52 protein-coding genes and 1 tRNA gene (1 of these 53 only partly in view) are annotated in these 56,068 nt (G+C 71.7%); 35 read left to right on the top strand and 18 right to left on the bottom strand.

Annotated features, from left to right (window positions below):
- The 3 genes in view from AC3WRM_RS12040 to AC3WRM_RS12030 are tightly spaced (each overlapping or abutting the next) and all read left to right on the top strand, a layout consistent with a single transcriptional unit that may run on beyond the window.
- Positions 1-346, top strand: the final stretch of a protein-coding gene (locus AC3WRM_RS12040) for a heme o synthase (RefSeq protein ID WP_492248569.1). It extends 644 nt beyond the left edge of the window; 346 of the gene's 990 nt are visible here — the last part of the coding sequence; its start codon lies off the left edge, out of view; the stop codon is at positions 344-346.
- Positions 343-699, top strand: a complete 357-nt coding sequence (locus tag AC3WRM_RS12035; RefSeq protein WP_492248570.1) for a hypothetical protein — start codon at positions 343-345, stop codon at positions 697-699. Before AC3WRM_RS12040 ends, AC3WRM_RS12035 begins: the two co-directional genes overlap by 4 nt.
- A complete protein-coding gene (locus tag AC3WRM_RS12030) occupies positions 696-1,157 on the top strand; it encodes a GNAT family N-acetyltransferase (protein ID WP_492248571.1) in 462 nt (153 codons plus the stop codon). Before AC3WRM_RS12035 ends, AC3WRM_RS12030 begins: the two co-directional genes overlap by 4 nt.
- 51 nt (positions 1,158-1,208) lie before the next feature.
- On the opposite strand, the gene AC3WRM_RS12025 is transcribed toward AC3WRM_RS12030, so the two are convergent.
- From AC3WRM_RS12025 to AC3WRM_RS12015, 3 genes are read right to left on the bottom strand one after another with little or no spacing between them, the layout of a single operon-like run.
- Entirely contained in the window at positions 1,209-2,111 is a 903-nt protein-coding gene (locus tag AC3WRM_RS12025) for a COX15/CtaA family protein (protein WP_492248572.1), read from the bottom strand.
- Positions 2,102-2,875 carry an ABC transporter permease gene (locus AC3WRM_RS12020; RefSeq protein ID WP_492248573.1) on the bottom strand — a complete coding sequence of 258 codons (774 nt, stop codon included), beginning with the start codon at positions 2,873-2,875 and terminating at the stop codon, positions 2,102-2,104. Before AC3WRM_RS12020 ends, AC3WRM_RS12025 begins: the two co-directional genes overlap by 10 nt.
- A complete protein-coding gene (locus AC3WRM_RS12015; protein WP_492248574.1) occupies positions 2,872-3,816 on the bottom strand; it encodes an ABC transporter ATP-binding protein in 945 nt (314 codons plus the stop codon). The genes AC3WRM_RS12020 and AC3WRM_RS12015 overlap by 4 nt, the downstream gene beginning before the upstream one ends.
- Positions 3,817-3,874: 58 nt before the next feature.
- On the opposite strand from AC3WRM_RS12015, the gene AC3WRM_RS12010 reads away from it, so the two are divergent.
- On the top strand, positions 3,875-4,972 hold the full coding sequence (locus AC3WRM_RS12010) for an ATP-dependent DNA ligase (RefSeq protein ID WP_492248575.1): 1,098 nt from the start codon (positions 3,875-3,877) through the stop codon (positions 4,970-4,972).
- Here the strand turns inward: AC3WRM_RS12010 and AC3WRM_RS12005 are convergent.
- Positions 4,969-5,760 carry a GTP pyrophosphokinase gene (locus AC3WRM_RS12005; RefSeq protein WP_492248576.1) on the bottom strand — a complete coding sequence of 264 codons (792 nt, stop codon included), beginning with the start codon at positions 5,758-5,760 and terminating at the stop codon, positions 4,969-4,971. The two genes, AC3WRM_RS12010 and AC3WRM_RS12005, sit on opposite strands and share 4 nt — an antisense overlap.
- A gap of 106 nt (positions 5,761-5,866) precedes the next feature.
- On the opposite strand from AC3WRM_RS12005, the gene AC3WRM_RS12000 reads away from it, so the two are divergent.
- On the top strand, positions 5,867-6,442 hold the full coding sequence (locus AC3WRM_RS12000) for a YdeI/OmpD-associated family protein (RefSeq protein ID WP_492248658.1): 576 nt from the start codon (positions 5,867-5,869) through the stop codon (positions 6,440-6,442).
- 125 nt (positions 6,443-6,567) lie between these two features.
- Here the strand turns inward: AC3WRM_RS12000 and AC3WRM_RS11995 are convergent, their stop codons facing one another.
- Positions 6,568-7,653 (bottom strand): DNA polymerase domain-containing protein, encoded by a 1,086-nt coding sequence (locus AC3WRM_RS11995; RefSeq protein WP_492248577.1) that lies wholly within the window; start codon positions 7,651-7,653, stop codon positions 6,568-6,570.
- A gap of 153 nt (positions 7,654-7,806) precedes the next feature.
- On the opposite strand from AC3WRM_RS11995, the gene AC3WRM_RS11990 reads away from it, so the two are divergent.
- The 10 genes from AC3WRM_RS11990 to AC3WRM_RS11945 all read left to right on the top strand — a co-directional run bounded on the left by AC3WRM_RS11990 (position 7,807) and on the right by AC3WRM_RS11945 (position 18,778).
- Positions 7,807-8,508, top strand: coding sequence for a helix-turn-helix transcriptional regulator (locus AC3WRM_RS11990; protein ID WP_492248659.1), 702 nt, complete (start codon positions 7,807-7,809; stop codon positions 8,506-8,508).
- The gene (gene sufB / locus AC3WRM_RS11985; protein WP_492248578.1) at positions 8,505-9,929 is read left to right on the top strand and encodes a Fe-S cluster assembly protein SufB; all 1,425 of its coding nucleotides are present in this window, start codon (positions 8,505-8,507) and stop codon (positions 9,927-9,929) included. The genes AC3WRM_RS11990 and sufB overlap by 4 nt, the downstream gene beginning before the upstream one ends.
- On the top strand, positions 9,929-11,152 hold the full coding sequence (gene sufD / locus AC3WRM_RS11980; protein ID WP_492248579.1) for a Fe-S cluster assembly protein SufD: 1,224 nt from the start codon (positions 9,929-9,931) through the stop codon (positions 11,150-11,152). Before sufB ends, sufD begins: the two co-directional genes overlap by 1 nt.
- Before the next feature lie 3 nt (positions 11,153-11,155).
- Positions 11,156-11,488: a non-heme iron oxygenase ferredoxin subunit gene (locus AC3WRM_RS11975; RefSeq protein ID WP_492248580.1), complete on the top strand. Its 333-nt coding sequence runs from the start codon at positions 11,156-11,158 to the stop codon at positions 11,486-11,488.
- A 5-nt stretch (positions 11,489-11,493) separates the two neighbouring features.
- Entirely contained in the window at positions 11,494-12,252 is a 759-nt protein-coding gene (gene sufC, locus AC3WRM_RS11970) for a Fe-S cluster assembly ATPase SufC (protein WP_492248581.1), read from the top strand.
- Position 12,253: 1 nt separating this feature from the next.
- The gene (locus AC3WRM_RS11965) at positions 12,254-13,546 is read left to right on the top strand and encodes a cysteine desulfurase (protein WP_492248582.1); all 1,293 of its coding nucleotides are present in this window, start codon (positions 12,254-12,256) and stop codon (positions 13,544-13,546) included.
- A 2-nt stretch (positions 13,547-13,548) separates the two neighbouring features.
- Complete coding sequence (sufU, locus tag AC3WRM_RS11960) at positions 13,549-14,010, top strand: Fe-S cluster assembly sulfur transfer protein SufU (RefSeq protein ID WP_492248583.1); 462 nt, start codon at positions 13,549-13,551, stop codon at positions 14,008-14,010.
- Positions 14,011-14,045: 35 nt separating this feature from the next.
- Complete coding sequence (locus AC3WRM_RS11955; RefSeq protein WP_470207145.1) at positions 14,046-14,405, top strand: metal-sulfur cluster assembly factor; 360 nt, start codon at positions 14,046-14,048, stop codon at positions 14,403-14,405.
- A 118-nt stretch (positions 14,406-14,523) separates the two neighbouring features.
- Positions 14,524-17,025, top strand: a complete 2,502-nt coding sequence (locus AC3WRM_RS11950) for a putative Ig domain-containing protein (RefSeq protein ID WP_492248584.1) — start codon at positions 14,524-14,526, stop codon at positions 17,023-17,025.
- A gap of 154 nt (positions 17,026-17,179) precedes the next feature.
- Positions 17,180-18,778 (top strand): ABC-F family ATP-binding cassette domain-containing protein, encoded by a 1,599-nt coding sequence (locus AC3WRM_RS11945; protein ID WP_492248585.1) that lies wholly within the window; start codon positions 17,180-17,182, stop codon positions 18,776-18,778.
- Here AC3WRM_RS11945 and AC3WRM_RS11940 read toward each other — a convergent pair.
- Positions 18,751-19,524: an SURF1 family cytochrome oxidase biogenesis protein gene (locus tag AC3WRM_RS11940; protein WP_492248586.1), complete on the bottom strand. Its 774-nt coding sequence runs from the start codon at positions 19,522-19,524 to the stop codon at positions 18,751-18,753. The genes AC3WRM_RS11945 and AC3WRM_RS11940 overlap by 28 nt on opposite strands.
- A 69-nt stretch (positions 19,525-19,593) precedes the next feature.
- Between AC3WRM_RS11940 and moaA the strand changes: the two genes are divergently transcribed.
- Positions 19,594-20,580 (top strand): GTP 3',8-cyclase MoaA, encoded by a 987-nt coding sequence (moaA, locus tag AC3WRM_RS11935; protein WP_492248587.1) that lies wholly within the window; start codon positions 19,594-19,596, stop codon positions 20,578-20,580.
- 17 nt (positions 20,581-20,597) lie between these two features.
- Here moaA and AC3WRM_RS11930 read toward each other — a convergent pair whose 3' ends face one another.
- The 3 genes from AC3WRM_RS11930 to AC3WRM_RS11920 are packed head-to-tail and all read right to left on the bottom strand — an operon-like array spanning position 20,598 to position 21,779.
- Positions 20,598-21,185, bottom strand: coding sequence for a hypothetical protein (locus AC3WRM_RS11930; protein WP_492248588.1), 588 nt, complete (start codon positions 21,183-21,185; stop codon positions 20,598-20,600).
- A gap of 29 nt (positions 21,186-21,214) precedes the next feature.
- Positions 21,215-21,433 (bottom strand): acetone carboxylase, encoded by a 219-nt coding sequence (locus AC3WRM_RS11925; protein ID WP_492248589.1) that lies wholly within the window; start codon positions 21,431-21,433, stop codon positions 21,215-21,217.
- Positions 21,417-21,779, bottom strand: coding sequence for a DUF3099 domain-containing protein (locus AC3WRM_RS11920; protein ID WP_492248590.1), 363 nt, complete (start codon positions 21,777-21,779; stop codon positions 21,417-21,419). Before AC3WRM_RS11920 ends, AC3WRM_RS11925 begins: the two co-directional genes overlap by 17 nt.
- A gap of 77 nt (positions 21,780-21,856) precedes the next feature.
- On the opposite strand from AC3WRM_RS11920, the gene AC3WRM_RS11915 reads away from it, so the two are divergent.
- Positions 21,857-22,072, top strand: a complete 216-nt coding sequence (locus tag AC3WRM_RS11915) for a dodecin (RefSeq protein WP_253022100.1) — start codon at positions 21,857-21,859, stop codon at positions 22,070-22,072.
- 12 nt (positions 22,073-22,084) lie between these two features.
- Here AC3WRM_RS11915 and serB read toward each other — a convergent pair whose 3' ends face one another.
- Positions 22,085-23,332, bottom strand: coding sequence for a phosphoserine phosphatase SerB (gene serB / locus AC3WRM_RS11910; RefSeq protein ID WP_492248591.1), 1,248 nt, complete (start codon positions 23,330-23,332; stop codon positions 22,085-22,087).
- Positions 23,333-23,457: 125 nt separating this feature from the next.
- On the opposite strand from serB, the gene AC3WRM_RS11905 reads away from it, so the two are divergent.
- The 3 genes from AC3WRM_RS11905 (at position 23,458) to AC3WRM_RS11895 (ending at position 25,910) form a co-directional block, all read left to right on the top strand.
- Complete coding sequence (locus AC3WRM_RS11905; protein WP_492248592.1) at positions 23,458-24,264, top strand: ABC transporter ATP-binding protein; 807 nt, start codon at positions 23,458-23,460, stop codon at positions 24,262-24,264.
- 78 nt (positions 24,265-24,342) lie between these two features.
- Entirely contained in the window at positions 24,343-24,792 is a 450-nt protein-coding gene (locus AC3WRM_RS11900; protein WP_492248593.1) for an NfeD family protein, read from the top strand.
- 2 nt (positions 24,793-24,794) lie between these two features.
- Complete coding sequence (locus AC3WRM_RS11895; protein WP_370200020.1) at positions 24,795-25,910, top strand: SPFH domain-containing protein; 1,116 nt, start codon at positions 24,795-24,797, stop codon at positions 25,908-25,910.
- Between the two features lie 88 nt (positions 25,911-25,998).
- Here the strand turns inward: AC3WRM_RS11895 and AC3WRM_RS11890 are convergent, their stop codons facing one another.
- Positions 25,999-26,526, bottom strand: coding sequence for a YbhB/YbcL family Raf kinase inhibitor-like protein (locus AC3WRM_RS11890; RefSeq protein WP_370188782.1), 528 nt, complete (start codon positions 26,524-26,526; stop codon positions 25,999-26,001).
- Between the two features lie 242 nt (positions 26,527-26,768).
- Between AC3WRM_RS11890 and pstC the strand changes: the two genes are divergently transcribed.
- The 9 genes from pstC (at position 26,769) to AC3WRM_RS11845 (ending at position 38,652) form a co-directional block, all read left to right on the top strand.
- On the top strand, positions 26,769-27,782 hold the full coding sequence (gene pstC, locus AC3WRM_RS11885) for a phosphate ABC transporter permease subunit PstC (protein ID WP_253027255.1): 1,014 nt from the start codon (positions 26,769-26,771) through the stop codon (positions 27,780-27,782).
- The gene (pstA, locus tag AC3WRM_RS11880) at positions 27,779-28,987 is read left to right on the top strand and encodes a phosphate ABC transporter permease PstA (protein ID WP_370188784.1); all 1,209 of its coding nucleotides are present in this window, start codon (positions 27,779-27,781) and stop codon (positions 28,985-28,987) included. Before pstC ends, pstA begins: the two co-directional genes overlap by 4 nt.
- Complete coding sequence (locus AC3WRM_RS11875) at positions 28,984-30,603, top strand: phosphate ABC transporter substrate-binding protein PstS (RefSeq protein ID WP_492248594.1); 1,620 nt, start codon at positions 28,984-28,986, stop codon at positions 30,601-30,603. Before pstA ends, AC3WRM_RS11875 begins: the two co-directional genes overlap by 4 nt.
- A complete protein-coding gene (locus AC3WRM_RS11870) occupies positions 30,600-33,176 on the top strand; it encodes a hypothetical protein (RefSeq protein ID WP_492248595.1) in 2,577 nt (858 codons plus the stop codon). The genes AC3WRM_RS11875 and AC3WRM_RS11870 overlap by 4 nt, the downstream gene beginning before the upstream one ends.
- Positions 33,173-34,105, top strand: coding sequence for a sortase domain-containing protein (locus AC3WRM_RS11865; RefSeq protein ID WP_370188790.1), 933 nt, complete (start codon positions 33,173-33,175; stop codon positions 34,103-34,105). The genes AC3WRM_RS11870 and AC3WRM_RS11865 overlap by 4 nt, the downstream gene beginning before the upstream one ends.
- A 149-nt stretch (positions 34,106-34,254) precedes the next feature.
- Positions 34,255-36,126, top strand: a complete 1,872-nt coding sequence (locus AC3WRM_RS11860; protein WP_492248596.1) for an Ig-like domain repeat protein — start codon at positions 34,255-34,257, stop codon at positions 36,124-36,126.
- Positions 36,127-36,193: 67 nt separating this feature from the next.
- The gene (locus AC3WRM_RS11855; protein ID WP_492248597.1) at positions 36,194-37,054 is read left to right on the top strand and encodes a phosphate ABC transporter ATP-binding protein; all 861 of its coding nucleotides are present in this window, start codon (positions 36,194-36,196) and stop codon (positions 37,052-37,054) included.
- Position 37,055: 1 nt separating this feature from the next.
- On the top strand, positions 37,056-37,784 hold the full coding sequence (locus AC3WRM_RS11850; RefSeq protein WP_492248598.1) for a lytic murein transglycosylase: 729 nt from the start codon (positions 37,056-37,058) through the stop codon (positions 37,782-37,784).
- A 70-nt stretch (positions 37,785-37,854) separates the two neighbouring features.
- The gene (locus AC3WRM_RS11845; protein WP_492248599.1) at positions 37,855-38,652 is read left to right on the top strand and encodes a TrmH family RNA methyltransferase; all 798 of its coding nucleotides are present in this window, start codon (positions 37,855-37,857) and stop codon (positions 38,650-38,652) included.
- 38 nt (positions 38,653-38,690) lie between these two features.
- Here the strand turns inward: AC3WRM_RS11845 and def are convergent, their stop codons facing one another.
- Positions 38,691-39,302, bottom strand: a complete 612-nt coding sequence (gene def, locus AC3WRM_RS11840; RefSeq protein ID WP_492248660.1) for a peptide deformylase — start codon at positions 39,300-39,302, stop codon at positions 38,691-38,693.
- 163 nt (positions 39,303-39,465) lie between these two features.
- On the opposite strand from def, the gene AC3WRM_RS11835 reads away from it, so the two are divergent.
- The 3 genes from AC3WRM_RS11835 to AC3WRM_RS11825 all read left to right on the top strand — a co-directional run bounded on the left by AC3WRM_RS11835 (position 39,466) and on the right by AC3WRM_RS11825 (position 42,567).
- Entirely contained in the window at positions 39,466-40,773 is a 1,308-nt protein-coding gene (locus tag AC3WRM_RS11835) for an acyl-CoA dehydrogenase family protein (RefSeq protein WP_492248600.1), read from the top strand.
- A 14-nt stretch (positions 40,774-40,787) separates the two neighbouring features.
- The gene (locus AC3WRM_RS11830) at positions 40,788-42,008 is read left to right on the top strand and encodes an acyl-CoA dehydrogenase family protein (RefSeq protein ID WP_492248601.1); all 1,221 of its coding nucleotides are present in this window, start codon (positions 40,788-40,790) and stop codon (positions 42,006-42,008) included.
- A 103-nt stretch (positions 42,009-42,111) separates the two neighbouring features.
- Positions 42,112-42,567, top strand: a complete 456-nt coding sequence (locus AC3WRM_RS11825) for a MarR family winged helix-turn-helix transcriptional regulator (protein ID WP_492248602.1) — start codon at positions 42,112-42,114, stop codon at positions 42,565-42,567.
- A 10-nt stretch (positions 42,568-42,577) separates the two neighbouring features.
- Here AC3WRM_RS11825 and AC3WRM_RS11820 read toward each other — a convergent pair whose 3' ends face one another.
- Entirely contained in the window at positions 42,578-43,597 is a 1,020-nt protein-coding gene (locus tag AC3WRM_RS11820) for a zinc-dependent alcohol dehydrogenase family protein (protein WP_492248603.1), read from the bottom strand.
- Positions 43,598-44,146: 549 nt separating this feature from the next.
- Here AC3WRM_RS11820 and AC3WRM_RS11815 point away from each other — a divergent pair.
- The gene (locus AC3WRM_RS11815) at positions 44,147-44,509 is read left to right on the top strand and encodes an FKBP-type peptidyl-prolyl cis-trans isomerase (protein WP_492248604.1); all 363 of its coding nucleotides are present in this window, start codon (positions 44,147-44,149) and stop codon (positions 44,507-44,509) included.
- A gap of 66 nt (positions 44,510-44,575) precedes the next feature.
- On the opposite strand, the gene hrpA is transcribed toward AC3WRM_RS11815, so the two are convergent.
- From hrpA to ypfJ, 3 genes are read right to left on the bottom strand one after another with little or no spacing between them, the layout of a single operon-like run.
- Positions 44,576-48,196 carry an ATP-dependent RNA helicase HrpA gene (gene hrpA / locus AC3WRM_RS11810; RefSeq protein WP_492248605.1) on the bottom strand — a complete coding sequence of 1,207 codons (3,621 nt, stop codon included), beginning with the start codon at positions 48,194-48,196 and terminating at the stop codon, positions 44,576-44,578.
- Complete coding sequence (locus tag AC3WRM_RS11805; protein WP_492248606.1) at positions 48,193-48,963, bottom strand: CPBP family intramembrane glutamic endopeptidase; 771 nt, start codon at positions 48,961-48,963, stop codon at positions 48,193-48,195. The genes hrpA and AC3WRM_RS11805 overlap by 4 nt, the downstream gene beginning before the upstream one ends.
- Positions 48,960-49,856, bottom strand: a complete 897-nt coding sequence (ypfJ, locus tag AC3WRM_RS11800; protein ID WP_492248607.1) for a KPN_02809 family neutral zinc metallopeptidase — start codon at positions 49,854-49,856, stop codon at positions 48,960-48,962. The genes AC3WRM_RS11805 and ypfJ overlap by 4 nt, the downstream gene beginning before the upstream one ends.
- Positions 49,857-49,930: 74 nt before the next feature.
- Here ypfJ and AC3WRM_RS11795 point away from each other — a divergent pair, with 74 nt between their 5' ends.
- Positions 49,931-51,217 carry a DUF445 domain-containing protein gene (locus AC3WRM_RS11795; RefSeq protein WP_492248608.1) on the top strand — a complete coding sequence of 429 codons (1,287 nt, stop codon included), beginning with the start codon at positions 49,931-49,933 and terminating at the stop codon, positions 51,215-51,217.
- A gap of 78 nt (positions 51,218-51,295) precedes the next feature.
- Positions 51,296-51,381 (top strand) — tRNA-Leu (locus AC3WRM_RS11790).
- A 1,603-nt stretch (positions 51,382-52,984) separates the two neighbouring features.
- Here the strand turns inward: AC3WRM_RS11790 and AC3WRM_RS11785 are convergent.
- Both AC3WRM_RS11785 and AC3WRM_RS11780 read right to left on the bottom strand, forming a co-directional pair.
- Positions 52,985-53,971 carry a GGDEF domain-containing protein gene (locus tag AC3WRM_RS11785; protein ID WP_492248609.1) on the bottom strand — a complete coding sequence of 329 codons (987 nt, stop codon included), beginning with the start codon at positions 53,969-53,971 and terminating at the stop codon, positions 52,985-52,987.
- Positions 53,972-54,057: 86 nt separating this feature from the next.
- Positions 54,058-56,049, bottom strand: a complete 1,992-nt coding sequence (locus AC3WRM_RS11780; protein ID WP_492270926.1) for a glycoside hydrolase family 16 protein — start codon at positions 56,047-56,049, stop codon at positions 54,058-54,060.
- Positions 56,050-56,068: the final 19 nt, after the last annotated feature.

Genomic DNA, 56,068 nt, shown 5'->3' with positions numbered 1-56,068 from the left:
CTGGTCCCTGGGCCTGCGCTACCGCGACGACTACTCCGCCGCGGGCGTGCCCATGCTGCCGTCGGTGGCCAGTGCCGCCACGGTGTCGCGCCAGATCGTCCTCTACTCGTGGGTCATGGTCGCCACGTCGCTCGCCCTCTGGCCGGTCGCCGGCATGGGCTGGTTCTACACCGGCGTCGCGATCCTTCTCGGCATCGTGTTCCTGGTCGAGGCCTACGACCTGCGCTCGCGGGCGAAGGACACCGAGGAGCTGTCGGTCATCAAGCCGATGCGGCTCTTCCACTTCTCCAACGCCTACCTCGCGCTGCTCTTCGTCGCCGCGGCGGTCGACCCGTTCCTGCGATGATCCCGTCGTCCTGGGAGCCGTACTACCGCGACGACGACGGCGAGCTGGTCGGTTACCTGTCGGCCGAGCCGGCAGGGCTCGTGCCGCGGACCCTGCTCGGGACGCCGCTCGACGAGCCGCTCGAGCGGCTCGGTGCCGAGCAGGTCCTCGAGGGAGCCGGGCTGTCCTACCTCGCCGATCCCTGGGTCTTGACGCTCGACGACGGCTCGCAGCGACGCGTCGTCCTCGTGGAGGTCGACGCCGAACGTGCCGTGGTGGCCGGTGCCGACTTCGCCCAGGTGGTCGGTGCACCGCGCGACGTCGGCGACCAGGTCGAGGTGCCGTTGCCGACCGAACGTCTCCGTCGAGCATGACCGGATCCCGCGGCCTGCACGTGGAGCGGCTGCTGCCCGATGACTGGGCCCGCTTCCGGCAGGTGCGCCAGCAGGCGCTGCGCAGCGACCCTGACACGTTCGCCGCGTCGGCGCACCGTTGGCTCAGCGACCTCGACGTCGAGGCACGGTGGCGCGAGCGTCTCGAGGCCGTGGCCACTTACGTGGCCTCCCTCGACGGGACCGACGTCGGCACCGCGGGCGTGAGCGGGGAGCACGAGCTGCTCGGCATGTGGGTCGCGCCTGCCGCGCGGGGCACCGGCGTGGCGGCCCGCCTCGTCGACGCCGTGGCTCGGGACGTCCCTGCGGGCACCCCGCTGCACCTGCGCGTGATGGCCGGCAACGACGTCGGCGTGCGCTTCTACACGCGTTGCGGCTTCGTCCTCACCGACCCGGAGCCCGACGCCGAGGGCTGCCTCACCATGACCCGCCCCCGCTGACCGTGACGATGTGGCCCCGGATCGCTCCAGATCGGGGCCACATCGTCACGGTCAGTGCTGGAGCTGCGGCTCGCGGACGCGGGTGCGCGTGAGCACGACGAGTCGGGTGCCGACGGACACCAGCACGGCGGCGCCCACGAGGTGCACGGCGACCAGCGCGATCGGCAGGTCCGTGAAGTACTGCACGAAGCCGATGACACCCTGTGCCAGCTCGGCGACGAGCAGCAGCATGGCGGCACGGACGGCGAGCGGGCTGGTGCCGACCCGACGCAGCACGACGACGGTCGCGAGCGTCAGGGCGACGAGGACGTAGACGCCCCAGGCGTGCACGTGGCTCCACAGGCGGGGGTCGAGCCCGTTGCGCGGTGCGTCGACGTCCCCGGCGTGCGGACCGCTCCCCGTGACCACCGTGCCGAGGTAGACGACGATCCAGAGGGTCGCGTAGGTGGCGAGCACGAGCCGTCGCGCGAGCACCGGCACGTCGTCGGCGACGTCACCGCGCACGCGCAGCAGCAGCCACGTGGAGCCGGCGACCAGGAACAGCGAGAGCACGAGGTGGAGCGCGACGATCCACGGGTTGAGGTCGGTGAGCACCGTGATGCCGCCGATGACGCCCTGGAACGGGATGCCGACCGCCAGCACGACCGCGAGGCGGCGCAGCCCCCGGCCCTCGGACCAGCGCCACACCGCGACGACCGTGCCGATCGCGATGGCGATGAGCACGTAGGTGAGCAGCCGGTTGCCGAACTCGATCAGGCCGTGCAGGCCGAGGGCACGGTGCGGCACGAACGACTCGTCGGTGCAGCGCGGCCAGGTGGGACAGCCGAGCCCCGAGGCGGTCAGGCGGACCAGCCCGCCGGTCAGGATGATGACGGTGTTCGCGACCAGGCTGGCCCACGCCCAGCGCTCGACGACGTCGCGGGTGGGGGTCCGGAGACCGAGCGTCATTCCCATCGGAACGTCCTTGCGGTCAGCGCGGTGCCGACGGCCGCCCAGGCCGCGAGCACCACGAGAGGGAGCAGGTCGACGGTGCCGGCGTCGAACGCCGTCCGCAGGCCCTCGCCGAGCGCACCGGACGGCAGCAGCTGCAGCACGCCCTGGGCGCCGTCAGGGTAGCGCGACAGGGGCACGATGAGTCCGCCGCCGACCAGGAGGAGCACGTACACCAGGTTCGCGACGGCGAGCGTGGCCTCGGCGCGCAGCGTCCCGGCGATGAGCAGCCCGAGCGAGCCGAACGCGGCGGTGCCGAGCACGGCGAGGACCACGAGCCACAGCCACGGCGCGACCCCGGCGTCGGGGGACCAGCCGAGGGCGAGCGCGACCGACGCGAGCAGCACCAGCTGCACCACCTCGACCACGACCACCGCGGCCGTCTTGCCGACGAGCAGGCCCCAGCGCGGCAGTGGCGAGGCGCCCAGCCGCTTGAGCACCCCGTAGCGGCGCTCGAAGCCGGTGGCGATCGCCAGCGACGTGAACGACGTGGAGAGCACGGCGAGTCCCAGCACGCCGGGCGTCACGATGTCGATCGGTCGGCCGCTGCCGAGGTCGACGACCTCGCCCGAGCGGGTGCCTGCCACGAGGAGCAGGAGCGGGACGACGAGCGTGATGAGGAGCTGCTCGCCGTTGCGGGCGAGCAGGCGCAGCTCCATGCGGGCCTGCGCGGCGAGCATCGCGGGGGTGCCGGCCGCGCCAGGACGCGGCGAGAGGTCGAGGCTCATCGCAGGGCCCGTCCGGTGAGGTCGAGGAACCGGTCCTCGAGCGTCTGCTTCTCCACGAGCACCGACTCCGCGAGGACGCCCTGGCCGGCGAACCAGGCGGTCAGCGTGGCCAGGAGGCCGGGGTCGACCGTGCCGACGACGACGTACTGCCCGGCCGCCACCTCGCGCACCTTGGTGTCGAGAGGCAGCGCGGTCATGAGCGCCTCGACGTCGAGCCCGGGCCGGGCGGCGAACCGGACGGTGTTCTCGGCACCGGAGCGCACGAGGTCGGCGGGTGAGCCGCTGGCGATGACGCGTCCGGCGTCGACGATGTGCACGACGTCGCTGAGCGTCTCGGCCTCGTCCATGAAGTGTGTCGTGAGCACCACGGTGACGCCGCTGGCGCGCAGCTCGTCGAGCAGGTCCCACGTCGCGCGACGCGCCTGCGGATCGAGTCCGGCGGTCGGCTCGTCGAGGAAGACCAGCTCGGGACGGCCCACGACGGCCATCGCCAGGCCGAGCCGCTGCTGCTGGCCGCCGGACAGGCGACGGTAGGCGGTGCGGCCGCACGACCCGAGACCCAGGCGCTCGACGAGGGCGTCCACGTCGAGGGGGTGGGCGTGCAGCGACGCCACGTGGCGCAGCATCTCGTGGGCCCGCACGCCGGACCACGCGCCACCGGCCTGCAGCATCACGCCCACGCGGGGTCGCAGGGCGGCCGCGTCGCGCACCGGGTCGAGGCCGAGCACGCGGACCGTGCCCGACGTCGCGCGACGGAAGCCCTCGCAGGTCTCGACGGTGCTGGTCTTGCCGGCACCGTTCGGCCCGAGGACCGACGTCACCGTGCCGGTGCCGACCGTGAGGGTGAGCCCGTCGACCGCGGTGACGTCGCCGTAGCGGACGACGAGGTCGTGGATCTCGACGGCGGCGCCGACGGTGCCGTCGACGGGAGGGTGCTTCACCCCGTCAGTCTAGAGATCGTCGCTCGGCACGTGGTCCGGGGCACCGTAGCCTGGTGCGATGGACCTGCCCGTGATGCCGCCGCTGCAGCCCATGCTCGCGAAGTCGGTGAAGGGCGTGCCGGCTGCCGACGCCGTGGACGGTGGCTACCTGTTCGAGCCGAAGTGGGACGGGTTCCGGGCCGTCGTGTTCCGCGACGGCGACGAGGTGGAGATCGCGAGCCGGTCCACCAAGCCCCTGACCCGCTACTTCCCCGACGTCGTAGCGGCGGTGCTCGCCCAGCTGCCGCAGCGGTGCGTCGTGGACGGCGAGATCGTCACGGTGGTCGGCGACCGGCTCGACTTCGACACGCTGTCGCAGCGCATCCACCCGGCGGCCTCACGGGTGTCGCTGCTGGCCGAGGAGACACCCGCGAGCCTGGTCGTGTTCGACCTGCTGGCGCTCGGCGACACGTCCTACCTGGACGCGCCGCTGCACGCGCGGCGGGCCGCGCTCGAGGAGGCGCTCCGCGACGTCGCGGCACCGGTCCACCTCACCCGCACGACACGGGAGAGTGCCGAGGCCGAGCGGTGGTTCGAGCAGTTCGAGGGTGCCGGGCTCGACGGGGTCGTCGCGAAGCGGCTCGACGCCCCGTACACGCCGAACGGCCGCACCATGCTGAAGGTCAAGCACGCCCGCACGGCCGACGTCGTGGTGGCCGGCTACCGGCTGCACAAGACGTCGACGCCCGAGCAGCCGCTGCTCGGGTCGATGCTGCTCGGGCTGTACACCGACGACGGACGCCTCCAGCACGTCGGCGTGTGCGCCTCGTTCACCGCGACGCGCCGGGCCGAGCTGGCCGCGGAGCTCGAGCCCCTCCGGGCCGAGCTGTCGGAGCACCCGTGGGGCGCCTGGCAGACCGCGCAGGCCCACGCGGACGGTCGGCTGCCCGGTGGGCAGAGCCGCTGGACGGGCACGAAGGACCTCTCGTTCGTGCCGCTGAGGCCGGAGCGGGTGGTCGAGGTCGGCTACGAGCACATGGAGGGCCGGGGTGAGGAGGGCCGGTTCCGCCACACCGCGCAGTTCACGCGCTGGCGTCCGGACCGTGAGCCGACGTCGTGCACCTACGCGCAGCTCGAGGAGGTCGTGTCCTACGACCTCGGTGACGTGCTCGCCTAGTCCCGCGGACCCTCGCCGAGCCGACGCAGCTGCTCCAGGAGCGCCTCGGACGGCACGAGCTCGTCGCCGGCGATGAGGTCGTCGCGCACCTCGGTCGGCAGCGTCTCGACACCGTCCTCGCCGAGGTGGCGCACCTCGTCGTGCAGCGCCTCCATGCGCGCGTCGAGCGCGTGGGCGGAGTCGGCGGCGTCGCAGAGGCGCTCGGCGAGGTCGTCGGGGACGGCACCGCGGTACTTGTAGTGGATCTTGTGCTCGAGGCTGGCCCAGAAGTCCATCGCGATCGTGCGGAGCTGCACCTCGACGGTGACGGGCACGGGTCCGTCCGACAGGTAGACGGGCACCTCGAGGAGGAGGTGCAGGCTGCGGTAGCCGTTGGCCTTCGGCGAGGCGATGTAGTCGCGCACGTCGAGCACGGTCAGGTCGTCCTGCGACGTGAGCAGCTCGTGCACGCGGTAGACGTCGGAGACGAAGCTGCAGGTGACGCGCACCCCGGCGATGTCGGTGATGGTCTCGCGGATCGACTCGAACGTGGGCAGCGTGCCCTTGCGGCCCATCTTCTCGGCGAGGCTGTCGGGCGACTTGAGCCGCGACGCGATGTGCTCGATGGGGTTGGTGTCGTGCATGAGCGCGAACTCGTCGCGCAGGATCGTCAGCTTGGTGACGACCTCCTCCATCGCGAACCGGTGCCGGAGCATGAAGCGGGTGAAGTCCTGCCGCAGCGCCTTGGGGTCGTCGAGGTGCAGGACCTCGTCGCCCTGCCCCAGCGCCTCCTTGCTCGTCAGCTCCACGCGGTCAGCCTACGACGGGCGGTCGACGCGTGACGGGTCGCGCGCGAGGCGGCCTTGTCTCGGCGCGGTTGTCGGTGCGGCGCCCTACGGTGGCCTCGTGGGCGTGATGGACGAGGCGGAGCAGGTGGCTCCCGGGTCGCTGGCGGCGTGGCGCGACTGGCTGCGGGGGCACCATGCCGACGCACGGGGCGTGTGGCTGGAGATGACGGCGCGCGTCGCCGAGGGCGACGACGCCCTGTCGTACGAGAACGCGGTCTGCGAGGCCCTCTGCTGGGGCTGGATCGACGGCCGGGTGCGCGGTGCGCTCGACGACCGGGGCCCCGCGATCTGGATGTCGCCGCGTCGGCGGGGGAGCGCGTGGGCGGCGTCGAACCGCGCCCGCGTCGCCCGGCTGGTCGACGAGGGTCGGATGCGTCCCGCCGGCCAGGCGGTGGTCGACGCCGCCGTGGCCGACGGGTCCTGGTCGGTCCTCGTCGGGCCCGAGCAGGGGGAGGAGCCGGACGAGCTGCGCGCCGGCCTCGACGCCGACCCCGTCGCCCGCACCTTCTGGGACGCCCTCCCGCCGAGCGCCCGCCTCTTCGCCCTCACCCAGCTGGCCACGGCCAAGCGGGAGCCGACCCGTCTGTCCCGCATCGAGAAGCTGCTCGCCCAGTGCCGCGCCGGGGAGCGGCCCGACCGCTGACGGCTCGCTGGACGTGCAGGTCCGCCGAGCGGTGAGTCCTCACCCGCCTCAGCGCCCAGACGGTGGAGAGCCCACCGCCGGGCGGGGGCATCGGTGGACCTGCAGCGCAGCAGCCGGCCCGGACCTCACCCCTGCTTGTTCCGCGTGTCCTTGCTGGGCTGCACGCGCTTCGGCTCGCCGGGCATCTTCGGGTACTCCGGGGGGTACGGCAGGTCGCCGAGGCCGCGCTCGAGGTCGGCGCGCCAGAGGTCGAGCAGCGGCTCCAGCGACTGTGGTTCGTCGTCGATGGTGGCCCAGGCGTCGCCGCGCTCGGCGAGCAGGTCGGGGACGGTCCGCAGCGTGAACGCCATGGGGTCGTCGACCTCGGCCAGCTCGTCCCACCGCAGCGGGAACGAGGCGGGCGCGCCCTGCTTGGGGCGGAGGCTGTAGGCCGACGCGATGGTGCGGTCGCGCGCGTTCTGGTTGACGTCGACGAAGATGCGGTCGCCGCGCTCCTCCTTCCACCAGGCGGTGGTGACGCGCTCGTTGCGTCGTTCGAGCTCGCGACCGAGACCGATGGCGGCGTGCCGCACGTCGGTGAAGGTCCAGCGTGGCTCGAGGCGCAGGTAGACGTGCACGCCGTTCTTCCCGCTCGTCTTCACGTACCCGCGCAGGCCGAGGTCGTCGAGGAGCTCCTTGACCGACCCGGCTTCGCGGACGGCGTCCGCAAAGCCGGTGTCGCCGTGCGGGTCGAGGTCGATGCGCAGCTCGTCGGGACGGTCGACGTCGGCCCGCCGCACCGGCCACGGGTGGAACGTGATGGTGCCCATCTGCGCGGCCCACGCGACGACGGCCACGTGGTCGGGGCACAGCTCGTCGGCGGTGCGACCGGAGGGGAAGTGCACGCGCACCGAGCGTGCCCAGTCGGGCATGCCGCGCATGAGCCGCTTCTGGTAGAACGCGTCGCCCTGGGGGCCGCGCCCGTGTGTGGCCTCGCGGGCCGTCAGCGTCATGCCGGGCTGCACGCCCTTGGGCCAGCGCTCCAGCGCGGTCGGCCGGTCGCGCAGCGCGCGTACGATGCCGTCGCCGACGGCCACGTAGTACTCGACGACGTCGAGCTTCGTGATCTCCGGCCCGTGCTCGGAGGCGGGGTAGATGACGCGGTCACCGCTGGAGACCTTCACCTCGCGCCCGCCCGCGTCGACGACCACCGACGGTGACTTCGCTGCCATGACGGCAGCCTAGGCCCGACCCGGCGGGGGTGCCGGGCCGTGGGCGGCGAACCAGCACGGGGGTGCCGGGCCGTGGGCGGCGAGAGCGGTGAGTGAGGGTTGCCTTCTTTGAACGGCCGGAATCAATAACGGCACACTGGTGTTGTGAAAAACATGCGCCTGGAGGAGATGGAGTCGACGCTCGTCGACGACGCCCCCACGCGCGAGCGTGTGGCGACGTCGATCCTGGAGCACGGTCCGTCGACCGCAGCCGACCTCGCCCAGCGGCTGGGCCTCACTCCGGCCGCCGTGCGCCGTCACCTGGAGCAGCTGCTGGCCGACGGCGTCGTCGCGCAGCGGCAGCCGCGCAGCACCGCGCGGCGGGGTCGTGGACGTCCGGCCAAGGTCTTCGTCATCACCGACGCCGGCCGCGACACCTTCGCGCACTCCTACGACGACCTCGCCGCCGACGCGCTCCGCTTCCTCGCGGAGACCGCCGGCGACGGTGCCGTCGTCGCGTTCGCGGCCCGTCGCCTGCGCGCCCTCACCGAGAAGTACCGCCCCCTGGTCGAGGCCGCGCCCGTCGAGGAGCGCCCGCGGGTGCTCGCCGACGCGCTGAGCGCCGACGGGTTCGCCGCGTCAGCCGGCACGACGCCGGCCGGTGCGCAGATCTGCCAGCACCACTGCCCGGTCGCGCACGTCGCGGCCGAGTTCCCCCAGCTGTGCGAGGCCGAGACGGCGATGTTCGCCGACCTGCTCGGCTCCCACGTGCAGCGCCTCGCGACGATCGCCCACGGCGACGGCGTGTGCACGACCCACCTGCCCCATCCCCCGACCCAAGCCACTGGTCCCACCACAGAGAGGGTGTCGTCATGACGACCAACTCGATCGAAGAGCTCAACCCCGGGCTCAAGGACGTCGGCCGCTACGAGTTCGGCTGGTCCGACGCGAACGACGCCGGTGCCAACGCCCAGCGCGGCCTCAACGAGGAGATCGTGCGTGACATCTCCTCGAAGAAGAGCGAGCCGCAGTGGATGCTCGACCTGCGCCTGAAGGGTCTGCGTCTCTTCGACCGCAAGCCGCTGCCCACGTGGGGCGCCGGCCTCGAGGACATCGACTTCGACAACATCAAGTACTTCGTGCGCTCCTCGGAGAAGCAGGCCGCCTCCTGGGAGGACCTGCCCGAGGACATCAAGAACACCTACGACCGGCTCGGCATCCCCGAGGCCGAGAAGCAGCGGCTCGTCGCCGGCGTCGCCGCGCAGTACGAGTCCGAGGTCGTCTACCACTCGATCCGCGAGGACCTCGAGGAGAAGGGCGTCCTCTTCCTCGACACCGACACCGCGCTCAAGGAGCACCCGGAGATCTTCGAGGAGTACTTCGGCACCGTCATCCCCGTCGGTGACAACAAGTTCTCCGCGCTGAACACGGCCGTGTGGTCCGGCGGCTCGTTCATCTACGTGCCCAAGGGCGTCCACGTCGACATCCCGCTGCAGGCCTACTTCCGCATCAACACCGAGAACATGGGCCAGTTCGAGCGGACGCTGATCATCGCCGACGAGGACTCCTACGTCCACTACGTCGAGGGCTGCACGGCGCCGATCTACTCCAGCGACTCGCTGCACTCGGCGGTCGTCGAGATCATCGTCAAGAAGAACGCCCGCGTGCGGTACACGACGATCCAGAACTGGTCGAACAACGTGTACAACCTGGTCACCAAGCGCGCCGTGTGCGAGGCCGGCGCCACCATGGAGTGGGTCGACGGCAACATCGGCTCGAAGGTCACCATGAAGTACCCGGCCGTCTACCTGATGGGCGAGCACGCCCGCGGCGAGACGCTGTCGATCGCCTTCGCGGGCGAGGGCCAGCACCAGGACGCGGGCGCCAAGATGGTGCACGCCGCGCCCTACACGTCGAGCTCGATCCTGAGCAAGTCGGTGGCCCGCGGTGGTGGACGCACCTCCTACCGCGGCCTGCTGCAGGTCATGGAGGGCGCGTACGGCTCGGCCAGCACGGTCAAGTGCGACGCCCTGCTCGTCGACCAGGTCAGCCGGTCCGACACCTACCCGTACGTGGACGTCCGCGAGGACGACGTGACGCTCGGCCACGAGGCCACGGTCTCCAAGGTCAGCGACGACCAGCTCTTCTACTTCATGCAGCGCGGCATGGAGGAGGACGAGGCCATGGCGATGATCGTCCGTGGGTTCGTCGAGCCCATCGCGCGCGAGCTCCCGATGGAGTACGCGCTCGAGCTGAACCGCCTCATCGAGCTGCAGATGGAAGGAGCCGTCGGCTGATGACCCTCGTCGACACCGACCGCACGGTCGAGAACATCGGTCAGGCCCTCGAGCTCGACCACGTCGAGTCGCACCTGCACCCCGAGCCGTCCTACGACGTCGCGGCGCACCCGGTGCCCACGGGCCTGGAGGAGATCTGGCGCTTCACGCCGCTCAAGCGGCTGCGGGGACTGCTCGACGGCACCCCCTCCGACGCGCACCTCACGTGGGAGCAGCAGCTGCCCGAGGGCGTCACGCTCCGCGAGATCAGCACGGCCGAGGCGCAGGCGCTGGCCGTCAACGCCCCCTTCGACCGGCTCGGCGCGCTGGCCGTCGCCAACGCCGGGGGAGCGGTGCTGCTCGACGTGCCCGCCAACACCGAGCTCACCGAGCCCGTGCGCCTGACGCTCACGGGCGCGTCGGTCGACTCGACCGTCTGGGGCCACGTCGTGGTCCGCGTCGGCACGCACGCGAAGGCCTCCGTGGTCGTCGACCACGCCGGTAGCGCGACGTACGACGCATTCACGCAGGTGGTCGTCGGCGACGGCGCCTCGCTGGACCTGGTCACGGTCAACGACTGGGCCGACGACGCCGTCCACGCCGGCCAGTACAACGTGCGCGTGGGGCGCGACGCGTCGGTGCGCGCATTCGAGGTCAGCCTCGGCGGCGACCTCGTCCGCACCAACGTCAACGTCGACTACGCGGGGCCCGGCGGCAGCGCCGAGCTGCTCGGCGTCTACTTCGCCGACGCGGGCCAGCACATCGAGCACCGCCAGTTCGTCGACCACACGGCACCGCGCACGAAGAGCAACGTCGAGTACAAGGGCGCGCTGCAGGGCCAGGACGCCCACACCGTGTGGGTCGGCAACGTGCTGATCCGCAAGGTGGCCGAAGGTATCGAGACGTTCGAGCAGAACGACAACCTCGTCCTCACCGACGGCGCCAAGGCCGACTCCGTGCCGAACCTGGAGATCGAGACCGGCGACATCGCGGGCGCCGGTCACGCCAGCACCACGGGTCGCTTCGACGACAACCACCTGTTCTACCTGCAGAGCCGGGGCATCGAGGAGGCCGAGGCGCGTCGCCTCGTCGTGCACGGCTTCTTCAACGACATCATCCGTCGCATCGGCGTCCCGGAGCTGCAGGAGCGGCTCGTCGCGGCCATCGAGGCCGAGCTGGCGGGTGCCGACCTGACGGTGCTGAACAGCCGCCCGGAGCCCGGCACCCCCGCCGAGGTCGGCTGACCCATGACCGAGTCCGGACCCCAGTTCGCGGCACCCCTCGACGTCCTCGTCGAGGGGACCGCGACCGCGGTCACCGTCGACGGCGTCGACGTCGCGCTGGTCCGCCAGGGCGACGAGGTCTTCGCGATCCGCGACGAGTGCTCGCACGCCGCCATCCCGCTGTCGGAGGGGGAGGTGGAGGGCTGCGAGATCGAGTGCTGGCTGCACGGGTCGCGCTTCGACGCCCGCACCGGCAAGCCCCTCAACCTGCCGGCCACCGAGGCCGTGCCCACCTACCCCACGACCATCACCGACGGACGCGTCCTGGTCGACGTGTCCGCCCCCACCAGGAGCTGAACCACATGAGCACCCTCGAGATCAAGAACCTCCACGTCTCGGTGAACACCGAGGACGGCGCGAAGGAGATCCTGCGCGGCGTCGACCTGACCGTGAACAGCGGCGAGGTGCACGCGATCATGGGCCCGAACGGCTCGGGCAAGTCGACCCTCGCGTACTCGATCGCCGGGCACCCGAAGTACACCGTGACCGACGGCGAGGTCCTGCTGGACGGCGAGAACATCCTCGAGCTCAGCGTCGACGAGCGCGCCCGTGCGGGCCTGTTCCTCGCGATGCAGTACCCCGTCGAGGTCCCAGGCGTCTCCGTCGCGAACTTCCTGCGCACCGCCAAGACCGCCATCGACGGCGAGGCCCCCAAGCTGCGCACCTGGGTCAAGGACGTCAACGCCGCCCTCGAGCGCGTCACCCTCGACCCGACGTTCGCGCAGCGCAGCGTCAACGAGGGCTTCTCCGGTGGTGAGAAGAAGCGCCACGAGATCGCGCAGCTCGAGCTGCTGAACCCGAAGTTCGCCGTGCTCGACGAGACCGACTCCGGCCTCGACATCGACGCCCTGCGCGTCGTGTCCGAGGGCGTCAACCGCTACACCGCCCAGGGCGACCGTGGCCTGCTGCTCATCACGCACTACACGCGCATCCTGCAGTACATCAAGCCCGACTTCGTGCACGTGTTCGTCGCGGGCCGGCTGGCCGAGTCCGGCGGTCGCGAGCTGGCCGACCAGCTCGAGGCGGAGGGCTACGACAAGTACGTGAAGGCCGCGGTCTGACATGCCGGGCAGGGGTGCCGGGCCCTGGGCGGCAGAAGACGCAGCTTACGACGTCGAGGCGGTCCGCAAGGACTTCCCCATCCTCGAGCGCACGCTAGCGGGAGACCACCCGCTGGTGTACCTCGACAGCGCCAACACGTCCCACAAGCCGCGCCAGGTGGTCGAGGCGATCGAGCAGCACTACCTGCAGCACAACGCCAACGTGGCGCGGGCGATGCACCAGCTCGGTGCCGAGGCGAGCGAGGCCTTCGAGCTGGGTCGCACCAAGGTGGCCGGCTTCATCGGCGCCGCTCGGCGTGACGAGGTCGTGTTCACCAAGAACGCGTCCGAGGCGCTGAACCTGGTGGCGCGCGTGCTGGGCGACGCCGGTCCGGCCCACCCCCACGGAATCGGGGAGGGCGACGAGGTCGTCATCTCCGAGATGGAGCACCACTCCAACATCGTGCCGTGGCAGCTACTCACCGAGCGCACCGGCGCCACGCTGCGCTGGTTCGGTGTCACCGACGAGGGTCGCCTCGACCTCGACGACCTCGACACCCTGGTCACCGAGCGCACCAAGGTCGTCTCGCTGACGTGGGTCTCGAACATGCTCGGCACGATCAACCCGGTCGAGCGGGTCATCGCGCGGGCCCACGAGGTCGGCGCGCTCGTCGTGATCGACGGGTCGCAGGCCGTGCCGCAGATCCCGGTCGACGTCAGCACCCTCGGCGCCGACTTCGTCGCCTTCACCGGCCACAAGATGGTCGGCCCGACGGGCATCGGGGTCCTCTGGGGCCGCTACGACCTGCTCGCGTCGCTGCCCCCGTTCCTGGGTGGCGGCGAGATGATCGAGACCGTCACGATGGAGCGGTCGACGTTCGCCGCGCCCCCGCACCGCTTCGAGGCCGGCACCCCGCCGATCGCCCAGTCGGTCGGTCTGGGCGCAGCGGTCGACTACCTGACCGCGCTCGGCATGGAGAACGTGGCCGCGCACGAGCAGGCGATCACCGCGTACGCGCTGGAGCGTCTCCAGGAGGTCGACGGGCTCACGGTCGTCGGGCCGAAGGAGGCCGTGCAGCGTGGCGGGGCGATCAGCTTCACCCTCGACGACGTGCACCCGCACGACGTCGCGCAGCTGCTCGACTCCCGCGGCGTCGCCGTCCGCGCCGGCCACCACTGCGCCAAGCCGGCGCACCAGCGGTTCGGCGTGCAGTCGACGACGCGGGCGTCGTTCTACCTGTACACGACCGAGGCCGAGATCGACGCGCTCGTCGACGCGGTCCGCCACACCCAGCACTACTTCGGAGGGCGGTGACCATGGCCGACGCATCCCAGGTGGACGCGCTGTACCAGGAGATCATCCTCGACCACTACAAGCAGAAGCACGGCGCCGGCCTGCGCGACCCGTTCGAGTCGGAGGTGCACCACGTCAACCCGACCTGCGGCGACGAGGTGACCCTGCGGGTCCACCTCGACGCCGGCACGGTCTCCGACGTCTCCTACGACGCGGTCGGCTGCTCGATCAGCCAGGCGTCGGCGTCGGTGCTCAATGACCTCGTGGTCGGCAAGCCCGTCGACGACGCCTTCGCGACGCTCGACGCCTTCCAGGCCCTCATGCAGGGCAAGGGAGAGGTCGAGCCCGACGAGGACGTGCTCGAGGACGGCATCGCGTTCGCCGGTGTCGCCCAGTTCCCGGCGCGCGTGAAGTGCGCGCTGCTCTCGTGGATGGCGTTCAAGGACGCCACCAGCCAGGCTCTCAGCACCCAGGAGGACGCATGAGCGACCCCACCACCCCCGGCCCTGACCACTCCGACCTGCCCGAGGTTGACCTGAACGCCCCGCAGGAGTCCGCCGTGTCGACGGCGACGAAGGACGAGGACGTGTGGGAGGCGATGAAGGACGTCGTCGACCCCGAGCTGGGCATCAACGTCGTCGACCTCGGCCTGGTCTACGGCGTCGACGTCGACGACCACAGCAACACGGTCCTGTCGATGACGCTGACCTCGGCGGCCTGCCCGCTGACCGACGTCATCGAGGACCAGACCCGCGCCGCGCTCGACGGCATCGTCAACGACTTCCGCATCGAGTGGGTCTGGATGCCGCCGTGGGGCCCGGACAAGATCACCGACGACGGCCGCGAGATGCTGCGCGCCCTGGGGTTCAACGTCGGCTGAGTCTCAGGTCCACGTGACCTTGACCCCGGTGTCCGCCGAACCGCGGACGCCGGGGTCAACTGCGTGTTACAACGGGCGCGGCGCCTGGTTCGGGGCTCCTCGAACCGAAGGTCGTCCTGTGTCGTCTGCACGCCCGTCCCGTCTCGCCCTCCTCGTCCTGCTGGTGACCGGCGTCCTGCTCGCGGGGATGCTTCCCGCGAGCGCCGCGTCGTCACGCACGCTGAGCCTCAAGGCATCCAGCACCACCCCGACCTCGGGCACCACGATCACGCTGTCCGGGACGCTCAGCGCCTCCCCGAAGGGCGCGACCGTGACGGTCCAGCGACTCACCGGGTCCCGCTGGGTCAAGGTCACGTCCGCCCGCACCACCAGCACCAGGGGCGCCTGGAGCACGCGCCTGACCGTCAGGACGGTCGGCAGCATCAAGCTGCGCGCCGTCTCGGCCGCCATCCGCAACCGGAAGGCCGCGACGTCGCGCAGCACCACGCTCGACGTGCGACGCAAGGTGACGGTCACGGCGACCCTCGCGCCGAGTCGGGTAACCGTCGGCGACGACGTCGTCGTCAGCGGCAGGGCGAGCCCCGTCGTCCGGGGCACGAAGGTCTCGGTCCAGACCGTGTCCGGTCGCACCGCCAGGACGGTCGCGACGACGACGCTGGCCTCCGACGGGACGTACCGCGTCACCCTGCGCACCAGCAAGGCCGGCAGCACGACCTACCGCGCCGCCGTGGCCGGACGCACGGGCTACGCGGCCGCGACGTCCTCGACCCGCACGCTGGTCGTCGAGGCCACCCCGGTGCAGCCCGTCATCACCACCACCAGCCTGCCGCGGGGCCGGACCGGCGTGGCCTACAGCGCGCGCCTCGCCACCGACGGCGACCAGCCGGGCACCTGGTCGGTCTCGCCCGCCCTGCCCGCCGGTCTGACGCTCGCTACCCGGACCGGCGCGATCACCGGCACGCCGACCACCGCCGGCGACGTGACCACCACGGTCACGTTCACGCACGACAACGGCAAGGTCGCGACCACGACCCTGACGCTCTCCGTCGACGACTCCCCGCGGATCACGACCACCTCGCTGCCGACCGCGCTCAAGGGCGCGCCCTACGACCAGACGCTGACGGCGTCGCAGAGCGGGTCCTGGGCGCGGACCTCGGGCAGCCTCCCGCCGGGACTGAGCCTCGGGTCCGACGGCCGGCTCTCCGGCACGCCCACGTCGTCCGACGCGTCGTCGACCTTCACGGTGCGCTTCACGAGTGCTGCGTCCGGCCTCACGGCCGACCGGACCTACACGGTCGCCAGCACCCGCATCATCGCCACCACAGAGGTGCCGGTGGGTCAGGTGGGCGTGCCGTACCGCTACCAGCTGCGCACCAACGCCCCGACGGCCGGGACGTGGGGCACGAGGGGCGGTACGCCGGGAGGCCTGACGTTGAGCTCCGACGGCGTGCTCAGCGGGACCCCCACGCGGGCCGGGACGAGCTACGTCGTCCTCACCTTCACCCCGACCGGCGCGACGGCGCCCGCCGACGAGCAGAACCTCTTCCCCGAGGCCGAGGCTGGGGGCTCGACGACGCCCTCGACCGGTGAGGTCAGCGGTGGCTACGGGTACGCCTGCCGCATCAACGAGTACGACCGTGCCGCGGCGTGCTGGGGCTCCAACTACGGCGGCCAGCTCGGCACCGGCCCGGTCGGCGCCGAGAACTCGGTCCGTCGCCAGGCGACGGCCGTCGTCGGTGGCTCGGCGTGGCTGACCATCGACGGCGGCGACTTCTTCAGCACCTGCGGCATCAAGACGAACAACAGCCTGTGGTGCTGGGGCCGCAACGACAACGGCATCCTGGGCTCCGGTGACGGCAACGCGTCGTGGGCCGACAGCCCGCGTGCGGTCGTCGGCGGCGGATCGTGGAGCGACGTCGGGGTGGGCGCGGCGCACGCCTGCGGCATCCGGACCGACGGGTCGCTCTGGTGCTGGGGCCCCGCCGACCAGCTCGGGGAGACCGTGCCGTCGGGCAAGGACAGCGTGAGCTCGCCGCTGCAGGTCGGGCACGAACTCTGGCGCTCTGTGAGCGTCGCCGACGCCGAGACCTGCGCGGTGCGCCTCGACGACACCCTCTGGTGCTGGGGCAAGGGCGAGCGCCCCACGCAGGTGAGTGGTTCGTGGCAGAGCGTCGTCACCTCGGCCTTCACCACCTGCGGCGTCCGGACCGACAGCACGCTCTGGTGCTGGGGTCGCAACACCTCGGGCCAGCTCGGTGACGGCACCACGACCGACTCCGCGTCGCCCGTCCAGGTGGGCCGCGACACCGGGTGGGGCCAGGTGTCGGTGTCGTCCGACCTCGGCACGGGCTCGACCTGCGCGACCCGCACCGACGGGACCGCCTGGTGCTGGGGCTCGAACGCCAACGGCCAGCTGGGGGACGGGACGACCGCTGCGAGCAGCGTCCCGGTGCGCGTCGACCAGACCGTCTCGTGGTCGTCCGTCACGACGGGCAAGGGCTTCGCGTGCGGTGTGAAGAACGGCGGCACGCAGCGGTGCTGGGGCAACAACAGCGGTGGGGAGCTCGGCAACGGCCGCAACGACAGCGGCGGCGGGATGCCGACGAAGGTCTACAGCTGAGTCGTCACGGGGCGGCATGACCCACGTCTCCTCGCGAGGATGCGGAGGAGAGGGGCTCCGGCCCGTAGACTGCTCTGGTGAGCTACTACCAGCGGGAGTGACGACCGGACCACGTCCGGCGTTCTCGCACACCCCCTGACCACGAAAGCTCCCCATGATCACCGTCAACGACGTGACGCTGCGCTTCGGCGCCCGCGTCCTCATGCAGAACGTCTCCTTCCGTGTCGACAAGGGCGACAAGATCGGCCTCGTCGGCCGCAACGGCGCCGGCAAGACCACGCTCACGCGCATGCTGTCCGGCGACGGTCAGCCGGCCGAGGGCAGCATCACGCTCAGCGGGAAGATCGGGTACCTGCCGCAGGACCCGAAGTCCGGCGACCTGTCCATCACGGCGCGCGACCGCATCCTCGGTGCCCGTGGCCTCGACGAGGCCCTCGCGACGATGCGCAAGGCCGAGCTCGACATGGGCTCGGCCGACCCCGAGCTCGCCGAGCGGGCGATGAAGGCCTACGGCCGCGCCCAGGACGTGTTCTCGGCCGGTGGCGGGTACGCCGCCGAGGCGGAGGCCGCCACCATCTCGAACGCGCTCGGCCTGCCCGACCGCGTGCTCGACCAGCAGCTGCAGACGCTCTCCGGTGGTCAGCGCCGCCGCATCGAGCTGGCCCGCATCCTGTTCAGCGACGCCGACACGATGCTGCTCGACGAGCCGACCAACCACCTCGACGCCGACTCGATCACCTGGCTCCGCGGCTTCCTCAAGACGTTCTCCGGTGGTCTCGTGATCATCAGCCACGACGTCGACCTGGTGGAGGAGACGGTCAACAAGGTCTTCTACCTCGACGCGAACCGCGCGACCATCGACATCTACAACACCGGCTGGAAGCACTACCTACGCCAGCGCGAGGCCGACGAGGCGCGTCGCAAGCGCGAGCGCGAGATCACGACCAAGACGGCCGAGCGGCTCGTCGCCCAGGGCAACAAGATGCGCGCGAAGGCCAGCAAGGCCAGCGCAGCCCAGCAGATGCTGCGCCGAGCCGAGCAGATGATGTCCGGCCTCGACGACGTCCGCCAGGCCGACAAGGTCGCCAAGATCGACTTCCCGAAGCCGGCTCCGTGCGGCAAGACGCCGCTCATGGCCCAGGGACTCTCCAAGTCCTACGGCGCTCTGGAGATCTTCGCGGGCGTCGACCTGGCGATCGACAAGGGCAGCCGCGTCGTCGTGCTCGGTCTCAACGGAGCGGGCAAGACGACCCTGCTGCGGATGCTCGCCGGCACCCTGCAGTCCGACACCGGCGAGATCCAGCCGGGTCACGGGCTCAAGATCGGCTACTTCGCGCAGGAGCACGAGACTCTCGACATGGACCGCACTGTGCTCGAGAACATGCAGCGCTCCGCGCCGGAGCTCACCGACACGCAGGCCCGCAGCGTCCTGGGCGCCTTCCTCTTTTCCGGCGACGACACCGCGAAGCCGGCGAAGGTGCTCTCGGGCGGTGAGCGGACCCGGCTCGCGCTGGCGGGGCTCATCGTGTCGAGCGCGAACGTGCTGCTCCTCGACGAGCCGACCAACAACCTCGACCCGGCCTCGCGCGAGGAGGTGCTCGACGCGATCCGTCGGTACGAGGGTGCGATCGTCCTCGTGTCCCACGACGAGGGCGCCGTGCGCGCGCTCGACCCCGACCGCGTGCTGCTCCTGCCCGACGGTGACGAGGACCTGTGGAACGACGGCTACGCCGAGCTGGTCTCCCTGGCCTGACCGTCGTCGGCCGTGGCGCCGCCCTGGCGTCGCTCCAGCCACTCGATGCGCGCGAACCAGACGAAGCCGGCGAGCGCGAGGCCTGCGAAGAACCACCACTGCAGCCCGTAGAAGAAGTGCGGGCCGCCGCCGAGGTCGGGCTTCGGCTCGAGCTCGAGCCCGCCCGTGCCGCCGGTCTGCTCGCGCAGGTTGAGGTAGCCCGAGCGCACGTCGTAGGGGAGCGAGTCGGCGAGCCCGGTGCTGGAGACGGAGCGGACCTGGCCCTCCACCGGCGTGGTCGCGTCGGCACCGGCGTTGCTGTCGGGCCGCAGCCAGCCCTGCACCGTGACGGTCCCGCTCGGCGGCGCGGGGACATCGCTGGGGGCGGCCGCGGTGTTCGCCGTCGGCACCCAGCCGCGGTCGACCAGCACGGCGCTGCCGTCGTCGAGGAGCAGCGGCGTGACGACCTCGGCGCCGGGGCGCCCGTCGCGGGTGCTGAACTTCACCGTCACCTGCGACGTCGGGTCGTAGCGGCCCTGCACGACGACCCGCGTCCACTCCAGGTCCTTCGTGACCTTCAGGCCGACCGGTGCCACCTGGTCGAGGGGGACGGGGTCGGCGGCCAGGTGCTGCTCGACCCGCTCGTTCGACTCGTGCCGGACCTCGCGCTTGTGCCACTGCCAGTCGCCCATGAGCACGCACACGACCGCGAGCGCCACGACGGCGAGGAAGAACCCGATCCACCGGGCGCTGAGCAGGAACCGCACCCCTCGAATCTAGCCGCCCGACACCAGCGCGCTCCGGCGAGGTTGGGTCCGCGCTCCTAGACTGGGGGGATGCAGCTCGGTGACAGACATGGACGTGTGGCCACCGACCTGCGGGTCTCGTTGACCGACCGGTGCAACCTGCGCTGCCAGTACTGCATGCCCGCCGAGGGCCTCGACTGGATGCCCACGGCGGAGGTGCTCACCGACGACGAGGTCGTCCGGCTGATCCACGTCGCCGTCACGCGTCTCGGCGTCGTCGACGTGCGGTTCACCGGCGGCGAGCCGCTGCTGCGTCGCGGGCTGGCCTCGATCGTCGCAGCCACCAAGGCGATGCCGGGCTCGCCCCGCACCGCCATCACCACGAACGCCCTCGGGCTCAGCCGCACCGCCCACGCGCTGGCCGCCGCCGGCCTCGACCGGGTCAACGTCAGCCTCGACACCACCGACCCGGAGATGTTCCACCGGATCACGCTGCGCGACCGTTTCCACGACGTCGTCGCCGGGCTCGAGGCCGCCGCCGAGGCGGGGCTCACCCCCGTCAAGATCAACGCGGTGCTGCTGCGAGGGCTCAACGAGGACGAGGGCCCCGCGCTGCTGCGCTGGTGCATGGAGCGCGGCTACGAGCTGCGCTTCATCGAGCAGATGCCGCTCGACGCGCAGCACGGCTGGGACCGCAGCCGCATGATCACCGCCGACGAGATCCTCGCGCGACTCTCCGAGCACGTGACCCTCACGCCTCTCGACGGACGGGGGAGCGCCCCGGCCGAGAAGTTCCAGGTCGACGGCGGCCCCCACACCGTGGGGATCATCGGGTCGGTCACGCGGCCGTTCTGCGCCGACTGCAACCGCGTCCGCCTGACCGCCGACGGCCAGGTGCGCACGTGCCTGTTCGCCCGCGAGGAGTCCGACCTGCGGGCCGCGCTGCGCGGGGGAGCCGACGACGACGAGCTGGCCCGCCGGTGGGTCGACGCGATGTGGGGCAAGGCGGCCGGCCACGGCATCGACGACCCCACCTTCCTGCAGCCGTCGCGGCCGATGTCGTCGATCGGCGGCTGACCGCCGGACCCACGACGTCAGGCGAAGCCGCTCGATGGACGCCACGTGATCGTGCCGCCGCCGCCCTCGAAGTCGACGCGACGGCCGTCCTCGGCGACCTTCACGGCCGTGAAGTCGTCCACGTCGTCGATCGTGCGCACGGCCCAGGCATCGTCGCCCTCGCCGAGAACGGCTGCCACGACCTGCTGCGGCGGCTCGCCGTCGTAGCAGTACAGACCGAACCCTGCGGTCAGCGCGACCGTGCCGCCAGCCTGCTCGAGCTCGACGCCCTGGCAGGGGTCCTCGGTGGATCCGACCAACGTGGTCGGAGCGCTCCACGACGTCTCCCCGGCAGACCGGACCTGGACGACGAGCCCGGTGCCGGCCACCTGGTACGCGGCCACGCGGCGGCCGTCGTCGAGCTCGGCCTGCGCGCGGAAGTCCCGCGCGTCCTGGCCGTCGGGCACGACGGGGGAGCCGAGCTCGTGACCGCTCCCGGACGCCGCGGGCACCGTGGAGGCCGGCGGCGCAGAGGCTGTCGGCTCAGGCTCGGCGCCACCGCCGCAGCCCGCCGCCAGGCAGCCGAGGAGGACCAGGGAGACGGCGCGGGTGATCGTGCTCGACATGGGGTCGAGGGTAGGCGACGGCCGACCGCTCACTCCGAGGTGACGCCGTCCTGCAGCGGGAGCGTCTCCTTGTAGAAGCCGCGCGCGTCGAGGAAGCGTCGCAGCGACTGCTCGTGCTCGTCGCAGGCCAACCACGTCTTGCGTCGGTCCGGCGTGTGGATCTTCGGGTTGTTCCACTCGATGCGGTGCAGGGCCGCCGCGGTGCAGCCCTTCGCCGAGCAGACCAGCTCGTCAGCCACGCTCGTCACGGCGCTCCTCCGCGGGACGGTCGCCGATCTGCCCGAACGGCTCGGGCTTCATGATGTCCGTGCCCTCGCCGCGGGTGCGCACCCCGGCGTTGGCCAGGATGACCGACGTGTAGGGCAGGAACACCGCACCCACCAGGAGCACGACGGCCAGCCACATGACGTGGTTCCAGGCGATCACGGCACCGATGAAGCAGAGCGTCCGCACCCCCATGCTCAGGGCGTACCGGAGCTCGCGGGACCCCAGCTCGTCGCTGTGCCCCTCGCTGGCCGAGGTGATCGAGTAGACCTGCTCCTCGCGGCCACCAGCGGAGCCGGTCGAGGAGCCCTTCGGCGGTGTGTGCTTCACCTCTCCAGCGTACGTCGCTGCGTGCGGACCCGCCGGGCGCCGGGGCGTGAGGAGGAGGACACCGGCATGATGCTGTCATGAGCAACCGCACCTACCGCGTCACCGAGATCGTCGGCACCTCCCCGGAGGGCGTCACCCAGGCCATCGAGAACGGCATCAAGCGGGCCGGCCAGACCCTGCGCCACCTCGACTGGTTCGAGGTCGAGGGCATCCGCGGCGCCATCACCGACACCGACGTCTCGCACTACCAGGTGACGATGAAGATCGGCTTCCGCCTGGAGGACGACGAGTAGGACCTGTCGAGGTCAGCGGGCGGCGGCCGCGCCGGGACCGGTCGGGGCGTCCGGGGGCTCGGCCGCGTCGGCCTCCTCCACCTCCTCGCGCGTGATGCCGAGGAGGTACATGACCGAGTCGAGGTAGGGCACGTTCACCGAGGTCTGCGCCTGGTCGCGCACCACCGGCTTGGCGTTGAAGGCGATGCCCAGCCCCGCGGCGGCCAGCATGTCGAGGTCGTTGGCCCCGTCGCCCACCGCCACGGTGTTCTTCAGCCCGATGCGCGCCTCGGCGGCGAAGCGACGCAGCGCCTCCGCCTTGCCGGCGCGGTCGACCACGGCACCCACGACACCGCCGGTGAGCCGGCCGTCCACGACCTCCAGCTCGTTCGCCGCCCAGTAGTCGATGCCCAGGTCGGCGGCGATGCGCTCGATGATCTGGGTGAAGCCGCCGCTGACGAGCGCGAACCGGTAGCCGAGCCGCTTCAGGCTGCGGACCATCGTGCGGGCACCGGGCGTGTACTCCAGGGCCGCGTAGACGTCGTCGAGCGCCGACGCCGGCACTCCCTCGAGGCGCGCCACGCGCTGACGCAGCGACTCCTCGAAGTCGATCTCGCCGCGCATCGCCGACTCCGTGACCGCCGCGACCTCGTCGGCGCAGCCGGCGTGCTCGGCGAGCATCTCGATGACCTCGCCCTGGATGAGGGTCGAGTCGACGTCCATGACGACGAGCCGCTGCGCGTGTCGCAGGATGCCCCGCTCCTCGACGGCCACGTCGACGCCGTGCTCGAAGGCCGCTGCTGCGAGCTCCACCTGCAGGACGTCGGGGTCGGCGCCCGAGACCTCCAGGCGCAGCGCCGTCACGGGGTAGCGCGCGAGGCGCAGGATCCGGTCGATGTTGCCGCCCGCGGCCTTGATGCGGCTGGTCAGGGCCGTCATCGCCGCCGGGCGCAGCGGATGGCCGAGCAACGTGACCTGGCTGCGACCCACGCGACGCGGACGGTTGTCCCCGACCCCGTGCTCGACCTCGATCTCCATGTCGAGCTCGGCGGCCGTGGCCCGGACGGCGCTCTCGAGCGCCTCCGGGTCGGTCGGCACGGAGACGAGCACGCTCAGCACGAGACGGCCGCGGACGACGAGCTGCTCGACGTCGACGACCTCGACCTCGAACGGCTCGAGCGACGCGAACAGCCTCGTCGAGACGCCGCTGCGGTCGGGTCCCGTCAGGGTCAGCAGCAGGGTGGGCGAGGTGAGGTGCACGGCCGGCACGTGGGCGCTCATCGGGACCGAGGCTATCGCCCGACCGCCCGTCGGCGACGCGGGACGTCACGATAGGTTGGACACAGCGTGCCCGCCTCGGCGTGAGCACGCCGTCGTCCGGTCCGACCAGCAGCAGGAGACCCCGCATGGCCACCGCGTTCCAGCTCGACTCGGTGAGCGTGGTCAGGCCCGGGAAGCGTCTCCTCGACGACGTGTCGTGGACCGTGCACGACGACGAGCGCTGGGTGGTGCTCGGCCCCAACGGCGCCGGGAAGAGCACGCTGCTCCAGGTCGTCGGCGCGCACCTGCACCCGACGTCGGGCAGCGCGGAGATCCTGGGGGAGCGCCTCGGTGCCACCGACGTCTTCGACCTGCGCACCCGGATCGGCCACAGTGCGACCGTGGTCGCCGACCGGATCCCGCCGGTCGAGCGCGTCGAGGACGTCGTGCTGTCCGCCGCGCACGCCGTGACGGGCCGCTGGCGCGAGACCTACGACGAGGACGACCTGCAGCGGGCGCGCCAGATCATGGGCGAGCTGGGCATCACCGGTCTCGCCGACCGCACGTTCGGGACGCTCTCGGAGGGCGAGCGCAAGCGGTCGCTCATCGCCCGGGCGCTCATGACCGACCCCGAGCTGCTGCTGCTCGACGAGCCGGGCGCCGGACTCGACCTCGGTGCCCGCGAGGACCTGCTCGCCAGCCTCGACGTGCTGTCGTCGACGCCGGGTGCACCGGTGCTCGTCATGGTCTCCCACCACGTCGAGGAGATCCCGCCCGGCTTCACGCACGTGCTCCTGCTGCGCGACGGCGGTGTCGTCGCGCGTGGTCCGATCGGTGAGGTGCTGACCGCCGAGAATCTCGGCACCACGTTCGGAATGCGGCTCGAGCTCGACCACGTCGACGGGCGCTACGCAGCCCGGCGCGCGCAGTACGGCCGACGAGCGCTGCGCTGACGTCGTGCCGCACGTGACTGGTAGCGTGACGCGCCCGACGCGTGTGCGCGACTGCGCCGTCACGAGAGGAGACCACCGATGATCGAGTGGATGACGGAGAACGCCTGGGTCACCTGGGTCGGCGTCGCCGTGCTCCTGGCGGTCGCCGAGCTGCTGAGCCTCGACCTCGTGCTGCTGATGTTCGCGATCGGGGCACTCGCCGGCGCGGTGGCGAGCGCCCTGGGTGCCCCGTTCTGGGTCGCGATGCTCGCGTTCGGCGTCGTCGGCGTCGGGCTGCTGTTCTTCGCCCGGCCACCCATGGTCGCCCGCCTGCACGCGGGGCCGACCCTCACGACCGGCCACGACGCCCTCGTCGGTCGGACCGGCGTGGTGCTCGAGCCGGTCGGCCCGTTCGGAGGCCGCATCACGCTCGCGAGCGAGGTGTGGTCGGCCCGCACCGAGGGCGACACCGAGGTGGCGCCCGGAGCAGAGGTCGTCGTGACCCGCATCGACGGCGCCACCGCCATCATCACCCCGAAGGAGTCCTGAGCATGACCGCCTTGACCATCTTCCTGGTCCTGCTGGCGATCCTCGCCGTCGTCGTCGTGACGATGACGATCAAGATCGTCCCGCAGGCCCGTGCCGGCATCGTGGAGCGGTTCGGCAAGTACCGCACCACCCTCTCGGCCGGCCTGAACATCGTCGTCCCGTTCATCGACAAGGTGCGCTACATGATCGACCTGCGCGAGCAGGTCGTCTCGTTCCCGCCGCAGCCGGTGATCACCGAGGACAACCTCACGGTCTCCATCGACACCGTCATCTACTTCCAGGTGACCGACCCCGTGGCCGCGACGTACGAGATCGCCCACTACATCCAGGCCATCGAGCAGCTCACCATGACGACGCTGCGCAACATCATCGGTGGCATGAGCCTGGAGCACGCGCTCACGAGCCGCGACCAGATCAACTCCGGCCTGCGCGGCGAGCTCGACGGGGCCACCGGCAAGTGGGGGATCCGCGTCAACCGGGTCGAGCTCAAGGGCATCGACCCGCCGCCGTCGATCATCGACGCCATGGAGAAGCAGATGCGCGCCGAGCGCGACAAGCGCGCCGCGATCCTGACCGCCGAGGGCGACCGCCAGAGCGCGATCCTGACCGCCGAGGGCCAGAAGCAGGCCGCCATCCTGACCGCCGAGGGCGAGAAGCAGGCCGCGATCCTGTCGGCCGAGGGCGAGAAGCAGGCCGCCATCCTGACGGCGCAGGGCGAGGGGCGGGCCATCGAGACGGTCTTCCAGGCCATCCACGACGGCAACCCCGACCAGAAGCTGCTGTCCTACCAGTACCTGCAGACGCTGCCGAAGATCGCCAGCGGCGAGAACGCGTCGACCTGGATCATCCCGGCCGAGCTCACCAAGGCCCTCGGCACGCTCGGGAACCAGCTCGGCACGATCCCCGTCGACGGCGGCGGCAGCCGCAACCGGGTCGACCTCGACGAGCCCGTCGAGACGGGGGAGTCCTCGGCCGGCACGCAGGCCGCGGTCGAGGCGGCGCTCGAGGCCGCCAAGGCCGCCGAGAAGCCCGGGGTGGGGACCGGAGGCGGCACCGCCGACCCGGTCGCCCCGCCGTCGCCCACCGACGGCGAGGAGCCGCCGGCCCCGCCGGCCTGAGGAGCACCCAGCCCACGCACGAGGGCCCCGGAGCAGCCGCTCCGGGGCCCTCGTGCGTCAGCGCCGTCGTCGCCGACGGCTCGACGCGTCAGTGCTGGTAGGTGCCGTGGACGATCGCGCGGCCGAGCGTCTTGAACGCCAGGTTGAAGCCGACGACGGCCGGGCTCACGTCGCCGTCGACCCCGAGCTTCTCCTCGCCCACCGCGTGGACCACGAAGAAGTAGCGGTGCGGCTGGTCGCCCTCCGGCGGCGCAGCGCCCATGAAGTTCTTGCCGCCACCGTCGTTGCGGACGTGGAAGGCGCCCTCGGGCAGCGTGTCGTCGCTCGCGCCGGCACCGGCGTCCAGCGAGGTGACGTCGGCGGGGATGTCGACGACCGTCCAGTGCCAGAAGCCGGACACGATCGGGGCGTCGGGGTCGTAGCAGGTCACGACGTAGGACTGCGTGCCCTCGGGGGCGCCGCTCCAGGACAGCTGCGGCGAGGTGTCGCCGTGCGCGTTGACCTGGTCGTCCTTGAGCGGGGCGCCGTCGGTGACGTCGTCGCTCGTGACCGAGAACGACGCCGCGGCCGGCAGCAGCGGGTAGGGGTCGGGGGTGACGGGACGTTCGAGACTCATGACCCCACGCTAGCGACGCCCACCTCCTCGTGCAGTGCGGACGCCGGCCGCCCCGGTGCCTGTCCAGCGTCCTGTCGGACCCCGTCGGGAGCCCTGAGCGGGCCTCAGGAGCGCCTCACCCGAGTGCTCGCCGACCATTCATCACCCGTTCACCGCAGACGCTCCGGACGCCGTCGCGCGCTGTCAGAGTTCTCGAGGCCCGTCCACCGACGCGCCGTCCTCCACCCCCAGGAGCACCAGGCGTGACCACCGTCCTGCGCAGCGAGCCTGCGCGCGTCGACGTCGACGAGCCCCGACCGCTCTCGACGGAGCTCAGCGGCTCCGACCGCACGTTCGTCCTCTCCACCCGGAGCATCGCCGTGACGGTGCTCGTCATCACCGGCGGGATCGGCCTGTTCCTCGCGTGGTCGGCGGTGCCGACGATGCAGCGGTACGGGCTCGGGTTCCTCACGGAGACGCAGTGGGAGCCCGAGTCGGACAAGCTCGGCATCGGCTCGGTGCTCATCGGCACGTTCACGGTCGCCTCCGTCGCCCTCGTCGTGGCCTTCCCGCTGTCGCTGCTCGCGGCGCTCTACATCGCCGAGTACGCACCCCCGGGCCTGCGGGCGCCACTCACCTCGCTGGTCGACCTCATGGCCGCGGTGCCCAGCCTCGTGTACGGGCTGTGGGGCTTCTTCCTGCTGAAGCCGTACGTCGCCGACGTCGCCCACTGGCTGCACCAGCACCTCGGCTTCATCCCGATCTTCCGGGTCGACACCGATCCCGACGCCGCCGTCTGGGACCGCTCGGCCTACACCGCCTCGGCCTTCCTGGCCGGCCTGGCCGTGGCGATGATGGTCATCCCCATGGCGACCGCCGTGATGCGTCAGGTGTTCTCCCAGACCCCGCCCGGGGAGCGCGAGGCGGCCTTCGCCCTCGGCGCCACCCACTGGGGCGTCGTGCGCACCGTGGTGCTCCCGTTCGGCCGCGGCGGCATCATCGGCGGCACGATGCTCGGGCTCGGCCGCGCGCTCGGCGAGACCATCGCCGTGCTCCTGATCATCTCGCCGTCGTTCGACCTGAAGGTGCGGCCGCTGGAGATCGGCACCAACACCATCTCCGCCCTCATCGCGGGTCGCTTCGGCGAGGCCGCCGACACTCAGCTCGCCGCGCTGCTCGCCGCGGGCTTCGTGCTGTTCGTCATCACCCTCGTCATCAACTCGCTCGCCGCGATGGTCGTCGCGCGCAGCCGGTCCGGAGCAGGAGCCGACGCATGAGCGCGCCCACCCTCGACCCCGACCTCACCCGCACGACGGACCTCCCGGCCGTCACGGTGCCGCCCGCGACCCCGCAGGCAGCTCGGCCCGGTGCCACGGCCGCCTCGACGCGGGGGACGACGTCGGTGCGCACCGAGCCGTCCGTGCGCAAGAACGACGTCGACGGACCGCGCCGCCTGCTGCGCTCGACGACGGCCGAGCAGCGCTTCGTCCAGCTGGGCGCGTGGCTGGCCGCGGTCGCGCTGTCCTGGCTCGTCACCGACCGCCTGCTGCCCTGGGACGGCGCGGTCGCGTTCACGCTGACGACGTTCGTGCTGGGCCTGGTGATCGTCGGGCTGCTCACGGCCGTGGTCGGGACCGGGCCGGAAGTCGTCGACCGCGTGATGAGCGCCGTGGTGCACGCCGCGGTGGTCCTGCTGGGCCTGGCGTTGCTGAGCACCGTGCTGTTCATCTTCCTGCGCGGCCGCGAGGCGCTGTTCCACGTCAACTTCTTCACGCACGACATGGAGGGCGTCGGCCCGCGCGACCCGTTCACCCGGGGCGGCATCCTGCACGCGATCGTCGGCTCGCTGATCCAGGTCGGCATCGCCGTGGCCATCACCATCCCGCTCGGCATCGGCACCGCGATCTACATGACCGAGGTCGGAGGCCGGCTCGCGCGGGTCGTGCGCACCGTCGTCGAGGCCATGACGGCGCTGCCGTCGATCGTCGCCGGTCTGTTCATCTACACCGTCGCGATCGTGACGCTCGGGCTGCCGAGCTCGGGCCTGGCCGCGGCGCTCGCCCTCGCCGTCATGATGCTGCCGATCATCGCCCGGGCGTCCGACGTCGTGCTCCGGGTCGTGCCCGGCAGCCTGCGGGAGGCGAGCCTGGCGCTCGGCGCCTCCCGTTGGCGCACCGTCTGGCACGTCGTGCTGCCGACGGCGCGGCCCGGCCTGGCGACCGCCGTCATCCTCGGCGTCGCGCGCGGCATCGGCGAGACGTCGCCGGTCCTGCTCACGTCGGGCTCGGCCACGTTCCTCGTGACCAACCCGACCGGTGGCGTCATGAACTCGCTGCCGCTCTACATCTACTCGACGGTCCGCTCCGGCGAGCCGCTCGAGATCGCCCGCGCCTTCGCAGCCGCCTCCGTGCTGCTGGGCCTCGTGCTCACGTTGTTCGTGGTCGCTCGCCTCCTGGCGCGACCGAGGAAGGGAACCCGGTGAACCAGAGTCTTCTCGCCCGCCCCGCTCGCGCGGGCGTCGGCGTCGTGCTGCTCGCGATCGCGGTGCTGATCGCGTCGTCGCGCCCCGCGGAGGCTGCCTACGCACAGATCGAGGGGTCGGGCTCCACCTGGTCCCAGGTGATCGTCAACCAGTGGATCACCGACGTGTCGGCGAACGGCATCAAGGTGACCTACACCGGACGCGGCTCGTCGGCCGGACGCAAGGCGTTCGCTGCCGGCACCACCGACTTCGGCATCACCGAGGTGCCCTACCAGGGCAGCGGTGCGCAGGGCGGTGACGACCCGCCGCCGAAGAACCGGCCGTTCTCCTACGTGCCGATCGTCGCGGGCGGCACGGCCTTCACCTACCAGGTCCGGGTCGGCGGGAAGATGGTCCGCAACCTGCGCCTGTCGGGCGACACCATCGCGAAGATCTTCACGAACAAGATCACCAACTGGAACGACCCCGCGATCGCGAAGGACAACAACGGCACGAAGCTGCCGTCGCTGAAGATCCGACCGGTCGTGCGCTCGGACGGCTCGGGCACCACCGCCCAGTTCACGGCGTGGCTCGACTCGCAGCACGCGAGCGACTGGCGCCCGTTCTTCGGCCGCGCGGGCCTGACGTCGTACTTCCCGCGCAAGGGCAACGCGACCGGCGCGAACGGCTCGGACCAGGTGATGAACACCATCGCCGACGCGGCCGGCAACGGGACGATCGGCTACGTCGAGTACTCCTACCCGGTCAACAAGAACTTCCCGGTCGTGAAGGTGCTGAACCAGTCGGGCTACTACGTCGAGCCGACGCAGTACAACGTGGCCGTCGCCCTGACGAAGGCGCGGATCCGCAAGGACCTGACGCAGGACCTGCTCGGTGTCTACACGGCGCAGGACAAGCGGGCGTACCCCCTCTCGTCGTACAGCTACCTGCTGCTGCCGACCGGCGCGAAGGACCAGCGCATGACCACGTCCAAGCGCCAGTCGCTGGCGGACTTCATGTTCTACTCGCTCTGCGAGGGGCAGACGAAGGCCGGCAAGTACGGGTACTCCCCGCTGCCGCTCAACCTCGTGCAGGCGGGCTTCACCGAGCTGTCCAAGCTGAGAAAGGCCGACCCGAAGGTCAACCTGAACGACCGCTCGGTCACCAAGTGCAACAACCCCACGTTCGTGCCGGGCGACCTGTCGGCCAACAAGCTGGCGCAGATCGCGCCCATGCCGGCGAGCTGCGACCAGCAGGGCCAGGGGCCGTGCACCACGGGGACGGGCACCGCGCCCACGTCGGTGGAGCAGGCGAAGACGGGCGGCGGTGCCGGCGGTGGTTCGGGCGGCTCCGGCGGCGGTGCAGGAGGTGACGGCTCGGCCGGCGGCACGCCCGATGCGCCCGGTGCCGGCGGGTCGATCGACCCCGAGACCGGTCTCCCGGTGGGCTCAGCGTCCTCCGGTGGGGGCGCGGCGACGGTGGCGGTGCAGACCGAGCTGACCGCAGGCCGGGCCGGCGACGACGCCATCTTCGGCACGCTCGCAGCGGTCGAGCTCCTCGCCATCATCCTGGCGCCGGGCGTCGTCGCGGTGGCGCTGCGCCGTCGCACCCGCAGCACGACGGGGGCACGCTCGTGAGGTGGCGCAAGGTCCTCGCGACCGTCGCGGTGGCCGCCGTCGGTACCGGACTCCTGACGTCGGCCGGCGTGCAGGCGCAGGGCGACGACGTCGGCGCGTTCCGCCAGACGAAGACGGTCGAGCGCACCTTCACCGAGAACGGCGAGGAGGTCCGGGTGGACCGCCGCGACGTGACGGTCCAGGTCGACCACACGCGCAACCTGCGCGGGCGCGAGCGCGTCCACGTGACGTGGGACGGCGCCCGCCCGAGCGGCGGTCGCTCCACGAGCCCGTTCGGCGAGAACGGGATGGACCAGGAGTACCCGGTGGTGGTGCTCCAGTGCCGCGGCCGTGACGACGCCAGCCTGCCGGCGGCGCAGCGCGTCCGCCCCGAGACCTGCTGGACCTCGACCGTCCAGCAGCGCTCGCAGCTCCAGGTGCCGGACGCCGCCGCCATCTGGCGCTCGGACCGCTACGCCGACGACGCGGCGCGCAGCGCCCTGTCCGGGGTCCGGAGCCTGCCGGCGAGCTGCGGCGGTGCCGCGGCGGGCACGTCGACGCACGTGACGCCGTTCGTGTCCGCGAAGGGCCAGACCTTCGCCTCGTGCTCCAGCGACACCCTGCCCCCCGAGGCGGCGGTCGACGCGTCGTTCCCGCCCGCGGAGCAGGCCGCGTTCACGACGGTCGACGGCAAGGGCGACATCCAGTTCGAGGTGCGCTCGAGCATCGAGAACGAGTCGCTCGGCTGCAACGACACGACCGCCTGCAGCATCGTCGTCATCCCCGTCATGGGCATCAGCTGCCTGCAGTCGGACTCGCGCCAGCTCAACGCCGCCTGCCGCAAGCAGGGCCGCTTCGAGCCCGGCTCGAGCAACTTCGACGGCCAGGGCGTCGACGAGAGCGTGTCGCCCCGCTACTGGTGGACCGCGTCGAACTGGCGCAACCGGATCAGCGTGCCGATCACCTTCGGCCCCGCGCCGAACGTCTGCTCCGTCCTCGACGACCGGCCGCCGGTCGGCTTCTACGGCTCGGAGCTGATGTCGCAGGCCACCGTGCAGTGGGCGCCGGCCTACTGCCTGCGCAAGGACCGCTTCCGCTTCCAGCACAACGTCCTGCCCGACCTCGCCTCGTTCCAGCTGATGCAGCAGGACGAGGTCCCCGGAGCGTTCGTCTCGAGCCGCAAGACCGTCGACGGCGAGGCGCCGACCGCCTACGCGCCGACGGCCGTCACCGGGTTCGCGATCTCCTACGTCATCGACGAGCCGAAGAACGCCGGTGAGCGCGGCACGCTGAACCTCAACGCCCGGCTCCTCGCCAAGCTGCTCACACAGAGCTATCCCGGCTCGAGCCTCGGACGCCAGCACCCCGGACTGGAGAACAACCCGGGCTCGCTGAACGCCGACCCCGAGTTCCAGGCCCTGAACCCCGGTCTGTCGACGGGGGAGCAGGAGGCGGCAGCCGTGCTGGTGTCGCTCTCGGAGTCCTCGGACGTGATCAAGGCGATCTCGACCTACATCGACGACGACCCGGAGGCGCACGCCTTCGTGGAGGGCCGACCCGACCCGTGGGGCATGCGCATCAATCCCGCCTACCAGGGCATCCGGCTCCCGGTCGACGAGTGGCCCCTGCTCGACACGTTCACGCCGGCCGTCCAGCAGGAGTGCCTGAAGCAGAACAACGACACGCCCTACCTGACGCGCCTGGCCGCGCCCGTGACCTCCTTCGTGAAGATCGCCGACGCGCTGCTCGACGCCTGGCCGTACTCGCAGACGAAGTGCAGCGGCCTCGGCACCGACCAGTTCCCGTACGTGCTGGGTCGGGCCGACCGGCAGGGCGTCGGCGCACGGTTCCTGGTCGGCGTGACGACCCTCGGCGACGCCGAGCGGTACGGCCTGCACACCGCCGCGCTGCAGACGTCGGCCGTGTCCCCGCGGGCTCCGTTCACCACCCGTGGACGGCAGTTCGTGGCACCCTCCGACGCGACGCTCGCGAAGGCGATCTCGACGGCCCGGCCGACGGGCCGCACGCAGCCGTTCGCGCTCGAGGACGGGGCCGTCCGCCGAGCGAACGGCTACCCGGGCACGCTCGTCGTCTACACCGCGGCGAAGACCTCGGGCCTGGACAGGAGCACGGCGCGCACCGTCGCGTCGTTCATCCGGACCGCCACCACGGAGGGCCAGCGTCGCGGGTCGGGCAACGGCTTCCTCCCCGACGGCTACCTGCCGATCACCCGGGCGGGGACCACGGCCGCGCTCTTCGCGTCGGCCCAGCAGGCGGCGCAGGACGTGGAGGCGCAGACCGGCACGACGCCCGGAGGCGCCGGCGGCGCTGGCAGCGGCGGGACCACCGACCCGACGTCGGGGGCGCCGGGGACCGACGGCGTGCCGTCCGGCGCTGCAGCGGCCGGCGAGGACCCCGCGGCTGCGGGCGGCAAGCAGTCCGTCGACGCCGAGCTGAAGAGTCTCGGCAGCACGGAGGGCGTGCACTCGGCCCTCGGCGCATGGTTCCTGCCCGCGCTGATCCTGCTGCTCCTCGGCTGCGCGATCGCCGGCCCGGTGATCAGGCTCCGCGCGGCCGGGAGGGAGGACTCATGACCGTCGCACCCCTGAACGGTCGCCTCACGGGGCAGCGACGGGGGAGTGGCGCCCTGAAGGGCGGGCTCGCCGCGGCGCGCGACACCTCGCGCGTCCCCGAGCGCGACCTCGTCCTGAGCAGCGGACTCATGGTCGTGGCCCTGCTCGTCGCCTGGGTGCTGCTCCAGACCCTCGTGCTCGGCGGACTGTCGTACTCGCGGGCGCAGGACCGGCTCTACGACGAGCTGCGCGCCGACCTCGCCGCGGGCACCGCGCCCACCGGCGGGGTCATCGCGCCCGGCCGCCCCGTCGCCCTCTTCTCGTTGCCTTCCCTCGACATCGACCAGGTCGTGGTCGAGGGCACGTCGGCCGGACTCCTGCTCGACGGGCCAGGTCACCGGCGCGACACCGTGCTGCCGGGCCAGGCCGGCGTGTCCGTGGTCTACGGACGCTCACGGACCTTCGGACGGCCCTTCCACGTCATGACGCACGAGGCCGTGGGCACCCGGCTCGACGTCGTGACCGGGCAGGGTCGCTCGACCTACCGGATCGAGGGCGTCCGGCGTGCCGGCGACGACGTGCCGGCGCCCCCGGCGCAGGGACAGGGTCGGCTGACGCTCATCACCGCGGCCGGCGACGGCCGCCTCGGCGGGCTGCGGCCGGACGAGGTGGTCTACGTCGACGCGTCCCTGCAGTCCAAGCCGTTCCCGGCCGGTGGCGCACGGGTGAACACCATCGGTCAGTCCGAGCAGAAGATGGCGGTCGACACGTCGGTGCTGCCGCTGCTCGCCCTCACGCTCGGTGGCCTGCTCGTGGCCGTCGTGGGCATGCTGCTGCTGCGTCGACGCCTGCGCCCGGCCCTCGTCTGGACGGTGTTCGCACCGGTGTTCCTCGCCCTCGCGTGGTTCGCCGCCGACCTCTCCGTGCACCTGATCCCGAACCTCGTCTGAGCCGTGCACCGACCATTCACCGACCTGCCCCGAATGGACGTCTGCTGTTCACCGCAGACCGTCCGGACCCCCTCCACCGCCGCCTAGCGTGCTCGTCGGGACGTCGCCCGACGGCCCACCCCCCCTTCACGACAAGGAACTCCACGCGCATGATCTCCACGCGTACCCGGTTCGCCGCGGCCCTCGCCGTCGCTGCGACCTCGATGGCGACCCTCGGCGCCGTCGCACCGGCCCAGGCCGCCGAGACCAACCCAGCCGACCCGACCTTCACGCCCAGCAGCACCGACCTCGTCGGCGTCGGCTCCGACACGTCCCAGCTCGCGCTGCACTACCTCGCGGAGGGCAAGGACGGCGTCGCCGCCGGCTACAACGCCTCCCGCACGGTCAAGCTCGCCTCGTGGGCGGCCGACGGCTCGCCCTCCACGATCTCGCTGCGCAGCGGCGCCTCGCCGATCACCCGGCCGAACGGCTCGGGCGCCGGCAAGAAGCTGCTGTACGGCTCCAGCAACGACGCCAACGTCGACTTCGCCCGCTCGTCCTCCGCGATCTCCACGACCGAGCGCGACGCCGGCCTGAAGGCCTTCCCCTTCGCCGTCGACGGTCTCAAGCTCGGCACGCGCAAGGCCGGCACCGACGCCCCCGCGTCGCTGACCGAGGCTCAGGTGCTCGCCATCTACAAGGGCGACGTCACCAACTGGTCGCAGGTCGGCGGCAAGGACGCCACGATCCACCCCTACGTCCCGCAGTCGGGCTCGGGCACGCGCTCGTTCTTCGAGGCCCAGCTCGTCCGCATCAACGACGGCAAGCCCGTCTCCCTCGGCTCGAACGTCAAGGAGACCCAGGAGCACTCCGACGAGAAGATCAAGGACGACCCGGACGCGGTCGTGCCGTTCTCGACCGGTCGCGCCAAGTCGACGACCAGCATCGGCCTGCTGAACGGCTTCAGCGTCCGTCGCGCGCTCTACAACGTCGTCCGCGGCAACGACCTGACCGGCTCGAAGGCCGCCGACCTCACCGCCGCGTTCGGCGAGACCGGGTTCGTCTGCTCCGACGCCGCCCGCCCGCTCATCGAGGCTGCCGGCTTCGACCAGCTGGCGCGCACGTCGCAGGGCGGCGTCTGCGGCCAGACCACCACGTCGGCGACGACCAACTTCCTGACCGCCGGCGGCCAGCAGAGCACCGTCGGCCTCACGGGCAAGGCGACCCCGAGCGGCAAGGTCACGCTGAAGGCCGCGGTCGGCCCGTCGACCGCCACCGGCACCGTCACCTTCACCGAGGGTGACGCCACGGTCGGCACCGCCACCGTCGACACGCTGGGCAACGCCACCCTCGCGCTCGAGGGCGTCGCCAAGGGTGCGCACAGCTACACGGCGACCTTCGCGCCCGACGACCCGCAGGCGTACTCCAAGGCCACCGGCTCGATCACCGTCACGGTCCCGGACGCGAAGTACACGAAGGCCATCCAGGTGACCGCGCCCACGTCGGCCTACGGCGCGACGCGCACCGTCACGGTGAACGTCGGCACGAGCGACGTCAAGGCCACCGGCAGCGTCGCCTTCGTCTACGGCGACGCCGCCGAGCAGACGGCCGACCTGCAGGACGGCACCGCGACCTTCACGGTCCCGGCCGCGCTGACCGCCGGTACCTACTGGGGCGCCGTGTCCTACTCCGGTGACAACGACTTCGCCGAGGGCTACAAGCTCGTGAAGTTCGTCGTCACGAAGGCCACGACCCGCACGTCGCTCAAGCTGGCCGCGTCCCGGGTCAAGGTCCGCAAGGCCACCAAGGCGACCGTCGCGGTCGGCATCACCGGTTCGTCGCTGAAGGCGTCGGGCACGGTCACGCTGAAGATCGGCTCCAGCGTCGTCGGCACCGGCAGGGTCGTCAACGGCCAGGCCGTCGTCACGCTCAAGGCGCAGAGCACCAGGGGCGCCAAGCGCGTCGTCGCGACCTTCGCGCCGTCGAGCAGCAACTACGGCGGATCCACGTCCGCCGCGGCGACCTACACCGTCGTCAAGTGATCGACCGCCGTGGCCGGCTCCTGCGGGGGCCGGCCACGGCGCGTTCCACCCGCCCCGAGGAGAGACCATGTCCCTGACCGACGAGACCACCGTGATCCCGGTGCTCGACGACGCCACGCAGAGCATCCCCGCGGTGCTTCCCGACCGGGCCCCGCTGGCCACCCTGGAGGCGACCGACGTCTCGGCGTGGTTCGGCACGCACAAGGTGCTCGACCGGGTCTCCCTCACGATGCCCGCAGGCCGGATCACCGCGCTCATCGGACCGTCGGGCTGCGGCAAGTCGACCTTCCTGCGCATCCTCAACCGGATGCATGAGCTCGTGCCCGGTGCCTCGCTCGCGGGTCGCGTCGAGATCGACGGCGCCGACGTGTACGACCCCGACCGCAAGCTCACCGACGCGCGCCGCGCGATCGGCATGGTCTTCCAGAAGCCGAACCCGTTCCCGGCGATGTCGATCGAGGAGAACGTGCTCGCCGGCCTCAAGCTCACCGGGACGAAGGTCGCGTCGCGCGACCGTGACGACCTCGTCGAGGAGTGCCTGACCAAGGGCGGCCTGTGGAAGGAGGTCAAGGACCGTCTCGGCGCACCCGGGGGAGGACTGTCCGGCGGTCAGCAGCAGCGGCTGTGCATCGCCCGGTCGCTCGCGGTCAAGCCGCGGGTGCTGCTGATGGACGAGCCGTGCTCGGCCCTGGACCCCACCTCGACGCGCGTGATCGAGGAGACGATGCTCGAGCTGGCCCAGGAGGTGACGATCGTCATCGTCACGCACAACATGCAGCAGGCGGCGCGCGTGTCCGATCAGTGCGCCTTCTTCCTCGCCGCCTACGGCACCCCGGGCGTGATCATCGAGCACGGCGACACGACCACCATGTTCGAGGCGCCGCAGGACCAGCGCACGTCGGACTACGTGAACGGTCGGTTCGGCTGAGGTGACCCGTCTGCTCTCGGTGCTCGGCGTCGTGGCGGCGGTCGGGGCACTCGTCGTGACCGCCGTCGTGGCGAGCGCCGTGCCCTCCACCCCGCGCGACGTGCGGGACCTCCTCCCTGCCGCAGCGTCGGTGCAGCCGCCGGTCGCCGACCCCGGGGCCGATCCCGCCTCGTCGTCGTCCACGGCGGCGAGCACGACGTCGCGCGAGCCCGACCCGGCCTGGGTGGCGAGCACCGCGACGGCCACCGGCGTCCCGGCGCGGGCGCTGCGCGCCTACGCGACCGCCACGCTGCGCGCGGGGACCGAGATGCCCGGCTGCCGGCTCGGGTGGACGACGCTCGCCGGCATCGGCCACGTGGAGTCCGGGCACGGGGGCGCCGACCTGGCGGCGGACGGTCGCGCGAGCGTCGACGGCCCCGTGCTGGACGGCACGTCGGGCTACGCGGCCATCAGCGAGGCCGGGACCTGGGACCGGGCACGTGGGCCCCTGCAGTTCATCGCCTCGACGTGGCGGCAGTGGGGCTCCGACGGCGACGGCGACGGCGTCGCTGACGTCGACGACGTGGACGACGCCGCCTGGACCGCCGCGCGCTACCTCTGCGCCTCGGGCGCCGACCTGACCACCCCGACCGGGTGGACGGCCGCGGTGCACTCCTACAACCACTCCGACGTCTACGTCCGCAGCGTCCTGGCCGCCGCCGACGCCTACGCCTCCCGCACCGGCGGCTGATTCCCATCAACTGATGGGAATCAGCCGACGGGGCGGGGGGAGGGGGCGGCAGCGCCCGTAGGGTGGGCCGGTGGCCCGCATCGTGCACGTCGACGACCTCGACGACCCCCGTCTCGCCGACTACCTGCACCTGCGGGACGTGCAGATGCGGCTGGCCCACGAGAGCGAGCACGGGATCTACCTGGCCGAGGGGGAGAAGGTCGTGCGCAGGGCCCACGAGGCCGGTCACGTGGCCGCCTCGTTCCTCATGGCTCCGCGCTGGCTCGACGGGCTGCGCGACGTCCTCGACGCGAGCGACGCGCCGTGCTTCGTCATGCCGGAGAAGGACGTGGAGCGGGTCACGGGCTTCCACGTGCACCGAGGGGCGCTGTCCGCGGTCCGTCGACCCGAGCCGGCGGACGTCGACGACGTCCTGGCCGCCGCGCGGCGCGTGGTCGTGCTGGAGGACCTGGTCGACCACACCAACGTCGGCGCGATCTTCCGGGCGGCCGCGGCGCTGGGGTTCGACGCGGTCCTGCTGTCGCCCCGCTGCGCAGACCCGTTCTACCGCCGGGCGGTCAAGGTGGCCATGGGTGCGGTGTTCTCCGTGCCGCACGCGCGCGTCGACGACTGGTACGGGACGCCCTCGCTGCTGTCACGCCACGGCTTCACGACGTACGCGATGACCCTCGCCGACGACGCCGTGTCCCTCGAGGACGTGCGCGACGTGCCCGACCGGCTGGCGCTCGTGGTCGGCTCCGAGGGGCCGGGACTCACCGAGCACTGGCAGCGCAGCAGCGACGTGCGCGTGACGATCCCGATGGCGGTGGGCATCGACAGCCTCAACGTCGCCACCTCGGTCGCCGTCGCCTGCTGGCACCTGCGCTGACGTCGCCAGGACACGTGCGCGACCGCGACGGAGCGGGCTCAGTCCTCGATCGCGGCGGGGGTGACCGGCCAGTCGCCGGGGTAGGCGTCGGCCAGCTCCTCGTGCTTCCTGTAGAGCTTCTTGCGGGCCTTCGCCGGCACCCGGTCGCCGAAGACGGTGCCGTGGAGGTGGTCGGTCTCGTGCTGGAGGCACCGGGCGAGCAGGCCGGTGCCGTGGAACTCGACCGGCTCGCCCTTCTCGTCGAAGCCGGTCACGCTGGCGACGTCGGGGCGCGAGCACTCGGTGAAGGCACCGGGTAGAGACAGGCAGCCCTCGTCGGCGGTGTCGAGGTTGCGCTCGGCCGCCTCGGGCAGCGTGAGCCGCGGGTTCACGACCACCCCGGTGACGCGGACGTCGTCGTCGTCCGGGCAGTCGAAGACGAAGACCTTGAGGTCGACGCCCACCTGGTTGGCCGCCAGGCCCACGCCGTTCGCGGCGTACATGGTCGCGACCATGTCGCGGACGAGGGTCTCGAGCTCCTCGTCGAAGGACGTCACGTCGGCGAGCTCGTGATGCATGACGGGGGTTCCCCAGCGGGTGATGGGACGGACCGATCCGCCGTCGGGCAGGGGACGAGAGCTGGGGTGTGACGCCACCGGCCCAAGGTACAGCGGCGCGAATCGCCCCGAGTCGTGGACTCCGCCGTGTGACGTCGGATACCATCGGTACGCGGCACTGCAACTCACAGTTACAGTGAAGTCGTGCACCTCACCGGTGCCCGGCGGGAACCCGTCCCGACCCCCATCACACCAACGTCCCTGCCAAGGAGACACCGTGGCGAACCGACCAGACCCCATGGGCATCGGGCTCGCGGTGCTGAACCGCATCGCGAGCTCGCAGGCCATCGACAAGCTCGGCCTGCGCAAGGCCACCGAGCGCGCCGTGTACCAGGGAGCCAAGTCCGGCTTCCAGCTCGCGGCCAACGCCAACCGCACCTTCAAGCGCGTCAAGGGCTCCGGCACGCCGCAGCGTCTCGGCGCGACGCAGGACAGCGGCCTGTTCGACCTCACGCCGACCGAGGACCAGCAGATGATGGTCGACGTCATCGGCGAGTTCGCCGACGAGGTGCTGCGCCCCGGCGCCGAGGCGGCCGAGAAGGCCGACGACACCCCCAAGGAGGTGCTCGACCAGACGAGCGAGTTCGGCCTCACGCTGCTGAACGTCCCCGAGTCGCTCGGCGGTCTGTCGGAGGAGCGCTCCGTGGTCACCGGCGTCCTGGTCAACGAGGCGCTCGCGTACGGAGACATGGGCCAGGCCGTGGCCTGCCTCGCGCCGGCGTCCGTCGCCACCGCCATCTCCCTGTGGGGCACCGACGAGCAGCAGCAGACCTACCTGCCGGCGTTCACCGGCGACGACGTGCCCGCCGCGGCCCTCGCCGTGGCCGAGTCCCGCCCGCTGTTCGACCCGTTCGAGCTGCAGACCACCGCCTCCGCCACGGAGGGCGGCTACCGGCTCACCGGCGTCAAGTCGGCCGTCGTGCGCGGCACGGAGGCAGAGCTGTTCGTCGTCGCCGCGGCGCTCGACGGCACCCCGCGCCTGTTCGTCGTCGAGTCGAGCACGCCCGGCCTGACGCTGGCCGCCGACCCGTCGATGGGCCTGCGCGCCGCCGGTCTCACGAAGCTGAGCCTCGACGGCGCCGTCGTCCCCGAGTCCGCGCTCCTGGGCACCGCCGACGACTACCGCGAGTGCGTCCGGCTGTCGCGTCTCGCCTGGTCCGCACTCGCGGTCGGCACGGGACGCGCCGTCCTCGACTACACCAAGGAGTACGTCAAGACCCGCGAGGCGTTCGGCGAGCCGATCGCGCACCGCCAGGCGGTCGCCTTCATGGTCGCCAACATCGCGATCGAGCTCGAGGGCATGCGGCTGGTCACCCTGAAGGCTGCGTCGCGCCACGAGCAGGGTCGCGACGCGTCCCGCGAGATCGCCCTCGCCCGCAAGCTCGCGGCCGAGTACGGCATGAAGATCGGTACCGACGGCGTCCAGCTGCTCGGTGGTCACGGCTTCGTCAAGGAGCACCCGGTGGAGCGGTGGTACCGCGACCTGCGGGCCGTCGGCGTCCTGGAAGGAGCAGTCCTCGTCTGAGGACGGAGAACATCATGATCAACCTCGACACCCCCAAGAAGTTCCGCGGGTTCATCCAGCAGGCCCACGAGGTCGCCGACAACTTCCTGCGCGCGAACTCCCGCAAGTACGACCTCGCCGAGCACGCCTATCCCAAGGAGCTCGACCTCCTGGCCTCGCTGATCGACGGCATGGGCGACTCCGGCGCCGGTCAGGGAGCCGGTGCCGCCGGTGTCCGCCGCAGCGAGGACGCCTCGGAGAAGGACAAGGGCAAGGTCAAGAACGGCACCAACCTCTCGTCCGTGCTCTCGATCATCGAGATGTGCTGGGGCGACGTCGGCCTGCTGCTCTCGATGCCGCGCCAGGGCCTGGGCAACTCCGCGATCGCGTCGGTGGCCACCGACGAGCAGCTCGAGAAGTTCAAGGGCACGTGGGCGGCCATGGCGATCACCGAGCCGGGCTGCGGCTCCGACTCGGCCGCCATCCGCACCACCGCCATCAAGGACGGCGACGAGTACGTCCTCAACGGCGAGAAGATCTACGTGACGTCCGGCGAGCGCGCCGACTCCGTCGTGGTGTGGGCGACGCTCGACCCGAAGCTCGGCCGTGCGGCCATCAAGAGCTTCGTGGTCCCGAAGTCGCTGCCGGGCATCCGGGTCGAGCGGCTCGAGCACAAGCTCGGCATCCGCGCGTCCGACACGGCCGTGATCGTGCTCGACAACTGCCGCGTGCCCGCAGAGAACATCCTCGGCAACGAGGAGATCGACACCAAGCAGGGCTTCGCCGGCGCGATGGCGACCTTCGACAACACCCGCCCGCTCGTCGCCGGCATGGCCGTCGGCTGCGCCCGTGCGGCGCTGGAGCTCACCCGTGAGCTGCTCGAGGACGCCGGGGTCGTCATCGACTACGACCGTCCCGCGACGTCGCAGTCGTACGCGGCGGCGACCTACCTGCAGATGGAGGCCGACTACGAGGCGGCGCTGCTGCTGACGCTCGAGGCGGCGTGGCTCGCGGACAACCGCAAGCCGAACTCCATGGAGGCGTCGATGTCCAAGGCCAAGGCGGGCCGGGTGGGCAACGACATCACCCTGCGGTGCGTCGAGCTGGCGGGCAGCCTCGGCTACAGCGAGGGCGAGCTGCTCGAGAAGTGGTCGCGCGACTCCAAGATCCTCGACATCTTCGAGGGAACCCAGCAGATCCAGCAGCTGATCGTGGCCCGTCGCCTGCTGAACCTGTCGTCGGCACAGCTGCGCTGAGCGCCGCTCCCGCCGGCAGCACCCGTGCGAGGCCCCGTCACCCCGGTGGTGGCGGGGCCTCCGCGTGTCGGTGCGGTGTGGGGCATACCCCTAGGATGTCGACATGACTGGGCAGCTGCCGCCGGACTTCGACGTCGACTACCAGCTGACGCGGCTCGTCCGCCAGGTCAGGGCTCGGTCGTTGCGCAACCTCTCCACCATCCACGAGGACCTCGACTACAGCACCTTCGTGCTGCTCCTCGCGATCGTCGACGCGACGACGTCGAGCGGCGGCGTGCGCGCGTCGGACCTCGCCGACTCCCTGCACGTGCACAAGTCGACCGTCAGCCGCGCGGTCCGCATGCTCGAGGACGGCGGGCTCGTGGACCGGACCCCGCACCCCGAGGACGGCCGTGCCCACGTGCTGCGGGCCAGCGCCGAGGCGGTGCGCCGGGTCGAGGCCTACCGCGAGGACTCCCACGCCGCCCTCGCCCGCGTGATCGAGGACTGGGAGCCCACCGAGCTGCGCACGTTCGCGCAGCTGCTGGCGCGCCTGAACGACGCCTTCACCGTCGACTGAGCCCCGTGCGTCAGGGGCGCAGCAGCACCTTGACCGCGCGCCGCTCGTCCATGGCGCGGTAGGCCTCGGCGACGTCGTCGAGGCCGAGCTGCAGGTCGAAGACGTCGCCCGGCGTGATCGCCCCGGACACCACGTCGGGCAGCAGCTCGTCGAGGTAGTGGCGCACCGGGGCCACACCGCCCGCGAGGCCGGAGTTGGTGCCGAACATGACGGGCACGTTGAGCTCCACGCCGTGGGGGACGCCGACGTAGCCGACGGTGCCGCCGGGACGCAGGCTCTGGAAGGCCTGCTTCATCGACTCCTTCGTGCCGACGCACTCCAGCACGCTGTCGGCGCCGATGCCGCCGAGGATCTCCTTGACCTCCGCGGCTCCCTCCTTGCCCCGGGTCGCGACGACGTGGTCGGCGCCGAAGCGGCGCGCGAGCTCCTGGCGCGGCTCGTGGCGCGACATCGCGACGACCGTCTCGGCGCCGAGACGCTTCGCGGCCAGGACCGCGCTGAGGCCGACCGCACCGTCGCCCACGACCGCCACGGTGGAGCCCGGACCCACGCGGGCCGAGACGGCGGCGTGGTGACCCGTCGGGAACACGTCGCTGAGCGTCAGCAGGTGGGGGACGAGGGCGTCGTCGACGGGCTGGGGGACACGCACGAGCGTGCCGTCGGCGAACGGCACGCGGACGAGCTCGGCCTGGGCGCCGTCGTAGCCGCCGCCGTTCACGCACGAGGTCTGCACGCCCTTGCGGCAGACCGCGCAGGTGTTGTCGCTGTACAGGAAGGGTGCGATGACGAACTCGCCCACCGCGACGTCGGCCACGGCGGAGCCCACCTGCTCGACCACGCCGACGAACTCGTGGCCGATGCGGCGCGGCTCCGCCTGCTCGCCGTTGGCGCCGCGGTAGGGCCAGAGGTCGCTACCGCACACGCAGGCGGCCACGACGCGCACGACCGCGTCGGTGTCGTCCTGCAGGACCGCGTCGGGCACGGTGTCGAGTCGGATGTCGCCGGGGCTGTGGAGGACGGTCGCACGCATGTCTCCTTCCTACCAGTGCGGCGGTGGGCGTGCTGCGTCCTGTCGTGGTCGGACGGTGCGTCGGCTGGGGCTCTCGTGGCCGGGCCGGTGCGCTGCCTGCGGGGTCTGGTGTTGGTGGTGCGCTGCCTCGGCTGGCGCTGGGTGTGGTCTCCGCAAGGGCCTCGACCGGGCGGTTGGGCGGGAGCCGGCTTCGGGTCTCGGGCTGTGGCTCGCGCTGTGGGACGCAAGAATCTGCGTTCGTGTGCGGGAGGGTCAAGGATGCTGCGTTTGCTACGGGATCCCGTAGCGAACGCAGAAGCGTTCGGTCTGGTTCGCGTGAATGCAGAATCTTGGGTGCCCTTTGCGTTGGGGAGACGAAGGATTCTTCCTTCTCGTGGACCGTTCCACGAGAAGGAAGAATCCTTCACCCGTCTGGCCCCGTCAGCGGTGGATGCGCCACCTGGAGAGCGTCTAGAAGGTGGCAGATCCACCGCCGGACCACGCAAACGCAGATGCTTGCGTCTGACGCGGGCCGCAGCCCCGACGACACAGGTGTGGAAGGATCGGGGCATGACCTCCAAGCCTGAAGTGGACTTCATCGAGGGCCCCGCGCCCACCGAGCTGCAGATCAAGGACCTCATCGTCGGCGACGGCCCCGAGGCGGTGCCCGGCGGCGTCGTCGACGTGCACTACGTGGGCGTCGAGTTCGACACCGGCGAGCAGTTCGACGCCTCCTGGGACCGTGGCCAGTCCGCGCGCTTCCCGCTCCCGCAGCTCATCGGCGCGTGGCAGCAGGGCATTCCCGGCATGAAGGTCGGCGGACGCCGTCAGCTCGTCTGCCCGCCCGAGCTGGCCTACGGGCCCGCCGGCGGCGGACACCGTCTGTCGGGCAAGACCCTCGTCTTCGTCATCGACCTGCTGGGCGTCGGCTGAGCCGACCGCCCCGAACCACGACGCCCCCGGACCCTCGGTCCGGGGGCGTCGTCGTGCCCGTGGCGCTCACACGCGCAGGTCGTCGAGCAGACGACGCAGCCGCTTGACCGAGACCGGACGCGCCGTGCCGAGGTTCTGCGCGACGACGCTCACCCGGAGCTCCTCCAGGGCCCAGCGGACCTCCTGCACGTCGGCCGCGGCGCGACGCAGCGGACTGAGCCCGCCGGTGCGCTCGTGGAACTCCGCCTCGAGCTCGTGCACGCGGACCAGCTGCTCGGTGAGCGGGGTCGCGAGCCGGCGACGCGCCGCCTCGAGGTAGACCGGCAGCCGGCGCAGCTGCTCCACGCCGAGGTCGCGCACGAAGCCCGGCGCCACGAGCCAGCTCAGCTGCACGCGCACGTCCTCCGCCGGCTCGCCCATGCCCTGCGGCTGGGCCTGGCCGAGCTTCTCCAGGGAGCGGAGGACGTCGCGCAGCACGCCCGACGTCACGTCGTGGACGTCGGCCCTGACCTTCTCGCGCAGGGCCAGGAAGGCGGCCTCGTCCCACACCGGCCCGCCGTGACGGACCACCAGGTGGTCGAGGGCCGCGAGCCGGCAGTCGTCGAGCACGGCCGCCGCGTCGCCGTAGGGGGAGGAGGCCAGCAGCAGCTTCTGGCGCAGGTCGAGCGTGCGGCCGATCGAGGGCGTCGTGGTCGGGGTGGCGAGCGCGAGCAGCCGACCCTGGCCCCGCACCATCGCCGCGTGCTGCTCCTCGGGCGTGTCGAGCACGCGCAGCGCCACGGAGGCCCCCTCGTCGACGAGAGCCGGGTACCCGACGACCTGCCCGGCCGGCACGGTCCGCTCCAGCGTGCCGACGTCCCACGCCGTGATCCCGGTCCGTGCCGCCTCCGCGGCGACCTCGTCGAGGTCGCGCCGGACGACGTCCTGGAGCTCGGCGCGCAGCGCGTCGAGGTCGCGACCCCGGGCCAGCTCGGTGCCGTCGTCGACCACCCGGAAGGTCACCTTCAGGTGGTCGGGGACCGCCGACAGGTCGAAGTCGTCGGGGGAGACGAGCGTTCCGGTGCGCTGGCGGATGCCGCGCACCAGCTGGTCGAGCAGCGGGCCGCCCGTGGGGTCGAGCTGCTCCACGAGCGCCGCCGCGTGGTCGGGCACGGGCACCAGCTCGCGACGCAGCCGCTTGGGCAGCGACCGGACGAGGGCCACCACGAGCTCGTCGCGGTGACCGGGCACGTTCCACAGGAACTCGGCGGGGTCGAGGCCCAGCAGGTCGTCGACGGGCACGTCGACGACGACGCCGTCGCTCTCGGTGCCTGGCTCGAACGTGTACGACACGCGGTACTCGGCCGACTCCGACGTCCACGTGGTCGGGTAGTCGTGCTCGAGGTCGCCGACGTCGGCCAGCAGCATCGCCGGGTCGAGGTCGAGCAGGTCGGGGGTCTCGCGCGACGCCTTCTTCCACCAGCTGTCGAAGTGGCGCACCGAGACGACGTCGGCGGGGACCCGTGCGTCGTAGAACGCGAACAGCGTCTCGTCGTCGACCCGCAGGCCCCGGCGCCGGACGCGGTCCTCGACGGCCTCGGCCTCACGGATCCGCTCGGCGTTGCGCCGCATGAAGCCGTGCCGCGTGCGCCACTCGCCCTGCACGAGCGCGTGCCGGACGAACAGCTCCCGCGCGAGCGCGGGGTCGTGCCGGCCCAGCGGGACGAGCCGGTCGACCACCAGCGGCACGCCGTACAGCGTCACGCGCTCCTTCGCCATCGCCGCCCCGCGCCGCGCCGACCAGTGCGGCTCGGCGTACTGGCGCTTCACCAGGTGCGCCGCGGCCTGCTCGACCCACTCGGGCTCGACCTTCGCGACGGTGCGTCCCCACAGACGTCCGGTCTCGACGAGCTCACCGGCGACGACCCAGAGCGGTGGCTTGCGCGCGAGCGCGGACCCCGGGAACACCATGAAGCGCGCCCCGCGGGCGCCGAGGAACTCCTTGGAGTCGGCCTGCCGGACGCCCACGTGCGACAGCAGCCCGCTGAGGAGGGCGCGGTGCACGTCGGCCGGGTCGGCGCCGACCTTCCCGGGCTTCATCCCGAGGTCGCGCACGGTGCGCCGGAGCTGGGCGTGCACGTCCTGCCACTCGCGGATGCGCAGCCAGTGCAGCATCTCGTCGCGACAGAGCCGGCGGAACGCGCTGCTGCTGAGCTCGGCGCGCTTCTCCTGCACGTACTCCCAGAGCACCAGCCAGGAGAGGAAGTCCGAGTCGGGGCTGCGGAAGCGGGCGTGCAGCTGGTCGGCGCGGGCCTGCTGCTCGGCCGGGCGCTCACGAGGGTCCTGGATGGACAGGCCGGCCACGATGACGAGCACGTCGGCGACGCACCCCTGGCGGTCGGCGGCGAGCAGCATGCGGGCCATGCGGGGGTCCACGGGCAGGCGCGACATGGTGCGACCCAGCCGCGTCAGCCGGGGCCGACGGTCACGACCCTCCTGCAGCGCCCCGAGCTCGGTGAGCAGCGCGCGACCGTCGCCGACGGCGCGGCGGTCGGGCGCGTCGAGGAACGGGAAGTCCTCGACGTCGCCGAGGTCGAGCGAGGCCATCTGCAGCAGCACGGACGCGAGGTTGGTGCGCAGGACCTCCGGGTCGGTGAACTCCGGACGGCCGTCGTGGTCCTCCTCGGCGTAGAGCCGGATGCAGATGCCGTCGGCGACGCGGCCGCACCGTCCCGCGCGCTGCGCGGCGCTCGCGCGCGAGACGGGCTCGATGGGCAGCCGCTGCACCTTGAGCCGCTGGCTGTAGCGCGAGATGCGCGCGTACCCGGTGTCGACGACGTACCGGATGCCGGGCACGGTCAGCGACGTCTCGGCGACGTTGGTGGCCAGCACGATCCGTCGACCCGGGTGGGACGCGAAGATCTTGGCCTGGTCCTGCGCGGCGAGCCGGCCGTACAGCGGCAGGATCTCGGTCTGGCGCCAGCGCAGGCCCTCGAGGTGGGCGGCGGCGTCGCGGATCTCCCGCTCGCCGGACAGGAAGACGAGCACGTCGCCCTCGCGGGGCAGCTCCCGGATCGCGGACTCGATGCCGTCGAGCATGCCGTCGTCCGGGTCGGTCAGCGGTCGGTAGCGGACCTCGACCGGATAGGTGCGGCCGCTCACCTCGACGACCGGGGCGTCGTCGAACATCGCCGAGAAGCGCCCGACGTCGATCGTCGCCGAGGTGACCACGACCTTGAGGTCGGGGCGCCGGGGGAGGAGCTGCTTGAGGTAGCCGAGCAGGAAGTCGATGGCGAGGCTGCGCTCGTGCGCCTCGTCGACGATCACCGTGTCGTAGCGGGACAGGTCGCGGTCGTGGTGGATCTCGCTGAGCAGCAGCCCGTCGGTGACCAGTCGGATCTGCGTGGCGTCGCTGGTGCGGTCGTCGAAGCGCACCGCGTAGCCGACCTCCTGGCCGAGCTCGACCTCGCACTCCTCGGCGATGCGGGCCGCGACCGACCGCGCGGCGATGCGCCGCGGCTGCGTGTGCACGATGCGCTCCCGGCCGAGCAGGCGCGCGATCTTGGGCAGCTGGGTGGTCTTGCCCGACCCGGTCTCGCCGGCGACGACCACGACCTGGTGGTCGCGCAGCGCGGCGGCGATGTCGTCCGCGCGGTCGGCGATGGGAAGCCCGGGCGCGACCTCGACCTTCATCGTCGAGGTCGTCATCGCAGCCCCAGCCGGTCGCCGAGGACGAGGACACCGACGAACGCGAACACGTCGAGCAGGGTATGGGCCACCACGAGGGGAGCGAGCCGCCGGGTGCGGTGGTACCAGTAGCCAAAGACCAGGCCCATGAGGACGTTGCCGAGCGCCTGGCCGAAGCCCTGGTAGAGGTGGTAGCTGCCGCGCAGCAGGGCGCTGGAGACGATGATCGTCGGGGTGCTCCACCCGATCTGACGCAGCCGCGTGAACAGGTAGCCGATCATGACGACCTCCTCGAGCACGCCGTTCTGGAACGCCGCGAGCACGAGGACCAGGGCGGTCCACCAGTAGACCTGCTGGGGCACGGTGACCACGTCGGCCGTGACGCCGAGGGCCCGGCCCGCGAGGTAGACGCCGATGCCGGGCAGGCCGATGAGGGCGGTCAGGCCGACCCCCTCCAGGACGGTCCGCCGGCGTCCCGCCCCCGTGAGACCGAGGCGACGCAGGACGCCCGGCCCGTCGCCGGCCAGCAGGAACAGGGCGAGGCCGACGGGCACGAGCGCGAACCCGATGCCGAGCAGCTGGTAGGTGACGTCGAGCCACTCGCGGTCGCTGCGGGAGGCGTTCAGCGTCGCGGTGGCGTCGCGGAGCGGGCCGCGGGTGAGTGCGGCGAGCAGGCTGAGGGCGGCGTAGACCGCCGACTGGCCGAGGGAGAGGCCGAGGACGAGCCAGACCTCGAGGCGCAGACGACGGCCGTCCGGCACCGCCGCACCGGTCGCGGGGACGCTCACAGGTCGTTCGTGGCGAACGTGTCGCACTGGTCGGCGGTGCCGCCGTCGTAGCCGGCGAGGAACCAGCGCTGTCGCTGCTCGCTGGAGCCGTGCGTCCAGGTGTCGGGGTCGACCGTGGCCCCGGCCGAGGCCTGGATGTGGTCGTCGCCGACGGCCGCCGCAGCCGAGAGGGCCGAGCGGATGTCGGACGGGGTCAGCGGCTGCAGCAGCGTGGTGCCCTCGGCGTCCTCGGTGGTGGCGGCGTGGTGCGCCCAGACACCGGCGAGGCAGTCGGCCATCAGCTCGACGCGCACGCCGCCGCCGGTCGCGCCGCTGCCGGACTGCGCACGGTCGAGGATGCCGAGGATCTGCTGGACGTGGTGGCCGTACTCGTGGGCCACGACGTACTCCTGCGCGAGCGCGCCGCCGTCGGCCCCGTAGCGGCTGGAGAGCAGGTCGAAGAAGCCGGTGTCGAGGTAGATGCGCTCGTCCGACGGGCAGTAGAACGGGCCCGTGCTGCTCGAGGCGGTGCCGCAGGCCGACTGCGTCGCTCCGGAGAACACGACGGTGCGGGCCAGCCGGTACTGGCGGCCGACGTCGGCGGGCAGGGCGTCGGTCCAGTAGTCCTGCACGCTGTTGACGGTGCCGACGACCCGGCAGACGTCGTCCCGGTTGGCGTCGGCGCCGGTGCGACACCGGCTGAGGTCGACGGTGGAGTCCTCTCCCGCGGTCCCGACCTGGCTGGTGTCGAAGGGGTCCTGGCCCCCGGTGAGGGCACCGGGATCGACGCCCAGGAAGATCGCGACGAGCGTCACCACGAGCGCCCCGACGCCGCCACCGATGACGGCGCCGCCGCGCACGCGACCGCCGGTGACCTGGCTCGTGTCGAGGCGGGCGTCCTCGTTGAAGCTCATGCGCGGAGTCTACGCAGCGGACGTCACGTCGGCGCTGCGCAGCCGAGCCGCCCGGACTCACCTACGCTCGGGCCGTGAGCACCTCCGTGACCGAGCGCAACGCCGCCGCCGGCCCCGCCCTGTCGTCCGACCCGGCCGCCGACGAGGCCCGTCGCCGTGGACTGCGCAGGATGCGCGTCGTGGCCACGTCGCTGCTCGTCGTCGCGGCGGTCGTGTTCGTCCTGACCCGTGAGCAGGGTGGCGCCTGGGGCTACGTGAACGCCGCCGCCGAGGCCGCGATGGTGGGCGCGATCGCCGACTGGTTCGCGGTCACGGCGCTGTTCCGCCACCCGCTCGGGCTGCCGATCCCGCACACCGCGATCATCCCGCGCCGCAAGGCCTCCCTCGGCGCCAGCCTGCAGGAGTTCGTGACCGAGAACTTCCTGCGCCCCGAGGTCGTGAAGGAGCGGCTGGACTCCGCCGAGCTCACGCGACGTGCGGGCGTCTGGCTCGCCGAGGGCGACCACGCCGAGCGGCTCGTGCGCGAGGGGTCGAAGATCACGGCGCACGCCCTCACCCGGGTCAAGCGCGACGACGTGGCCGCCCTCGTGCGCGACGCGATCGTGCCGCGACTCGTGGAGGAGCCGCTCGCCCCGGTGGCCGGGAAGCTGCTCGGGGACGTGCTCGCCGAGCGGGCGCACGTCGGCATGGTCGATCTGGTGCTCGACGAGCTGCACGCGTGGCTGCTGGAGAACGAGGACGAGGTGATGGCGCTGGTGGGGGAGCGCGCCCCCTGGTGGACGCCGCAGTGGGTCGACGAGCGGGTCGGCTCACGGCTGCACCTCGAGGCGGTCACGTGGGTGCAGGAGATCCGCGACCAGCCCGAGCACCGCGCGCGGCGCGCGCTCGACGGCTGGCTCGGTCGTCTCGTCGACGACCTCCAGTCCGACGAGGCCACCCAGGAGCGCTTCGAGCGGCTCAAGAGCCGCATGCTGAACCAGCCGCAGGTCACGACCACGGGCGTCGCGATCTGGGACGCCCTGCGGCACGCCCTCGTGGAGACCCTCCAGGACGAGGACGGCATGCTGCGCCGTCGCGCTCTGCAGGAGCTGCACGCGCTCGCCGACCGTCTGCAGCGGGACACCGAGCTGCAGGCCCGCGGCGACCGGGTCGTCGCCGACGCCGGCGCCTACCTCGTCGAGCACTACGGGTCCGAGGTCGCCACGATCATCTCGGCCACCGTCGACCGCTGGGACGGCGTCGAGACCGCGCGCAAGGTCGAGCTGCACGTCGGCCGCGACCTGCAGTTCATCCGCATCAACGGGACCGTCGTCGGCGGCCTGGCCGGCCTGGTGATCCACACCCTCAGCCACCTCGTCTGACCAGGGGGTGGGGTGCGCGGGGCGCGCAGCACCCCTGGTACAGTTCCTGACTGCACCACGGACCTCCACGAGGTCCACGTCCGGGTGGCGGAATAGGTAGACGCGCTAGCTTGAGGTGCTAGTGCCCGGTTACGGGCATGGGGGTTCAAGTCCCCCCTCGGACACGCTGAGAGAGCGGCCAGTAATGGCCGCTTTTTCATTTAGCGCCCCACCCTGTACTCACCGCGCGGAAGTGCCTTGAGCGTGGATGAACCATTGGCTCGAAGGGTGAGTTCGACGGTCCCAGCGATCGAGTCGGATCTGTCCGGGGTGCGTCCGGTAATCCTCGCAAGACGGCGCCTACACGCGCTGGGGCTCGGAGGCTCGAGTGGACAGGCGCCAAAGCATGGACCGGCCCTCCTGCCGCACGCCGCGTTGGCCGCCGATGGGGCCCCCGGCAGTTACAGGCGGAGTTCATACCTTCTTCGAGATCCGCAGGTGCCTTCGGCAATTTTCCTTGATCCGAACGGCTTTCGAGGTTGCTGCGACTCTGGTACTCCTATGAGCTGAGTCGGCATCCGGATCGAGCCGAATCCATGAACGGATGCACGTTGATTGTTACGTGTAGGGGGACCATCGAACGGTCGCGCGAGAGGACGAGGGTCAGTATGAGCGAGTTTGACGCACATCGTTTTCTCAGCGACTTGAGGCGGGGGGTCGATGAGCAGAATCAGGTCGTGTCCGAAAGAGTGCCTCCCCCCGTCACCGCGCAGAGCCTTCTAGACTTGACCTCCCTGGTTTATTACTGGGCTGAGTCTCAGGGGACGAGTCATCGTTCCGACACCTTCCCAACCTGGCAGCCGCTGAAAGACTCACTAGCGTATGTCGAAGGGTTGACTCATGAGCAATTGATCGCGTCGTTCTTGGAACAGAACCGTCTGTCCTCGGGCACGTGGCTCGATACCAATCCGACCCGAAACATGGTCGGGTGGTCGATGGAAGTCATGCGCAGATGCCTGCTAACGACTCTCGATTCTCTGGCTGGTGCCGCCGTACTCCTTTCGCGTCCCGGTCACTCTCGCGCGCCAATCATTCTTGCTCGGTCCGCTCTCGAGGCGACTGCGACGCTCGCCGGCCTTGTTGATCCGACAATCGACTCAAAAGAACGCAGTCGACGGCTACTCAACCTTCGGCTATCAGAGATTCACGAGGCCGCAGAGGGCGAGAGTGGGTCCGTGGACCTCCAAGAGATGCTGGCTTTTGCGGAGCACATCGGCTTCACACCCGTTCGACCGAGAAGCCGCTGGACTGCACCCTTCCTGCCTGGCGCTAATGGGCGAGCAGATTCGTCCGCGCAAGCTATCGAGCGAGCGCTTCCGTCTGTTGGACGCGACTTCTGGCGCACACAGTCTGCCGTGACGCACTCACGCGCAGCAGCGATGTTGATCGCGGACGAGTACGCAGCTCCCCATGCCATCGACCCGGGGAGGCAGGCCGAGTCGGCGAGCTTCAACATCCTTCCATCGGTTCTTGTACTAACGGAGATGCTGCCGAGCATCTCCGCATTCACCGGATGGAGCGCCTTTGAACATCAGGACGTAGTCCAGCGGTGCCACCGGGCTCTGTCGAGCTGCGCGGGCCTGGATGACCGGGCAATCCGCGGAAGGCTCGGGTTCGACTGATTGGACCTGGTGCGTACTTGCCTCGTAAGTCTTTTGGCGGAGTCTGCTTCGACTCATCCGTGGCCTAGATGGTCGGGTCGGTGGGGCCACAGCCCCCAGCACCACGTCAGCCGGCGGCGCCCTCGGCGTCCGACGGGTCGGCGGTCGCCCGGTCGGGGGAGCCGTCGGGGCGAGACGGCGTCTCGGTGACCTGCTCGGCCGCCCGGCGCAGACGCTTGTCGCCGTACATGTCGAGGTCGGCGTGCCGCAGGCCCTCCGGGCCGCCGGGCGCGACGCCCATGCTCAGCGTCACCTGCTCCGTGGCCGCCCACCACCGGCGTAGCTCCTCGAGCCGGCGTCGCGCGGACGCCTCGTCCTCGTCGAGGACCAGCACGAACTCGTCACCGCCCGTGCGGAAGACGTCGCCCGAGCCGTGGACGCTGCAGGCCAGCAGCGCGCCCAGCCTGCGCAGGAGGTCGTCGCCGGCGACGTGGCCGTGGGTGTCGTTGAACCGCTTGAACCCGTCGACGTCGATCACGGCCAGCGTGGAGCGACCCGACGACGCGTCCAGCCGACAGGCGAGGTCGCGCCGGTTGAGCACACCGGTGAGCGGATCGGTCCGCGCCAGACGTTCCAGCTCCACCCGCTGCTCGTTCAGGTGCGTGATCAACCGGGCCGGCAGCTCCGAGACGATCACCCACATGACGGCCGTCGCGGTGGTCCGTTGCAGCACGGGCCCCTCGAACCCGCCCCACGCGACCACGAACGCGGGCACGGCCGGCCCCAGCAGCCACAGCGAGCGCCACGGCGGCTGCGTCAGCCCGGCGAACACGAAGGCCATGCTGACCAGTCCCGGCACCAGACGGGCAGCCTCCGGTGCGTCGACGCCGACCAGTCCGTACACGACGCACACGGCCGCGGGCCACACCAGGAGCGTCGACCGACGTCGCCAGCACCCGAACCGCAGGCCGACCATCAGTGCCAGCGCGGCAAGGGGCGGCGCCGCCAGCAGTACCACGGGTGTCGCGGTCCCGGGCGGCGAGCTCGTCGCCGCCGTCACCGCGAGCACCACCGACTCGACGAACACGGCGACCGCGCCGCACACGTGCCACACGCGCAGGTCCCACGCGCCGGGCCGCCGCCAGGGCGGTCGCTCCGCTGGTCCTCGTGCTGCTGTCCCCGATCGTCCGTCGCGCGTCCTCACGGGTTCACGCGATAGACCTTGACGCTGTCGACGACGTAGTCGAAGGCGTCCTTGGTGTGCTGCTGGTCGGGCATGCCCCAGTAGGACGAGCCCACCTGCATGTTCAGCCGGATGTTGAACGGGCTGTCGAACGCGGTGCGCGCCCACGGCACGTCGTCCATCGGGATCGTCGACAGCACCTGGTCGTCGTACGTGAACTGCATGCAGTCCGGCGTCCAGTTGAAGCCGTACGTGTGGAAGCCCTCGTACACTCCGGGCGTCCGCGTGGCCCAGTTCTGGTGCGCCCAGGCGTACCACTCGCCGCGCTTCTTGCCGAGGTTCGTGTCCTCCCACAGCGTCGTCGTGTAGGAGCCGGCCGGGTTCCAGCGCTGCGTCGACTCGCCGCCGTACGCCTCCATGACGTCGATCTCGCCGTTGGTGCGGTCACCGCGCAGCCAGAAGGCCGGCCAGACGCCCCGGGTCATCGCGCGCGACGTCGGCAGCTTGGCCCGCATCTCCCAGCGGCCGTACTTCTGGGAGAACGTGCCGACGGTGTCGAGGTAGCCGGTGTCGTACCACCGTTGGCGGACGCCGCTGGAGACCGTGGCTGGCGTCGAGCGACGGCGGCCCTCGATGGTGAGCGTCCCGTCGGACACGTCGACCGCGTCCTTCGTCACGTACGCCGCGTCGAAGGAGAGGTGCGTCCGGTCGCGCACCCGCCACTTGGTGGTGTCGAGGCTCGTCCCGTCGAACTCGTCGGCGAAGCTCAGCGTGCGGCGCTGCGGTGAGTTGAGGTCGTCGCAGGTCCGGGTGGTGCTCCCGGGCGGCGTCGGCTCCGGCGTCGGAGTCGGGCTCGCCGTGGGGGTGGGGGTCGTGGGCTCCGGCGTCGGCTCCGACGGGCTCGGCTCGGGGGTGGGCGTCGACGGTGCCGTGACGGTCACGGTCGCGCCCCGGAACCGCACGGCGGCGCCGCGTGGCAGGTCCTCACCGCGGTAGACGACCCGGACGCGGCTGCCGGCCTGCTCGGTGCGCAGCTGCGCACCGAGCCAGGCCCAGTCGTCGACGGCGTCGCGGGAGCCGCTGAACGACTGGACGACGCTGCCGTCGCGGGCGACCTCCTGGAGGGTCAGCCGGACAGGTCTGGCGCCGCCCACCGTCGACACCTGGCCGGCGACGTGCACGAGCGACCCGGCCTCGAGCCGGTCACCGGAGAGGCGCGACGTGGCCGTCACGCCCCCACCGGTGGTGGCGCGGAGCTGGCAGACCCGGTCGGGGGCGTCGACCCCCGAGACCTGGGCGTTCAGCGAGGTCGTCCAGCCCAGCCCACCGGAGCGGCACGTGCTGTTCGGCACCCACTCCCCGGCACGCCCCGGGGGCAGGCCGGCCGTCACCCGCACGGGACGGACGAAGAACCGGGCGTGCCCGCGGGTACGGGTGTGCACGGGGCGGACGGCGATCCGGCTGCCCTCGTGCGCGATGGTCAGGGTGGTGGAGACGGTGCGGTACGTCCAGCTGCCGGGCACGGCGCGTCCGGTCACGATGCGCGTCGCCCCCGACGTGCGTCGCTCCGTGACCCGCAGGGCCAGGCGTCCACCGCGCAGGCCGGACGCCATCGGCGCGGTGACCGTGACCCGGGTGCCCGCGGGGAAGGCCAGCAGGCTGGAGCTGCTCTGCGCCGCGACGTCACGGGTGCGGGGAGAGTGGTTCTTGACGACGAGTGCACGACGGGACGAGCGCTGTTGGACCGCGAGGCGTGCACGGTCGCCGGGGTGCCAGGACGCCCGGCCCGCGGCGAAGTCGTGGTTGCGCAGGACCTGCGCCGTCGTGGGGGACGTCGTGGCCGAGGACGTCGTGGTCGTGGCCGGGCCCGGGTCGAGGGAGCGCGTGGCTCCGCCGGCGACGGCGGCCGAGGCCGGAGCGGCCATCGCGCCGACCACGAGGACCCCGGACAGGAGGTGGATGCCGATGCGCGGCACCCACCTCCCCGGGGCGATGGTGCGTTCTCCCATGACGTGCCACCTCGGTGTG

It is taken from the genome of Aeromicrobium sp. EU05-FHT14F07, from assembly GCF_058790455.1.
The sequence above is the reverse complement of the archived record's forward strand: the minus strand, read 5'-3'. Positions and strand labels throughout refer to the sequence as shown.

Excerpts from the sequence above, each read along its gene's own strand:
- sufD (WP_492248579.1), top strand. The coding sequence starts at position 9,929 with ATGACCCTCGTCGACACCGACCGCACGGTCGAGAACATCGGTCAGGCC.
- AC3WRM_RS11930 (WP_492248588.1), bottom strand. The coding sequence starts at position 21,185 with ATGTCGAGCACGATCACCCGCGCCGTCTCCCTGGTCCTCCTCGGCTGC.
- AC3WRM_RS11780 (WP_492270926.1), bottom strand. The coding sequence starts at position 56,049 with ATGGGAGAACGCACCATCGCCCCGGGGAGGTGGGTGCCGCGCATCGGC.
- AC3WRM_RS11975 (WP_492248580.1), top strand. The coding sequence starts at position 11,156 with ATGACCGAGTCCGGACCCCAGTTCGCGGCACCCCTCGACGTCCTCGTC.
- AC3WRM_RS12020 (WP_492248573.1), bottom strand. The coding sequence starts at position 2,875 with ATGAGCCTCGACCTCTCGCCGCGTCCTGGCGCGGCCGGCACCCCCGCG.
- AC3WRM_RS11860 (WP_492248596.1), top strand. The coding sequence starts at position 34,255 with ATGATCTCCACGCGTACCCGGTTCGCCGCGGCCCTCGCCGTCGCTGCG.
- AC3WRM_RS11900 (WP_492248593.1), top strand. The coding sequence starts at position 24,343 with ATGATCGAGTGGATGACGGAGAACGCCTGGGTCACCTGGGTCGGCGTC.
- sufC (WP_492248581.1), top strand. The coding sequence starts at position 11,494 with ATGAGCACCCTCGAGATCAAGAACCTCCACGTCTCGGTGAACACCGAG.
- pstA (WP_370188784.1), top strand. The coding sequence starts at position 27,779 with ATGAGCGCGCCCACCCTCGACCCCGACCTCACCCGCACGACGGACCTC.
- AC3WRM_RS11990 (WP_492248659.1), top strand. The coding sequence starts at position 7,807 with ATGCGCCTGGAGGAGATGGAGTCGACGCTCGTCGACGACGCCCCCACG.
- sufB (WP_492248578.1), top strand. The coding sequence starts at position 8,505 with ATGACGACCAACTCGATCGAAGAGCTCAACCCCGGGCTCAAGGACGTC.
- ypfJ (WP_492248607.1), bottom strand. The coding sequence starts at position 49,856 with ATGAGCTTCAACGAGGACGCCCGCCTCGACACGAGCCAGGTCACCGGC.
- AC3WRM_RS11820 (WP_492248603.1), bottom strand. The coding sequence starts at position 43,597 with ATGCGTGCGACCGTCCTCCACAGCCCCGGCGACATCCGACTCGACACC.
- sufU (WP_492248583.1), top strand. The coding sequence starts at position 13,549 with ATGGCCGACGCATCCCAGGTGGACGCGCTGTACCAGGAGATCATCCTC.
- AC3WRM_RS11905 (WP_492248592.1), top strand. The coding sequence starts at position 23,458 with ATGGCCACCGCGTTCCAGCTCGACTCGGTGAGCGTGGTCAGGCCCGGG.
- AC3WRM_RS11825 (WP_492248602.1), top strand. The coding sequence starts at position 42,112 with ATGACTGGGCAGCTGCCGCCGGACTTCGACGTCGACTACCAGCTGACG.
- AC3WRM_RS11855 (WP_492248597.1), top strand. The coding sequence starts at position 36,194 with ATGTCCCTGACCGACGAGACCACCGTGATCCCGGTGCTCGACGACGCC.
- AC3WRM_RS11965 (WP_492248582.1), top strand. The coding sequence starts at position 12,254 with ATGCCGGGCAGGGGTGCCGGGCCCTGGGCGGCAGAAGACGCAGCTTAC.
- AC3WRM_RS11915 (WP_253022100.1), top strand. The coding sequence starts at position 21,857 with ATGAGCAACCGCACCTACCGCGTCACCGAGATCGTCGGCACCTCCCCG.
- AC3WRM_RS12025 (WP_492248572.1), bottom strand. The coding sequence starts at position 2,111 with ATGGGAATGACGCTCGGTCTCCGGACCCCCACCCGCGACGTCGTCGAG.
- AC3WRM_RS11865 (WP_370188790.1), top strand. The coding sequence starts at position 33,173 with ATGACCGTCGCACCCCTGAACGGTCGCCTCACGGGGCAGCGACGGGGG.
- AC3WRM_RS11895 (WP_370200020.1), top strand. The coding sequence starts at position 24,795 with ATGACCGCCTTGACCATCTTCCTGGTCCTGCTGGCGATCCTCGCCGTC.
- AC3WRM_RS11890 (WP_370188782.1), bottom strand. The coding sequence starts at position 26,526 with ATGAGTCTCGAACGTCCCGTCACCCCCGACCCCTACCCGCTGCTGCCG.
- AC3WRM_RS11945 (WP_492248585.1), top strand. The coding sequence starts at position 17,180 with ATGATCACCGTCAACGACGTGACGCTGCGCTTCGGCGCCCGCGTCCTC.
- AC3WRM_RS11815 (WP_492248604.1), top strand. The coding sequence starts at position 44,147 with ATGACCTCCAAGCCTGAAGTGGACTTCATCGAGGGCCCCGCGCCCACC.
- AC3WRM_RS12000 (WP_492248658.1), top strand. The coding sequence starts at position 5,867 with ATGGACGAGGCGGAGCAGGTGGCTCCCGGGTCGCTGGCGGCGTGGCGC.
- AC3WRM_RS12030 (WP_492248571.1), top strand. The coding sequence starts at position 696 with ATGACCGGATCCCGCGGCCTGCACGTGGAGCGGCTGCTGCCCGATGAC.
- hrpA (WP_492248605.1), bottom strand. The coding sequence starts at position 48,196 with ATGACGACCTCGACGATGAAGGTCGAGGTCGCGCCCGGGCTTCCCATC.
- moaA (WP_492248587.1), top strand. The coding sequence starts at position 19,594 with ATGCAGCTCGGTGACAGACATGGACGTGTGGCCACCGACCTGCGGGTC.
- AC3WRM_RS11830 (WP_492248601.1), top strand. The coding sequence starts at position 40,788 with ATGATCAACCTCGACACCCCCAAGAAGTTCCGCGGGTTCATCCAGCAG.
- AC3WRM_RS12035 (WP_492248570.1), top strand. The coding sequence starts at position 343 with ATGATCCCGTCGTCCTGGGAGCCGTACTACCGCGACGACGACGGCGAG.
- AC3WRM_RS12010 (WP_492248575.1), top strand. The coding sequence starts at position 3,875 with ATGGACCTGCCCGTGATGCCGCCGCTGCAGCCCATGCTCGCGAAGTCG.
- AC3WRM_RS11995 (WP_492248577.1), bottom strand. The coding sequence starts at position 7,653 with ATGGCAGCGAAGTCACCGTCGGTGGTCGTCGACGCGGGCGGGCGCGAG.
- serB (WP_492248591.1), bottom strand. The coding sequence starts at position 23,332 with ATGAGCGCCCACGTGCCGGCCGTGCACCTCACCTCGCCCACCCTGCTG.